Annotated in this window: 48 protein-coding genes, 6 tRNA genes, 2 pseudogenes and 1 riboswitch (1 of these 57 running past the window's edge); of the genes and pseudogenes, 33 read left to right on the top strand and 23 right to left on the bottom strand. The window is 41.5% G+C overall.

The features are described from left to right. Both aspS and FTU75_RS15795 read right to left on the bottom strand, forming a co-directional pair. Positions 1-51 carry the start of an aspartate--tRNA ligase gene (aspS, locus tag FTU75_RS15800; RefSeq protein ID WP_180116394.1) on the bottom strand. It extends 1,734 nt beyond the left edge of the window, so the window shows 51 of its 1,785 coding nt (coding positions 1-51); it begins with the start codon at positions 49-51; its stop codon lies beyond the left edge, outside the window. 160 nt (positions 52-211) lie between these two features. Further along, entirely contained in the window at positions 212-991 is a 780-nt protein-coding gene (locus tag FTU75_RS15795; protein WP_180116393.1) for a DUF4184 family protein, read from the bottom strand. Between the two features lie 146 nt (positions 992-1,137). Between FTU75_RS15795 and znuD the strand changes: the two genes are divergently transcribed. Further along, positions 1,138-3,222 carry a zinc piracy TonB-dependent receptor ZnuD gene (gene znuD, locus FTU75_RS15790; protein ID WP_180116392.1) on the top strand — a complete coding sequence of 695 codons (2,085 nt, stop codon included), beginning with the start codon at positions 1,138-1,140 and terminating at the stop codon, positions 3,220-3,222. A 109-nt stretch (positions 3,223-3,331) separates the two neighbouring features. Continuing rightward, positions 3,332-4,798 (top strand): phospholipase D family protein, encoded by a 1,467-nt coding sequence (locus FTU75_RS15785; protein WP_180116391.1) that lies wholly within the window; start codon positions 3,332-3,334, stop codon positions 4,796-4,798. 87 nt (positions 4,799-4,885) lie between these two features. Here FTU75_RS15785 and FTU75_RS15780 read toward each other — a convergent pair whose 3' ends face one another. Further along, the gene (locus FTU75_RS15780; protein WP_180063987.1) at positions 4,886-5,344 is read right to left on the bottom strand and encodes a hypothetical protein; all 459 of its coding nucleotides are present in this window, start codon (positions 5,342-5,344) and stop codon (positions 4,886-4,888) included. 183 nt (positions 5,345-5,527) lie between these two features. On the opposite strand from FTU75_RS15780, the gene FTU75_RS15775 reads away from it, so the two are divergent. Next, positions 5,528-5,992: an RcnB family protein gene (locus FTU75_RS15775; protein ID WP_373685883.1), complete on the top strand. Its 465-nt coding sequence runs from the start codon at positions 5,528-5,530 to the stop codon at positions 5,990-5,992. A gap of 47 nt (positions 5,993-6,039) precedes the next feature. On the opposite strand, the gene FTU75_RS15770 is transcribed toward FTU75_RS15775, so the two are convergent. Then, positions 6,040-6,537 (bottom strand): phosphate-starvation-inducible protein PsiE, encoded by a 498-nt coding sequence (locus tag FTU75_RS15770; RefSeq protein ID WP_180026737.1) that lies wholly within the window; start codon positions 6,535-6,537, stop codon positions 6,040-6,042. A 170-nt stretch (positions 6,538-6,707) separates the two neighbouring features. Between FTU75_RS15770 and FTU75_RS15765 the strand changes: the two genes are divergently transcribed. Next, positions 6,708-7,343, top strand: a complete 636-nt coding sequence (locus tag FTU75_RS15765; RefSeq protein WP_180116390.1) for an FMN-binding negative transcriptional regulator — start codon at positions 6,708-6,710, stop codon at positions 7,341-7,343. A 44-nt stretch (positions 7,344-7,387) separates the two neighbouring features. Here FTU75_RS15765 and FTU75_RS15760 read toward each other — a convergent pair whose 3' ends face one another. The 3 genes from FTU75_RS15760 to FTU75_RS15750 all read right to left on the bottom strand — a co-directional run bounded on the left by FTU75_RS15760 (position 7,388) and on the right by FTU75_RS15750 (position 12,112). Next, positions 7,388-9,169, bottom strand: coding sequence for an acyl-CoA dehydrogenase C-terminal domain-containing protein (locus FTU75_RS15760; RefSeq protein ID WP_078194153.1), 1,782 nt, complete (start codon positions 9,167-9,169; stop codon positions 7,388-7,390). Between the two features lie 193 nt (positions 9,170-9,362). Next, entirely contained in the window at positions 9,363-11,165 is a 1,803-nt protein-coding gene (locus tag FTU75_RS15755) for an acyl-CoA dehydrogenase C-terminal domain-containing protein (RefSeq protein WP_078194152.1), read from the bottom strand. A 317-nt stretch (positions 11,166-11,482) separates the two neighbouring features. Further along, positions 11,483-12,112 (bottom strand): hypothetical protein, encoded by a 630-nt coding sequence (locus tag FTU75_RS15750; RefSeq protein WP_180116389.1) that lies wholly within the window; start codon positions 12,110-12,112, stop codon positions 11,483-11,485. A gap of 135 nt (positions 12,113-12,247) precedes the next feature. On the opposite strand from FTU75_RS15750, the gene baeS reads away from it, so the two are divergent. From baeS to FTU75_RS15720, 6 genes are all read left to right on the top strand, one after another. Beyond that, positions 12,248-13,918 carry a sensor histidine kinase efflux regulator BaeS gene (gene baeS / locus FTU75_RS15745; protein WP_180116388.1) on the top strand — a complete coding sequence of 557 codons (1,671 nt, stop codon included), beginning with the start codon at positions 12,248-12,250 and terminating at the stop codon, positions 13,916-13,918. Positions 13,919-13,930: 12 nt separating this feature from the next. Continuing rightward, a complete protein-coding gene (locus FTU75_RS15740) occupies positions 13,931-14,617 on the top strand; it encodes a response regulator (protein WP_078191240.1) in 687 nt (228 codons plus the stop codon). Positions 14,618-14,703: 86 nt separating this feature from the next. Further along, complete coding sequence (locus tag FTU75_RS15735; RefSeq protein WP_218948376.1) at positions 14,704-16,110, top strand: hypothetical protein; 1,407 nt, start codon at positions 14,704-14,706, stop codon at positions 16,108-16,110. 26 nt (positions 16,111-16,136) lie between these two features. Then, positions 16,137-17,228 carry a hypothetical protein gene (locus tag FTU75_RS15730; RefSeq protein WP_233945001.1) on the top strand — a complete coding sequence of 364 codons (1,092 nt, stop codon included), beginning with the start codon at positions 16,137-16,139 and terminating at the stop codon, positions 17,226-17,228. 438 nt (positions 17,229-17,666) lie between these two features. Then, the gene (locus FTU75_RS15725) at positions 17,667-19,364 is read left to right on the top strand and encodes a carboxypeptidase regulatory-like domain-containing protein (RefSeq protein WP_180116387.1); all 1,698 of its coding nucleotides are present in this window, start codon (positions 17,667-17,669) and stop codon (positions 19,362-19,364) included. A 351-nt stretch (positions 19,365-19,715) separates the two neighbouring features. Continuing rightward, a complete protein-coding gene (locus FTU75_RS15720; protein WP_180116386.1) occupies positions 19,716-21,071 on the top strand; it encodes an amino acid permease in 1,356 nt (451 codons plus the stop codon). Positions 21,072-21,371: 300 nt separating this feature from the next. Here FTU75_RS15720 and FTU75_RS15715 read toward each other — a convergent pair whose 3' ends face one another. Then, entirely contained in the window at positions 21,372-21,527 is a 156-nt protein-coding gene (locus FTU75_RS15715; RefSeq protein WP_257223815.1) for a 3-hydroxybutyryl-CoA dehydrogenase, read from the bottom strand. Positions 21,528-21,642: 115 nt separating this feature from the next. On the opposite strand from FTU75_RS15715, the pseudogene FTU75_RS15710 reads away from it, so the two are divergent. After that, positions 21,643-22,604, top strand: a pseudogene (locus FTU75_RS15710) (IS5 family transposase). Between the two features lie 241 nt (positions 22,605-22,845). Here the strand turns inward: FTU75_RS15710 and FTU75_RS15705 are convergent. The 4 genes from FTU75_RS15705 to FTU75_RS15690 all read right to left on the bottom strand — a co-directional run bounded on the left by FTU75_RS15705 (position 22,846) and on the right by FTU75_RS15690 (position 26,697). Beyond that, positions 22,846-23,217, bottom strand: coding sequence for an MmcQ/YjbR family DNA-binding protein (locus FTU75_RS15705; protein ID WP_218948374.1), 372 nt, complete (start codon positions 23,215-23,217; stop codon positions 22,846-22,848). Between the two features lie 35 nt (positions 23,218-23,252). Then, positions 23,253-23,858 carry a murein L,D-transpeptidase family protein gene (locus FTU75_RS15700; protein ID WP_180116385.1) on the bottom strand — a complete coding sequence of 202 codons (606 nt, stop codon included), beginning with the start codon at positions 23,856-23,858 and terminating at the stop codon, positions 23,253-23,255. A gap of 112 nt (positions 23,859-23,970) precedes the next feature. Continuing rightward, positions 23,971-25,416: a YdiU family protein gene (locus tag FTU75_RS15695; RefSeq protein WP_180116384.1), complete on the bottom strand. Its 1,446-nt coding sequence runs from the start codon at positions 25,414-25,416 to the stop codon at positions 23,971-23,973. Positions 25,417-25,536: 120 nt separating this feature from the next. Beyond that, positions 25,537-26,697 (bottom strand): acyl-CoA desaturase, encoded by a 1,161-nt coding sequence (locus FTU75_RS15690; RefSeq protein ID WP_180116383.1) that lies wholly within the window; start codon positions 26,695-26,697, stop codon positions 25,537-25,539. A 190-nt stretch (positions 26,698-26,887) separates the two neighbouring features. Between FTU75_RS15690 and FTU75_RS15685 the strand changes: the two genes are divergently transcribed. Next, positions 26,888-27,421, top strand: a complete 534-nt coding sequence (locus tag FTU75_RS15685; protein ID WP_180063996.1) for an META domain-containing protein — start codon at positions 26,888-26,890, stop codon at positions 27,419-27,421. Positions 27,422-27,487: 66 nt separating this feature from the next. Here the strand turns inward: FTU75_RS15685 and FTU75_RS15680 are convergent, their stop codons facing one another. The 3 genes from FTU75_RS15680 to FTU75_RS15670 all read right to left on the bottom strand — a co-directional run bounded on the left by FTU75_RS15680 (position 27,488) and on the right by FTU75_RS15670 (position 30,872). Beyond that, positions 27,488-28,201, bottom strand: a complete 714-nt coding sequence (locus FTU75_RS15680; RefSeq protein WP_180116382.1) for a glycerophosphodiester phosphodiesterase — start codon at positions 28,199-28,201, stop codon at positions 27,488-27,490. Between the two features lie 185 nt (positions 28,202-28,386). Continuing rightward, complete coding sequence (locus FTU75_RS15675) at positions 28,387-28,971, bottom strand: cob(I)yrinic acid a,c-diamide adenosyltransferase (protein ID WP_067767700.1); 585 nt, start codon at positions 28,969-28,971, stop codon at positions 28,387-28,389. Positions 28,972-29,018: 47 nt separating this feature from the next. Then, positions 29,019-30,872, bottom strand: coding sequence for a TonB-dependent siderophore receptor (locus FTU75_RS15670; RefSeq protein ID WP_180116381.1), 1,854 nt, complete (start codon positions 30,870-30,872; stop codon positions 29,019-29,021). A gap of 236 nt (positions 30,873-31,108) precedes the next feature. Next, a riboswitch (cobalamin riboswitch) is annotated at positions 31,109-31,266 on the top strand. A gap of 126 nt (positions 31,267-31,392) precedes the next feature. On the opposite strand from FTU75_RS15670, the gene FTU75_RS15665 reads away from it, so the two are divergent. The 6 genes from FTU75_RS15665 to FTU75_RS15640 all read left to right on the top strand — a co-directional run bounded on the left by FTU75_RS15665 (position 31,393) and on the right by FTU75_RS15640 (position 37,884). After that, positions 31,393-33,243, top strand: coding sequence for a TonB-dependent receptor domain-containing protein (locus tag FTU75_RS15665; protein ID WP_180116380.1), 1,851 nt, complete (start codon positions 31,393-31,395; stop codon positions 33,241-33,243). 160 nt (positions 33,244-33,403) lie between these two features. Further along, on the top strand, positions 33,404-34,045 hold the full coding sequence (locus FTU75_RS15660) for a phosphoribosylanthranilate isomerase (protein WP_180116379.1): 642 nt from the start codon (positions 33,404-33,406) through the stop codon (positions 34,043-34,045). Continuing rightward, complete coding sequence (trpB, locus tag FTU75_RS15655) at positions 34,029-35,255, top strand: tryptophan synthase subunit beta (RefSeq protein ID WP_078194139.1); 1,227 nt, start codon at positions 34,029-34,031, stop codon at positions 35,253-35,255. The genes FTU75_RS15660 and trpB overlap by 17 nt, the downstream gene beginning before the upstream one ends. 223 nt (positions 35,256-35,478) lie before the next feature. Next, entirely contained in the window at positions 35,479-36,204 is a 726-nt protein-coding gene (locus tag FTU75_RS15650) for a CPBP family intramembrane glutamic endopeptidase (RefSeq protein WP_180116378.1), read from the top strand. Positions 36,205-36,227: 23 nt separating this feature from the next. Continuing rightward, on the top strand, positions 36,228-36,752 hold the full coding sequence (locus FTU75_RS15645) for a DUF1543 domain-containing protein (RefSeq protein ID WP_180116377.1): 525 nt from the start codon (positions 36,228-36,230) through the stop codon (positions 36,750-36,752). 139 nt (positions 36,753-36,891) lie between these two features. Continuing rightward, entirely contained in the window at positions 36,892-37,884 is a 993-nt protein-coding gene (locus FTU75_RS15640; protein ID WP_180109267.1) for a DUF2804 domain-containing protein, read from the top strand. Positions 37,885-37,935: 51 nt separating this feature from the next. On the opposite strand, the gene FTU75_RS15635 is transcribed toward FTU75_RS15640, so the two are convergent. Beyond that, positions 37,936-38,811, bottom strand: coding sequence for a metal-dependent hydrolase (locus FTU75_RS15635; protein WP_078191325.1), 876 nt, complete (start codon positions 38,809-38,811; stop codon positions 37,936-37,938). A 145-nt stretch (positions 38,812-38,956) separates the two neighbouring features. Here FTU75_RS15635 and FTU75_RS15630 point away from each other — a divergent pair, with 145 nt between their 5' ends. Then, a complete protein-coding gene (locus FTU75_RS15630; protein WP_180116376.1) occupies positions 38,957-39,985 on the top strand; it encodes an AraC family transcriptional regulator in 1,029 nt (342 codons plus the stop codon). A gap of 84 nt (positions 39,986-40,069) precedes the next feature. Here FTU75_RS15630 and FTU75_RS15625 read toward each other — a convergent pair whose 3' ends face one another. Next, the gene (locus FTU75_RS15625; RefSeq protein WP_180116375.1) at positions 40,070-41,404 is read right to left on the bottom strand and encodes a Na+/H+ antiporter NhaC family protein; all 1,335 of its coding nucleotides are present in this window, start codon (positions 41,402-41,404) and stop codon (positions 40,070-40,072) included. Between the two features lie 363 nt (positions 41,405-41,767). On the opposite strand from FTU75_RS15625, the gene trpA reads away from it, so the two are divergent. Genes trpA through FTU75_RS15605 form a run of 4 tightly spaced genes read left to right on the top strand, consistent with a single transcriptional unit; the run spans position 41,768 to position 45,718 of the window. Next, positions 41,768-42,571 carry a tryptophan synthase subunit alpha gene (gene trpA, locus FTU75_RS15620; RefSeq protein ID WP_078191221.1) on the top strand — a complete coding sequence of 268 codons (804 nt, stop codon included), beginning with the start codon at positions 41,768-41,770 and terminating at the stop codon, positions 42,569-42,571. Beyond that, the gene (gene accD, locus FTU75_RS15615) at positions 42,568-43,464 is read left to right on the top strand and encodes an acetyl-CoA carboxylase, carboxyltransferase subunit beta (RefSeq protein WP_180005414.1); all 897 of its coding nucleotides are present in this window, start codon (positions 42,568-42,570) and stop codon (positions 43,462-43,464) included. Before trpA ends, accD begins: the two co-directional genes overlap by 4 nt. Beyond that, the gene (gene folC / locus FTU75_RS15610; RefSeq protein WP_180116374.1) at positions 43,461-44,744 is read left to right on the top strand and encodes a bifunctional tetrahydrofolate synthase/dihydrofolate synthase; all 1,284 of its coding nucleotides are present in this window, start codon (positions 43,461-43,463) and stop codon (positions 44,742-44,744) included. Before accD ends, folC begins: the two co-directional genes overlap by 4 nt. Continuing rightward, on the top strand, positions 44,741-45,718 hold the full coding sequence (locus FTU75_RS15605; protein ID WP_078191218.1) for an SPOR domain-containing protein: 978 nt from the start codon (positions 44,741-44,743) through the stop codon (positions 45,716-45,718). Before folC ends, FTU75_RS15605 begins: the two co-directional genes overlap by 4 nt. Before the next feature lie 20 nt (positions 45,719-45,738). Here the strand turns inward: FTU75_RS15605 and FTU75_RS15600 are convergent. From FTU75_RS15600 to FTU75_RS15590, 3 genes and pseudogenes are all read right to left on the bottom strand, one after another. Then, positions 45,739-46,338: pseudogene (locus FTU75_RS15600) on the bottom strand (dual specificity protein phosphatase family protein). Further along, entirely contained in the window at positions 46,328-47,155 is an 828-nt protein-coding gene (locus FTU75_RS15595; protein ID WP_180116373.1) for an MBL fold metallo-hydrolase, read from the bottom strand. Before FTU75_RS15595 ends, FTU75_RS15600 begins: the two are co-directional and overlap by 11 nt. 293 nt (positions 47,156-47,448) lie before the next feature. Beyond that, a complete protein-coding gene (locus tag FTU75_RS15590) occupies positions 47,449-48,084 on the bottom strand; it encodes a peroxiredoxin (RefSeq protein ID WP_078194127.1) in 636 nt (211 codons plus the stop codon). 337 nt (positions 48,085-48,421) lie between these two features. On the opposite strand from FTU75_RS15590, the gene secA reads away from it, so the two are divergent. The 10 genes from secA to FTU75_RS15540 all read left to right on the top strand — a co-directional run bounded on the left by secA (position 48,422) and on the right by FTU75_RS15540 (position 55,076). After that, complete coding sequence (gene secA / locus FTU75_RS15585) at positions 48,422-51,145, top strand: preprotein translocase subunit SecA (RefSeq protein WP_180116372.1); 2,724 nt, start codon at positions 48,422-48,424, stop codon at positions 51,143-51,145. A 144-nt stretch (positions 51,146-51,289) separates the two neighbouring features. Next, positions 51,290-51,646, top strand: a complete 357-nt coding sequence (locus tag FTU75_RS15580) for a hypothetical protein (protein ID WP_180055834.1) — start codon at positions 51,290-51,292, stop codon at positions 51,644-51,646. Between the two features lie 160 nt (positions 51,647-51,806). Further along, positions 51,807-53,027, top strand: a complete 1,221-nt coding sequence (gene argJ / locus FTU75_RS15575) for a bifunctional glutamate N-acetyltransferase/amino-acid acetyltransferase ArgJ (RefSeq protein WP_111885393.1) — start codon at positions 51,807-51,809, stop codon at positions 53,025-53,027. A 153-nt stretch (positions 53,028-53,180) separates the two neighbouring features. Beyond that, positions 53,181-54,248, top strand: coding sequence for a quinolinate synthase NadA (nadA, locus tag FTU75_RS15570; protein ID WP_180116371.1), 1,068 nt, complete (start codon positions 53,181-53,183; stop codon positions 54,246-54,248). Between the two features lie 154 nt (positions 54,249-54,402). After that, positions 54,403-54,479: transfer RNA gene (locus tag FTU75_RS15565), tRNA-Pro, on the top strand. A gap of 45 nt (positions 54,480-54,524) precedes the next feature. Next, positions 54,525-54,601, top strand: a tRNA-Arg gene (locus tag FTU75_RS15560). Positions 54,602-54,645: 44 nt separating this feature from the next. After that, positions 54,646-54,721 (top strand) — tRNA-His (locus tag FTU75_RS15555). A gap of 3 nt (positions 54,722-54,724) precedes the next feature. Next, a tRNA-Pro gene (locus tag FTU75_RS15550) sits at positions 54,725-54,801 on the top strand. A gap of 105 nt (positions 54,802-54,906) precedes the next feature. Next, a tRNA-His gene (locus FTU75_RS15545) sits at positions 54,907-54,982 on the top strand. A 17-nt stretch (positions 54,983-54,999) separates the two neighbouring features. Continuing rightward, positions 55,000-55,076, top strand: a tRNA-Pro gene (locus FTU75_RS15540). A gap of 114 nt (positions 55,077-55,190) precedes the next feature. Here FTU75_RS15540 and FTU75_RS15535 read toward each other — a convergent pair. Genes FTU75_RS15535 through FTU75_RS15525 form a run of 3 tightly spaced genes read right to left on the bottom strand, consistent with a single transcriptional unit; the run spans position 55,191 to position 57,393 of the window. After that, positions 55,191-55,670, bottom strand: coding sequence for an OmpA family protein (locus FTU75_RS15535; RefSeq protein WP_111885395.1), 480 nt, complete (start codon positions 55,668-55,670; stop codon positions 55,191-55,193). Between the two features lie 8 nt (positions 55,671-55,678). Beyond that, complete coding sequence (locus FTU75_RS15530) at positions 55,679-56,896, bottom strand: diguanylate cyclase domain-containing protein (RefSeq protein ID WP_180116370.1); 1,218 nt, start codon at positions 56,894-56,896, stop codon at positions 55,679-55,681. Beyond that, a complete protein-coding gene (locus FTU75_RS15525; RefSeq protein WP_171319270.1) occupies positions 56,893-57,393 on the bottom strand; it encodes a YfiR family protein in 501 nt (166 codons plus the stop codon). The genes FTU75_RS15530 and FTU75_RS15525 overlap by 4 nt, the downstream gene beginning before the upstream one ends. Positions 57,394-57,671 lie beyond the last annotated feature (278 nt).

Raw genomic sequence — 57,671 nt, 5'->3', positions numbered from 1 at the left:
TTGGTCGATTTGGGCTTCAGTAAGTGAGCCGCAGTAATGAGTTCGCATCATAGCGTTAGAAATCCAACTATATGGGTTAAGGTCAGCGAATACGTAAACAGCGTACCGCTTTTATTCGAATAGGGGATTATGCCTCTTTTTGGCTGTTTTGTCACAAGGACTTATTGCTAAAACAGCCAAATTTACAGCAAATTTTCGGTCAATGATGGGCTTAAGCCGATGACGTTGAAAAAATATTGGTGCTCTTGCTTAAGATCAGAAATATCAGACTACCGAGGCTAAACGTGGCTAAAAATGCACGGAAAAAATAATTAATGGCTTTGCCGACATAGGCATACAAGTCATGCACAAATGCATCTGAATAAATACTGTCAGCAAAATAAAAATAACTTGCGATGCCCGCAGCTAAAGACAGGGCCGCTAAACCATATACATAGACTTTGATGGATGTGGGGACGTTTGCAGTACTTCGATAGTGAAGATGATGACGATAAATCATCCATGCCAAAACGGGGAGTGCCAAGCCAGATAATCCAATTTGCAACACGCGATGTAGGGGATATGAATGACCAAAAAATTGAATCGGTAGACTCAATAGATCCTTAAATGCAAAGGTACGAAAGTCAACATGGGTCAAGCCATCCCCAACAATATGCGTCGATGTTCCAACGATGAGTGCGAGGATGAGACTGAGCATAAACCCACAGCATTGATTGAAATTCTGTAGATTCAGCGGCTTATTTAAACCAAAAAAAGCAAATAACATCGGGCGATAGAGCACATACCACAGCACACAAAACAGCAAACCTAGGATTAAGTTTGGAAAAATTAACCCCGACCATTGATGGGATCCATTGTAGTCAGCATTAGTAAATAAACGGAATAAATCCGGCACCATGCTACCAATTGCGAGTGCTGCAATAGGCAGGCGATTTCCGCTTAATTTGGAAATAGGCGGTGCGAGTACAGCATGGGATATGGTAAAAGGCATTGAACTAAAATAAATATATGAATAAATACAATGTGGTATCGGTGAGTGTATATGATTTGGGCAGATTAGAATGTTTTTTATTGCAAAAGTAATGAAATGTTATATTATAACATTATTCAAAATTAGCCAGATTTGAGTCTCTCCAAATGTCTTTTCATAAGAATTTAATCACAATCTCAATTTTTGCAGTGATTGCACCCAATATTTATGCTGATGATCAGCAACAACAGGTACAAACTTTAGAGGCGATTAATGTTCAGGTTCATCCTTTAAATCAAAGTGCTGCAGATTTTTCGGTTGCAGATAACATTATTAAGCATAAAGATTTGGCACAAGGTGGAGTCACTATTGGTGATGCCATTGCCGGACAACCTGGAGTGTATTCAAATCAGTTTGGTGCAGGCTCAAGTCGACCTGTAATACGTGGGCAAGATGGGCCACGTGTCAAAGTGTTGGAGCATGCATCTGAAACAGCAGATGTTTCAACTTTATCCCCTGACCATGCAGTGACGGTTGATCCAATTTTAGCGAAACAAGTAGAAGTGATTCGTGGGCCATCCACTTTATTATATGCAGCTGGGACGGTTGGTGGGTTGGTGAATGTTACCGATCAAAAAATTCCAACGCAGATGCCTGAAAATGGTTTAGAGGGGCAGGTTGGGCTACGTTATAACTCAGGTAGTGACGAAAAATTATCGAGTGCAGGTGTCACTGCTGCGCTAAGAGAAAATTTTGCACTGCGAGTTGAGGGATCAAAGCGTAAAGCCAATGACTATATCGTACCCAATTATTTCCATGATCATGATGGCGAATTAGAAAAAGAACGCCGTGTCGGCAACACCTTTGCAGAAGGGCAAAATGTCAGTGTAGGTGCGTCATGGATTCATGATCGAGGTTTTGCTGGACTGTCTTATAGCAACCGTCAAGACCAATATGGCTTGCCGGGGCATAGTCATGAATATGAAAGCTGTCATCCACATGATGACCATTTACATTGTGATGGTCATGACAACCATGGGCATACCGATGAGCATGATCATTCAGCCCATGACGAACATGATCACGATCATGATGCCGCAGGCCCATGGGTCGACTTAAAGTCAGAACGCTATGATTTCCGTACCGAACTTGCGAATCCGTTTGCGGGCTTCCAAAAAATCCGTGCACATGCAAGTTATACCGATTATCAACATGATGAAATTGAAGGCGATACAGCGGCAACAACCTTTAAAAGTAAAGGTTACGATGGTCGTTTAGAGTTAGTGCATAACCCGATTGCGGATTGGGAAGGTGTGATTGGCGCACAATACAATCAGCAAAAGCTCAATATCAGTGGTGAAGAGTCATTGATGAACCCAAATAAAACCCAAAAATGGAGTGTGTTTGGTTTAGAGCATAAACAATTCGGCAATTTTCATGTCGAGTTGGGCGCCCGTGTCGATCAGCAGAAAATTCAGATCGATTCTGCACAAAAAGATTATGATGATTATGGCATCTCTTATTCAGGAGCTGTGAACTGGGCGTTTGCACCCAATTATAAATTATCCTTGGTGGGTTCTCATCAAGAGCGTTTGCCATTGGCGCAAGAGCTCTATGCAGATGGTAAGCACTTTGCGACCAATACCTATGAACGCGGAAATGAAAATCTGGATGTGGAAAAATCCAATAATCTAGAACTGGGTTTCCATTACGAAAAAGATCAGTTGGATTATCACGTTCATGTTTACCACAACTGGTATGACAACTACATTTATGCTGCAACCAAAGATAATTTTGAAAACTTCCGCTTAGTTGATTACACCCAAGACAAAGCCAAGTTCTATGGCGCGGAAGCTCAAGTGGGTTATGCCATTAATGATATGTATAAACTCAGTGTCTTTGGTGATTATGTTCGCGGCAAAATTGATGGTGAAAATGCGCCACGTGTGCCTGCAGGGCGCTTAGGAACCAAGGTCGATGTTGACTTTGCCGATGGTTGGTCAGGTCTTGCAGAATATTCACATGTATTCAAACAAGACAAAATCACTGCATTTGAGCGTGAAACAGATGGCTACAACATGGTGAATTTGGGTGTGGCCTATAGTGGTCAATTGAAAGATCAAAATGATTATCGAGTCTATTTCAAAGCCAATAATTTATTGGATGAAGATGTTTATTCTCACACGTCATTCCTGGCCAATATTCCTCAAGTCGGTCGTAATTTTACGGTCGGTCTTGAATTTGGTTTCTAATTGAATTTGCACAGACTTTTCTAAGTAAGTCTAGGTGAAGTCACAGAAATCCTCTTGAAAAATCAATGAATAAAACCTAGTCTGAGTGCATTAGACTAGGTTTTTTCTTATGCGCATCATTCAACGAATACATCACAAGCTCAATTGGTCACGTCGTCGCTATGTGGGTGTGGTCATTGGTTTATTGGTTTTAGGTTATTTGGCCTCGGCAACCTATCACACGCTAAAGCCACTCCCAGAAGGGTTGAACTACACGGGAAAACTTCGCCATGCTGAAGTGAACTTTTTAGTGGATGAAACCTATATCGATGCGCAAGGAAAGCAGCAACAGGAACATCGCATTTTTAAAGAAATGCTGAAAATGATTGAGGAAGCACAGTCGACCATTGTGTTGGATATGTTTCTCTTTAATCCTCAAGTTGGTGACTCTCAATTAAAACATGAACAATTAACACAGGAGTTGACCGATGCGCTGATTTTGAAGCGTCTACTATCTCCTCAAGTGGAAATTTTTGTGATTACTGACCCGGTCAATTCGGTCTATGGCGGCATTCAACCCGAGCATTATCGTCAATTACGACAAGGGGGCATTGAGTTAATCGAAACCAATTTGGTACCACTTCGTGCATCCAATCCAGCATGGTCAGGTTTTTGGTATATCTGTTGTCAAGATATTGGCAATAATCCTGAAAAAGGCTGGTTACCGAACCCATTGGGAACCGAGAAAGTGACGATCCGCAGTTATATGGATCTTTTCAACTTTAAAGCCAATCATCGTAAAACCTTGGTGGTCGATACCGTTGACGGTTGGAAAGGTTTAGTCACCTCTATGAATCCACATGATGGTAGCTCACGACATTCCAATGTAGCCTTAACCGTCAAAGGCATGACCGCGATTGACTTGTTAAAGACTGAGCAAGCCGTAGGTATGATGTCTAAAGCCAATATTCCATTTGTAGTGATTAAAGATGTTGAAGCCGCGAAAACTCAGCCACAGGTTCAAGTGCTGACTGAAAAAGCCATTTATGATGCCACACTCGACTTAATTGATAGTGCGAAGAAAGCTGGAACTGAAATTGATATCGCGATGTTCTACTTGTCAGAACGTAAAATTATCAAAGCACTCATTGCTGCACATGAACGTGGCGTGAAAGTTCGTGTATTACTCGATCCGAATAAGGATGCTTTTGGACGTACCAAAAATGGCATTCCAAATCGACCTGTAGCATCCGAATTACATGATGCGGGTATTGATGTACGTTGGTGTAATACCCAAGGTGAGCAGTGCCATAGCAAGATGATTTTAAAACGTACTGCTTATCAAGCCGATATGATTTTAGGTTCTGCCAATTTCACGGCGCGTAACTTGAAAAATTATAATTTAGAAACTGATTTACGCGTGATCGGTGTGAAAGATGCTCAAGTTTTTAAAGATGCATCACAGTACTTTAATATCGCTTGGTCAAATCTGGATGGTAAACAAATGAGTGTCGATTATAGTAAATATGCGGATGAATCGACCTTGAAATATGTGTTGTATCGCTTTATGGAATGGAGCGGAATATCTACTTTTTAGAATTGTCTTAATCTCCCAAATCCCTCTTTTGAAAAGAGGGACTTTCCTCCCTTTTTTAAAGGGAGGTTAGGAGGAACTTAATCAGTTTTAATTCTTCGGTACAGGATTTGGCGGAACGATTTGATCTAAATCTTTATCCGTCATTTGATCCAATTCTTTAATATCGGTTTTGATTTTCCATTTATCGGCATCATCTACTGGTTGTGGCAAACGAGCTTCTAACCAGTCACAGATGATATCTGGTGGAAAATCGGCGTGGTTACATTGAATCACCCAAGACAAGAATTGTTTTGCTTCGCCATTCATATATGGTGGCGGAGAAACCGGTAAAAATTGAGTCGGTAAGCGTTCATTTTTAGAAATATAGTTCAATACATGGCCCAATTCTTGAACAGTTTGCCATGCTAAAGGGTGATCTACATTAATTTGAAATTTAAACCACCAAGCAGTTTTACCATCGGTTCCGTACGAGTCAATCAGTTGTTCTTGAATACTTGGAACTTTAGAAAAAAATTGATGAAGTCGGTCAAAACTTAATTCAGACACAGCATTTGATCCACTACGAAATAAAATCAATCTTAGCATAATCCAATGAAAAACAGGCTAGCCTGAAGGTGCGATCAGCTTGGTCGGAAAATTAACAAATTCTTGCACTTGATGGATTTTTATCCATTTTTTCTCCTACAATGGAATTTATACTGAGCGTATAAACCGTCGAGGAGAGCTTAAGTGAAAACCACATTATTCTATGCGATTGCAGGTGTGATGCTGATCAGTGCTTCAGCCAGTACTTTTGCGGAAAACAAATGGGCAAATTACCAAGGTGTAGATACATCAAAACCACAACACCGTCCACCGTCGATGAATCGGCCTGGCTATCCGCAGCATGCGCCGAATTATCCTCAACATTATCCTCAGTATCCAAGTCGTCCGCCGGTTTATCCGCAATATCCAAATCGACCTTATCCGCAGTATCCAAAAAGTGGCATTAGTATTCAATACAATGCGCCGACCACCATTACTCAAAATTCGCAGAGCTATAGTTGGGTGAATGGTGATCCTGCCAGCGCGAGTATTTCGAGTTCAACCTATACCTTTATCAGCGATTGGAAACGGATTGGTTTACCAGCACCCCCAAGTGGCATGTATTGGATCTTTGAAAATGGTCGCTATGTATTAGTGCCGAATCGGTAATTTAATCTCCCCAAACCCCTCCTTAAAAAAGAGGGGCTTTAATAAGACTAAGCTAACTCATCATCTTGCGGACGTGGGGTTTTTCCTTCAGGCAGTGGCTTCTCGGAATGCTTATCTCGAATAACCGAAGGATATGTCCAAGAGGCATAGCGCACAATCAAAATGGCCACAGCAAGGATGAGGATCGAACCTGTAGTAATGACCAAGCCCATATCCGCTTTATGGTCATGTTGAATGTCCGAAATCAGTAAACGGGTCAGGGCAGTAATAGCAATATAAATCAGGAAGCGAACAGGCATGTGGTTGGTTTTAAAATAAATACCAACCATGGCACCGAGTTCGAGGTAAATAAACAATAATAAAATATCGTCAATCGTGGCGAATTGCTTAACTGTAATAATTTCAAAAATGGTATGACCCGCAGACCATAAAATCATACAGCCGATGACAAACAGCGCAAGATAATGAAAACCTTCTACAGCAAGATTGCCAAGTCGGTCGAGGAGGGCTTCAATTTTTTCTACTTTAGGATCACGGTGTTTCATATATCTTCCTCCTGTGTAAATTGCGTGAATATTCAATCAAGAACAAGTCATTAAATACCAAGCAAATTTCATGCACATGAAGCGCATATGACAAAAATATTTTTTAGGTTCAATAAAGTCTTTAATGTTAAGTTTGAGCTTAAATTTTATCCTATAAGAATGAAGCGACGATGTATCAACCAACGCATTTTAAACAGAATGAACTCCTTGATCTGATTGATCTTATGCGTAAGCATGCTTTGGCGACAGTAATACTGACGGCACCCAATGGTGAGTTGGAAGTGAATCATTTACCACTAGAATATGACACTGAGTCAGGCGAATTGGGTATATTACGCGGTCATATTGCTAAGGCCAATCCAATGTTTGAATTGCTAAATCAGTCAGCACAAACCTATGTGATTTTTCATGCCGACGAAGCATATATTTCGCCAAATTGGTATGACGGCAAGCAGGAACATCATCGCGTTGTGCCGACATGGAATTACCGTGTGGTGCATGTCAAAGGCACAATTCGTAAAGTTGACGATGAAAAATATTTACGAGGGGTTCTGGCTCGGTTGACTCGACAACATGAAGCTAGCCAACCCGTGCCGTGGAAAATGGGCGATGCGCCTCATGATTTTATTGCTGAACAGTTAGAGAAAATTGTGGCGATTGAAGTCGATATCCAGTCGATGATCGGGAAATTTAAAGTCAGTCAAAACCGAAGTGCTGTAGATGCGATGAATGTGGCAAAAGCTTTGGAAAATGCGAATTCTGAAATGGCTAGGTCAGTCAGGAAATATTATCACTACAATGAATAAAAAAATGCCCGATAAATCGGGCATTTTTGATTTTGTACGGCTAATTAAGCTTGGTTGGTAAAGTAATCTTCAGAGAAGTTCATGATCACTTCAGAACCTGCTTTCACTTTAGCAATGCGTAAAGCCAATTCAGGCAAAATACGCTGCGTGAAGTAAAGAGTCAGTGCAAGTTTGTTTTGGTAGAACTCGCCATCTTTGTCTTTTGCTGCATCTGCAATGCGGGCAAACATATAGGCAAAGCTGAGTAAGCCTACAGCATGTAGGTAATCAACGGCTGCTGAGTTCGGGAACTCAATGTTTTCACGAGCAGCTTCAAGTACATATTGAGTCACAGCTTCAACTTCAGCTGCTGCATCTAAGGTTGCATCTTTGATGTAGTTCAAGCTGGCATCTAAGTTATTGGCAAAATCACGGATTTCTTGGATATATTCAGCAATGAATTCACCATTGCACTTAATGGTTTTACGACCAATTAAGTCTTGAGACTGAACACCGTTGGTTCCTTCGTAAATCTGTGCAATACGCAGGTCACGGATACATTGTTCCATACCCCATTCACGAATAAAGCCATGACCACCAAATACCATTTGCGCATCCAGTGTTGCTTGGAAAGCGGTATCTGTTAAATACGCTTTTGCAATTGGTGTTAACAGCGCAACACGGTTATTGGCTGCTTTGACTGCTTCTGGATCCGTAGAGAACTTGGTAATGTCCAGTTGTTGACCGACATAAACTGCAAATGCACGAGATGCTTCATTGTTGGCACGTGCATTTAGCAACATACGACGTACATCGCCGTGTACAAGGATGCTGTCTGCTGGTTTAGCAGGGGATTGCACGCCAGAAGCGCTACGGCCTTGTAAACGATCAGTCGCATATTGCGCTGCATTTTGATAAGCAAATTCAGAAGCACCTAGGCCTTGAATACCCATAGACAGACGTTCGTAGTTCATCATGACGAACATCGCTGCAAGGCCTTCATTTTCTTTACCAACCAGGTAGCCTTTCGCGCCATCAAAGTTCATCACACATGTTGCAGACGCTTTGATCCCCATTTTATGTTCAATAGAACCAGGGCCTACAGCATTACGCTCACCCAATGAACCATCTGCATTCACCAAGAATTTAGGTACGATGAAGAGTGAAATTCCGCGTGAGCCCGCAGGCGCATCAGGCGTTTTCGCTAAAACTAAGTGGATGATATTTTCAGAAAGGTCGTGGTCACCGCCAGTGATGAAGATTTTCGTACCAGTAATGTTATAAGTACCGTCTTCATTACGTTCAGCTTTAGTTTTGATAATACCTAAATCTGTACCTGCATGCGGTTCAGTTAAGCACATCGTGCCTGACCATTCGCCTGTATACATTTTTGGCAAATAAGTTTCTTTTTGCTCTTGTGATGCATAGCTGTTTAATGCCATGCCTGCACCTACAGAAAGAAGCGGGTAGAGCATGAATGATGGGTTGGTTGCAAACAGCATTTCGTCAGACAGAACAGTCAGCATTTTTGGCATGCCTTGACCGCCCCATTCTTCATCTGCGCCTAGACCAATCCAGCCACCTTCTGCATATTGTTTAAATGCTTCTTTGAAACCAGCAGGAGTCGTGACATTGCCATTGCTATAGGTTGCGCCTTCTTCATCACCTGTGCGGTTTAAAGGATGAGTGACGTTTTGCGCAAATTTTGCCATTTCTTCAAGAATGGCTTCTGCAGTAGCAGCATCAACGTGAGCAAGATTTTCGTTGTTTTGCCAGAATTGTTCTGCTTTAAAAACATCATTTAAGATGAATTTCATATCTGCAAGCGGCGCATTATAAATTGGCATGTTCGTTCACCTGTTTATTGTTTGAATCTGTGGACTTGGGGCAATTTGTATCGACATAAAGCGTGGAGAAAATTGACCAAAGTAAAATTATGGGACTATTTATAAAGAAAAAGGACTGCCAATGCTATGACCGTCCTTTCTCTATTTCTGCACTCAAGAGTACAATTTTTTGAATATGTTTTAGATATTCACATTAGAATGCAAAGTGTTCTGCATCCAATGCCATAAGAGGATCTAGGCCACCTGCGATCACTTCTACATGAGAGCGAACACGCGGTAAGATTTTCTTGAAGTAGAAACGGGCAGTCGTTACTTTTGCATTGTAGAAATCAACATCTGTTGTTCCTGCAGCTAAAGTTTCTTGTGCAACTAACGCCATACGAGCCCATAAGTAAGCAAGCGTTACATAACCAGAGAAGTACAGGTAATCGACCGCAGCAGCACCCACTTCTTCTGGGTTTTGCATTGCTTTCATACCAATCTGCATAGTTAGGTCGCCCCATTCTTTGTTTAGCGCAGCAAGCGGCTCAACAAATTCTTTCATGGCAGCGTTGTCTTTGTTAGCTTCAACAAATTTATGGATGATCTTGGTGAAGTCTTTCAACATTGCACCTTGAGTACCCAATACTTTACGGCCTAACAAGTCAATCGCTTGAATTTCAGTCGTACCTTCGTACAAGCAAGAGATACGTGTATCACGTACGATCTGCTCCATACCGTGTTCTGAAATGAAACCATGACCGCCGAATACTTGAACACCGTGTTTAGCAGACTCAGAACCTGTTTCAGTTAAGAATGCTTTAGCAATTGGTGTTAATAGAGACAAAATGTTGTCAGAGAATTTACGTTCTTCTTCCGTTGCACCTTGTTCCACGATATCGGCATGGAAAGATAATAAGTAAACCAGAGCACGACCAGCTTCAGCAAATGATTTTTGCGTAAGCAGCATGTTGCGTACTGCAGGGTGAACGATAATTGGATCTGCTTCTTTTTCAGGTGCTTTAGGGCCTGAAAGTGAACGCATTGCCAAACGGTCTTTTGCGTAAGCAAGTGCACCTTGGAAAGCGCCTTCAGAAGCTGAAAGACCTTGTACAGCAGTACCGATACGAGCAGTGTTCATGAATGTGAACATGCAGTTTAGACCGCGGTTTTCAGGGCCAATCAAGAAGCCTTTTGCGTTATCAAAGTTGATGACACAAGTCGCGTTACCATGGATACCCATTTTGTGTTCAATCGAACCACAACGTACCGCATTGCGCTCACCAATTGAGCCATCAGCATTTACATTGAATTTAGGTACGATGAATAATGAAATACCTTTCGTGCCTTTTGGTGCACCTGGAAGACGAGCAAGGACGATATGGATGATGTTTTCAGCCATGTCGTGTTCACCAGCAGAGATAAAGATTTTCTCGCCAGAAATTGCATAACTGCCATCCGCTTGCGGTTCAGCTTTAGAGCGGATGATACCTAAGTCAGAACCTGCATGAGATTCTGTTAAGCACATGGTACCAGTCCATTCACCTGAAACAAGTTTAGGAAGGTAAGTGTCTTTTTGCTCTTGAGAACCGTGGTGTTCTAAAGTACGTACAGCACCGTGAGACAGACCAGGGTACATACCCCATGCCCAGTTCGACGTACCCACCATTTCTGAAATGATGTTGCCTAAAGAAACCGGTAAGCCTTGACCGCCGTATTGCTCTTCAGCAGATAGAGATGGGAAACCGAGTTCGATATATTTTTGATACGCTTCTTTAAAACCAGTTGGTGTTGTTACAACGCCATCATTCCAAGTACAACCTTCACGGTCGCCGACTTGGTTAAGAGGAGAAAGTTCATTTTCACAGAAGTCAGCAGCAGCTTCTAGATATTGGTCAACCAACTCACGACTTACGGTGTCAGAAAATGCAGGCAGTTGTGCATAGTGATCTTCTGCTTTTAAAAGTTCATGCAGAACAAATTGCATATCACGTAAGGGCGCTTTGTATTGTGGCATATCGTTTTCCTCAATACTGGTTTCTACCAGCGTTAGTAATCCTAAATAACATTTGAACGTGTCTTCAATGACACGTATTGGAATGGTTCTAATCGTGCAACATCTTCTTATTGGGTACAAGCATTTCAGGGCGATTTGTTGGTGACTGTAAAGTCAAAGAAATATCCCTTGAAAATGCTAAGTACATTGAGTGTAAACACTTTTGGCTGAAAATGAATGACACAAATAGTCAAAAAGCGTAAAAAGATATGTCCAATAAAAAAGGCACTCCTGGGAGTGCCTTTTTTTATGCAATGATATTGCGATCTAAGTTTGGATTATTTCACTGGTGCTGGCGTCGGGGCAACAGGGGCTTTAGGTTGGAAGCGAACTTCACATTTACCGTTGATCTGCTGTTCGCCAACTTTAATCGCAACCGCGCTGCCATCGGTTTTGCCTTGGCATGCTTTCATAATCGCTTGTTGTTTGGCTTGGCGTTCCGCTAAACGCTGATCAAACTGTTTAGTCAGCTCTGCACGTTTTGCATCAGTCAGTGGCTCACCTCGTTGCATCTGACCACGTATGTTGCCACGCATTGGACGATGTTCACCACGCATAGGTTTGTGTTCACTACGTGCTTTTTTCATGTCTTTACGGTCTGCTTTGAACACCATGGTACATGTACCATCAATGTTTTTTTCGCCAGCTTTTACTTGAACAGTTGAACCTGTCGTCTTGCCATTACAAGCTTTTTGCATATCAGCAAACACTTGACGTTGCTCGGCACGCATTTGTTTAAAATGTTCACGTTGCTCAGGTGACATACGACGATCTTGATCACCATGATGTTGTTTCATCATACGGCCATGATCGTTATCTTTTGGTGCGGTTGTCGATTGACAGGCAGTTAATGCACCCATGCTCAATACGCTTGCACCGATTAAAGCCATTTTAGTCATTTGTTTCATAGTCTTTACCCCCACCAGATTAGATATTTTTCCGATGGTTAAAGATTAAATAATAAAGATGTAGAAACAATGGAGAGTTTTTTAGTTGCGTGTTCGCTACAATAATGAATATAGAAGAAAAATGAGAGTTCTCTTTTGAAAATACGTCGTATCCCGATTGCCCTACGCTTGTTTCTGACTGTGCTGTTGACGACGCTCGTCATCACAACGGTAAGTCTTGGCGTTTTGCATTGGAATATGCAGCGTAATTTCACCAAATATGTGGCCGATGTCGAGATGCAAAAGCTTGACCATGTCATTGAAAATTTAGCCGATGTGTATACGGTCTATCATGATTGGGGCAATGCGATTCAGGCACAGATTCTGCAAATTGAAGGGCAGGCAGCACCAGATGACTATGATCGTCTCTCTCGGTGGTGGTTACGTCGTCAATATGACATTGCATTGCAGCAGCGCTATTTTCAAGATCATAGTTTGAATGCAGCATCGATGCTGGCAACACCACAGCAAACGGCAGAGCAAAAAATTGAAGAGCTGAAATGGCTGGAACAAAACTTACCATCTGAGTTCCAACCCTTTGAAGGTTTAAAATTTCCTTTAAGTACGAACCAAAATGTATTCCGTCCAAAAGAGTCGAACACAGATGAAAAAGATGAAGATCAATCCTCACAAAGTAACAGTAATAATGGTGGTAAGAAACAATTTATCCAAATGCCTGACCGCTTGGGCTTGAGTTCGCGTTTATCTTTATATGATGCACATCGCCAATTTGTTGTGGGTGAGCCGACAGATGAACAAATCTCTTATCGTCCGATTATGGTGAATAATCAAATCGTGGGATATTTGGGGCTCAAACCTGTCCTCGATCAAGATGATGCGATCAGTATTAACTTCTTTAGTAAGCAAAAACGTTATTTATTATTGGTTTATGTGCTTACGTTTATTGCAAGTTTGATTGCAGCATTGTTATTGGCAACATACTTTAAAAAACCGATTCAGCGTTTGTTAATGGGAACACGTGAATTAACCAAGGGCAATTATCAACATCAAGTTGCAGTGAACCGTAATGATGAGCTTGGTGATTTATCGAATGAATTGAATCAGTTGGCCGTAATTCTCGATCAGCATGAAACGTCACGTCGTCAATGGGTGGCCGATACTTCACATGAATTGAAAACGCCATTGGCCGTGTTACAGGCTCAAATTGAGGCGATGCAGGACGGTATTCGTAAGCCAACGCCAGAGCATTTTACTTCGATGTTGAATCAAGTCAGTAGTCTGAAAAAATTGACCAAAGATTTGGCTGATTTGGCGCAAGCTGATGCACAGCAATTAAATTGTTATCTCACTACGATTAATCCGTGGGATGTCGTTGTGCAGGAGGTTGAAAGCTTTAAACCGAAGTTTGAACAAGCCGATTTGAAAATTACAGCAACGGGCGATGGCACTTCATTACAATTAGATATAGACCGTTTTAAACAGATTATGGTCAACTTATTGGGTAACAGTATTCGTTATACGGAAGCTGGTGGTGAAGTGCATGTTCATACTGAGCAAGATGAAACCCAGTGGACCGTGTATGTTGATGACAGCCCATTTGGTTTAACTGATGAACAGTTGGCACGTTTAGGTGAGCGTTTCTATCGTGTGGATGATTCACGTACGCGTGCAACTGGTGGTACAGGATTAGGATTGGCGTTATCCGTAAAAATAGCTAGAGCATTGGGCGGAGAATTGAGTTTTGATCATTCTCCATTGGGCGGTTTGCGTTGCAAATTGACATTTCCCAAACAGATGAAATATTAAAAGGAAGCATGCATGAAACATATCATGTTGGTTGAAGATGAAGTGGAACTTGCACAGCTGGTGCGTGATTATCTAGAGGCTGCAGGCTTTGAAGTCAGCATGTTTCATGATGGGCAAGAAGCCTATGACAGCTTCACACAACGTAAACCGAGTCTGATGATTTTAGACCTGATGGTGCCCCGTATGGATGGCTTAACCATTTGCCGTAAAGTCCGTGAGCAGTCTGATCTGCCGATTATTATGGTGACTGCACGCACTGAAGAAATTGACCGTGTATTGGGGCTTAATATGGGTGCTGACGATTATGTCTGCAAACCGTTTAGTCCGAAAGAATTGGTGGCACGTGTGCAAGCAGTATTACGTCGTTTAGAACGTAAAGCAGAGCCAGAGGTGAATGATTTATTCCGTATGGACAAAGCACAGCAACGCATTTGGTATCAACAAAAAGCGTTGAGCTTAACGCCAACAGAGTTTCGTTTACTAGAGTTGTTTTTAGAGCATGTAGGGCAGGTGTATTCACGTGCGCAATTGCTTGATCATATTAATCCGGACAGTTTTGAAGTGGCTGACCGTGTGATTGATAGTCATATTAAAAATTTACGTCGTAAGATTTCAGATGCAGCGGAAACCGGCAACCGCCATGAATGGATTCAAGCTGTGTATGGCGTCGGCTACCGTTTTGAATATCCAGAGGATTAATGTTACTTTTTGTTCTTGAATCTTTTTTTAAAAGCCTTTAATTTTTAAAGGCTTTTTTATTTGTATTTTTAAGAGGGAAAAACATAATGATTTTAAAAAAAACCTTATTAGCAATAAGCTGTTCTGTAATTTTAACTGCATGTGGCGGTGGTGGTGGCGGGTCTTCTAGTAGCGGTGGGACTTCAGATAATGGCGGTTCAAATGGGGAAACAGCTAACCCATCAAATCCAGCAACAGATTTAGAGAAAGCTAAAGTATTAATCAAAACTACGAACAATATTATTGCCTATTTTGACAGTTTTAAAGGTTTGCAGTCTCAGTATGAGCCTGCATTTGATGCTGTAAGTAATGCAGGAAATGATATTAGTAATGCTTCTGATCTCATCATTACTTTAGCTTCATTGGCGCAGAAAGATGCTCAAGGTTCCACAAAAGACTATACCGCTGCAGAATTAGAGGCACTTTTAGAGGATGATGCGACCTATGGGGGGATATATTATCCAGATTATATTTTGAGCAAAAATGGTCTTAAAATCAGCGTAACACCGACTTCAGTTTCTGTTAATGGAAGTGTATCGGCTAAATATTGGATGGACTATATATGGGATAGCAGTACTTTTACTGGAAAAGATGTTTTTAGCGATGCGGTTTTGATTACTGTAAGCAATTTAAAGTTGGATGCGCCATTCACAGCATCTGCAAAACAGCATAATTTTAAAATAGTTTCAGGCGGTAAAATCACAGCTAAAAATGCGGATGGATTAGAATCAAGCTTAGGGTTTAATAGCAACAGTACCGCTCAAGTTGTTTATGATACAGATATCAAGCTGGAAGACTCAGAAAGTGAAAATGCTCCGGTTACGGCACAATTTAAATTTTTAAATGTTTTGTTAACAACTCAGAACGCGAAGCTGAATTTAACTGAACTTTCAAGCAAAGCTGCTCGAGTTAAATTCAAAAATGGTACTGAAACATTTAATCAAATTATTCCATATGAAATTATTTTGAAAGGTGAAGCTTTAAGCGGAGCAGAAAACTTAGGCTTAGATGCAAATATTAAGCTAAAAAATGATCTGACTAAAACCTTTGATATTACCCAAGGCGAATCTGCGGCTGCATTTATTAATGCAGATTTGACAGTTAATCTCTCTGGTAACGTAAAAGGTGGGGGGGCTGCTGTGAAGCCATTCAGTTTACTGCTTAACGCTAAAAGGAATGATTACCAAAAAGGGATAGCAAATCTTAAAGTTACAGTTGATCAAAATACATTAAATATAGATGTAAAAACTGACAATCTGATCGCGCAATCTCCAATTATCTGGTCAAGAGTATCTCATGCGAATGGTGCATTTGTAGAAATTCCAGATTTAGATCAATTCAGTTCTGCTGATATTAAAGTCGGTACTGTTAGCTACGGTACGATCAATAGAGTATCGAATAGCATTTATTCTGCGAAATTTACCGATAACACTGTGCTAATGATTGCACCATAATAATGAATTAAGGAGAGGGGGTAACGATGTTCCCCCTTTTTTCTATGTTGAAAAAAAAATTAGTATTATTGGGATTATCGCTCCCGTTTTATAGCTATGCACAAGAGGCTATCTATTATCAAGTGCAAGCAGATGTTTATAGTGAACCGTTAGCGATTCATGCATTTACAGATGATTGGGATGATTCTAAGTTTAAATCAGGAAAAAATGCATTTGCTCATGGTTTAATGCAATTGGGCGTAAAGCAGGGTAATTGGGATTTTAGCTGGATCTGGCGATATGACTATGCGCTCAATTTCAGTGAGGATACAGCAAAGCTTTATTATCAAATACAGAATGAACTGCCTATCGATGCAAACTCAACGTATGACTTGAGGCTTGAAGCACAGCATATTGATACTGTTGGGTCTCGGGCTGCCTATACATGGCCCATTAGTTCGAATTGGAATTTAGAAACGGGTATAACCGCGTTAATTGGGCGTCATTATATTGATGGTCATATTAATGCGCTAGGGGTAACGACAGATCAGCAAGAGCTTATGGACCGCGTCAAATGGCTGAATGGGAGCATAGATTACAGTTATGATCATCCTGCTTTGAAAGAAGATAAAATGGGCTGGAATGAGCAGGCGCATAGCGGGTATGGCTATGCCCTAGATGCGACTTTAAGAGGTGCTATTGCAAAAAATTGGAATTTAAAAATTAATATTCAGGATGCATTGGCATATTTATATTGGCAAGATGCTCCATACACACGATATAACATCAGCTATGATCAAGATAAGCGTCCACGGTTTGATATTCAGGGAGAGTTTGATAAAGATAAGACCTATGCGCAAAAGCTGCCATTTAAAATTTATTCGGATTTAAATTATGACTCAGAGCAGGCTTGGAGTTTAGGACTCAGTTCAATCTCAAATGAGTATATAAGTCTTTGGCAGCTCAATGCATATTGGAATACAGGGCTAATGTGGGGAATCCATTTTGAACCCCAAACCAATTCGTTTGGCCTTTCCGTCAAACATGAAAACTTTGGTTTTAAATACATAGCAGATTCATTCAATACCAACCAAGCAAAACGTATGGGCGCGCAAATATATGCGCAATATCTATGGTAAGTGCTGTTGGACCAGCGACTGTAAACAGATTAGCTTCTTTAGAATATGTAAAGTTTTAAGCAGTTGTTTTATTTAACCGTATTGATATGTATTAAAAAAAGCTTTGCATTGTCATAATGGAATTTAAATTGTTCGGTTATGGATAAGTTTGAATTTATCTATAACCTTTTTTATTTATATCGTAAATTTTTTATTTTTTAAAGTTTTTATCAATATTAGATATTTATTAGTATTCCATTTTTGAAGGAATGGGCATCCCTTAACAGCAAAACAATGGCAATTGGATGAATGATAAAAATCACATAAAAATGCGAAACTTGCGCATTTAATGAAAATTGGTTATTATTTTGCTGGAATTTTAACCAGTATGTTTGGGCTGGCAGAGTTCAATGTAGACATAACAATTTTTAAAAATGGAACAGCCAGAGGGCAGAACAGATGAAAAATAGCGCTTTTGTAAAAATAATAATGGTCACGGGTGTCTTGGGTTTAACGGCATGTGGGGGTAGTGATCGTGACGAGACAGGGAGTGTACCGCCAGAGCCAGTTGCCGATGCTATGGTACAAAAGAGCGTAGAAGAGCTGACTTTATTAGATGTGAATAATCTTGCTTTAAATGCTGCGTCGATTCAGATTTTAAGTGATGAAGAATGGCAAAAAGTACAAGCAGGCAGTCTGAAAACAGCAACAAATACAATTACAGCAGATGATTCTGAACAGTTATTTCCACCGATCAACAGTTTACCGACAGCGACTCATTTTAAAGGTCAAAGTTACCTTGCGAATGCTCAAGGCATCGTTAAACTGCCTAAATTGGCTGCAGGCACATATTATGTTTTGGTCACTAAAAATGGACAGTCTGCAGTTTCGGCATTCTTGATCCACCCTAAAAATACCAATAAGAGCATTGTGTTGAATGTGGTTCTCAACTGCTTAGACCAAGACTGTCAGACACTAAGTGATGCACCAGTCAATGATGCAGTGGTCGGAACATTGTCTGGTCAAGTGATTTTTAAAGGGAAGCCTTTGGCGAATGCGCAAGTGTCATTGTCTGGCGGTACAGCGACCAATGGCGCATTTGTTAGTGCTTTGACTGATGCCAATGGATATTTCACGCTTTCATTTAATGTATCCAGTGCGCTACTTGAAGCATTGAAAAATGCCACGCTCACCATTAACGGAGCAGGAATTAATACTATTACGAAAAAAGTTACAGTCATTGCTTCTTCTGCATCGGGCTATCAATTTGAAGTGCTGCCCGAAACAGCATCTGCAGATGTGGTATGGCGTGAAACTTTTGAAGTGGACTCAGCAACCCGCAATGCATGGACAAGGTCGCAGCCAAGTGTGGCCAATGTTGATTGGCAGTTGCTAAACAAAGGTCACAACATTCGTAATAATCAAGTGAATCAGCGTGTACGCTTAGCGCCAAATGACCAAAGTCAAGGCAAGGTGCCTGAGCCACTGCAAGGCAATACTGCATATTGGTATGGTGACAAAGTAAATGGCAACTTTATTGGCGCTTTAAGTGATTCATCTATGGCTCCAGAGTTTGATGGCGGAACATCTAATACCCATAATATGGGTGAGTTAATCTCACCTGCCATTAATCTAAGCCAGTATCAAGCGCCTTTGAGTTTAAGCTTTAAAACATGGTGGGAAATTGAGTCGGTCAATCCAAATAATCAAGGGTTCGATTTGATGAATATTTTAGTTTCTACCGACGGTGGCAACAGCTTTAAGACCTTGGCTCGATTAAACCCGCTGGCAGATCCATCCTCGGCATATGAGCGCGCGCCGATTCCATACAGTAATTTAGGCTTTAACCTCGCACCGGCTGCTGTTCAGCAAGAAGCAATTTCATTAGATGAATATGCAGGCAAGGCCAATGTTCAGCTGAAATTCCAATTCAGAACAGTCGATCAACTTTATAACGGTTTCCGCGGTTGGATGATTGATGATGTGGTGATTCAGAAAAAAGCCGGTACTTTCCCATTATTTGATGGTGCGAGTTTTGATGAATATTCAGATAGTTTCTCTCAGGACTATAGTGGCGTCGCTACAAAACAAGCGGACACTGTGCTGAAAAGCACGAAGAGTTATGCACGGTGGGCTGAAGTGCCACAGCGAAAATAAAGATTTACATGACACCGCAGCATGAATAAATAGGTTTGACGTTCTGCATTCACTATCAATCATCCATCAAGTGAAGTGAATGCTAAAAAGCAGCTCTCTATTGAGGGCTGTTTATATTTAAAGGGACAATATATTCAGCCACTTTAGTATACTGGCGGCTAAAGCTTCCGGCTGTTCGAGTGGAATCTTATGGCCCGTATTGTCCATCCTATCAATTTGACCAAGTGCTATGGAGAAATGCAGCTCACGCGCTGTATTCCATAATGATTCATACAGAAATGATCTGCGAATATTTGGCTGCAAAGAGCTGCACAGGCTACAATCCACTTTTTTATAAGATGAGAACGTGTTGTGAGCAGCGAAATGCCTCAACTGCAGCGCCGATTAAAGAACCGTCATATTCAGCTGATTGCAATGGGTGGCGCAATCGGGACAGGGCTATTTTTAGGCTCTGCGCATATTATTGAGTCGGCTGGACCATCGATAATTCTGGGCTATTTGATTGGTGGTTTGATTGCTTTTCTGATTATGCGCCAGCTGGGCGAGATGATCGTGCAAGAGCCAGTCACAGGTTCATTCAGTCATTTTGCTTTTAAGTATTGGGGCAAGTTTGCGGGCTTTTTAACGGGCTGGAACTACTGGATTCTGTATATTTTAGTAGTGATGACCGAGCTGACCGCGATAGGCAAATATATCAATTACTGGTGGCCGCATGTGCCTGCTTGGGTTTCAGTTTTGGTGTTTTTTGCTGTGATTACGCTAGCCAATTTAGCCAATGTCAAACTGTATGCAGAATCTGAATTTTGGCTGTCGATGATTAAGGTTGTGGCGATTGTTGCCATGATTATTTTTGGTATATACCTGCTACTTACAGCAGGCGCAGACTCTACCGCTTCGATTAGTAATTTATGGGTACATGGCGGCTTCTTCCCGCACGGTTTTGAAGGCTTATTCTACATGCTAGCCTTTATGATGTTTGCTTTTGGCGGCATTGAATTAATCAGCATGGCGGCGGCTGAAACTGAAAATCCTGATCAAAATATCCCGAAAGCGGTGAATCAGACCGTAATCCGCGTGTTCTTATTTTATATCTGTTCCTTGGCGGTACTGCTGTCGCTGGTGCCGTGGAATCAGTTGAAACTTGGCGGTTTGGATCATAGTCCTTTTGTGATGATTTTTAATCAGATGGGGATTGATTGGGCGGCGCATTTGCTGAATTTTATTATTTTGACGGCCTCCGTTTCGGTCTGTAATAGCGGCATGTATGCCAATAGCCGCATGCTGCTTGGTTTGGCAGAACAGGGCAATGCGCCAAAAGCCTTTAAACAGGTGAATAAGCACGGGACACCGATTGCTGCAGTTTTATTTTCTGCTTTGCTGATTTTTGGCTGTGTGCTGCTGAATTATTTCTTACCTGAAAAAGCATTGAGTTATTTGATTTATATCGTGGTGAGCGCTGCGGTGCTGAATTGGATGCTGATCAGCTTGATTCATTTGAAGTTTAGAAAAGCGATGCAGCAACAGGGCATACTGACCAAGTTTCCTGCTTTATTTGCACCGTTCACCAACTATTTTGTTTTGGTGTTCATGCTGATGATTTTATACATCATGTGGAATCAGGGCTTTATGCTGTCGGTGCTGATGCAGCCCGTATGGATTTTACTGCTGTATGTGCTGTTTAAAGTGATGCAATTGAAGAAGGTTTAATACCATGAAGGCTTAGGGAAGAGCCTTTGTTCACTGTCACTAAAAAATGATTTTGAAAAATTCTGACAAAATACGCAAATTGAGTGAATATTCATATAAAAACTGCTCTAGTGCATTCAATTCTAGGGCGAATTTATATAAGATTATGATTTATATTGGATAAAACAAATTATTTCGTATAACGTGTATTATGTTAATTTTAGGAAATCTTTAGAATCACTATGCAGATAATCAATTCAATTGCGAATCACTTTATATTGTTTTCTACACAATAGTTTTTCCATTTATTTTTAAAGTCTTCTATAGCTTTTTCTGCTTCTTCCTCTTTGGTATATAGACAGGTGATTTCTTCACTTCATCTACTATCTGATTGAAAATTTCACCTTCCTCTTTGAAGAGGTTGCTATAAATACTTTTAGCTTTTTCTACATCTGAACCCATTTGATGAAAAGTCATCAATGTGTCTGCTGCATATGCAATTCCATCACATTGTTCATTGTCATCCGCATATGAAAAGGGCTTTGTTGCACAAACCTATCTGTAAAGGCTTTTTCAGCGATATAATTTTCAAATGAAGAAGCCTACACACAAAATCTACCGCACAACCAATTGGCCCGCATATAACCGAGCACTCATGAGTCGCGGAAATATTGCCCTTTGGTTTGATCCTGTTACGCAATGGTATGCGCCATCAAAAGGCAAACAAGGGCGAAATCAAACCTACTCCGACGCAGCCATCCAATGCTGCTTAATGATTAAATCCTTATTTCGTCTGTCTTTACGTATGGTTACTGGCTTTGTGCAAAGTTTGATTAAACTTTGCGGATTAAATTGGATAGCTCCGAATATCAGTGATATTCGTACTCCACGCTTTGTAGAAGACAAAAGCATATTGATATTGTAATCAGCTACCAAAAAAGTAGCGATGGGCTGCATCTACTCATGGACTCTACAGGCATGAAGTTTCTAGGTGAGGGCGAATGGAAACGCAAGAAACATGGACCTGAATATCGTCGCCAATGGCGTAAACTTCATATTGGTATAGATGCTAAAACCCTACAAATACGAGCAGTTCAGCTTACAACCAATAATGTCAGTGATTCACAGGTGCTTGGTGATTTACTTAATCAGATTCCACAAGATGAGCGGATTGACTCTGTTTATACTGATGGAGCTTATGACACCAAGCAATGCCGTCAGGTCATTGCAGATCGGCAAGGGCATGCGGTGATTCCACCTAGAAAAAATGCGAAACCATGGAAAGATACAAAGAGTAGCTCGCTAGAGCGAAATGAATTGCTTCGAACGGTTAATCTTGCGAAGCAGTGCTTCTCAGGCAGGACACTATGGAAAAAATGGTCAGGCTATCATCGGCGAAGTTTGGTTGAAACTAAGATGCATTGCATCAAATTATTAGGAGATAAACTCAGTGCAAGGAGTTTTGATAGCCAAGTGAATGAGATCCATGCACGTGTAGCAGTCCTTAACAGATTTACGGAATTAGGTCGACCACTTAGCCAAGTTACGCCTTAAATTTGGCTTAATTAGGGGCGTTTTACCTTTCAAATCTTTGTGCAACAAATCCTATGAAAAGGAACAAGTTAGTAATAATATCGAAAAAATTATTGGTTTTTTCATAATGGGAAATTTCATTTTAAATATGAATACTAAAAGATTTCTATGGATATTAAAATCCATAGAATTTTACTTCATTTAACATAATTGCGATTATACTAAATTTGCAAAATCAACCAGATCGAAAGGGAAGTGTTATCTAAACACTTCTCAGCAATTCAATCCTCTGCCGTTGTCCTTTCTTTAACTTCGACACCACTAATTCATAAGAATTTAGCACCAAATCCTGCAGCAGTTCTTCTTCCAATTCTTCATCTGTAAAAACAGAAATCCAATGCTTCTTATTCATATGCCAGCCCGCACGAATAAAGGGATAAATATCTTTAAGCATTCCGCCATTGTCTGGCAGCACTTTTAAATTGATAGCTGCTTTGCCTTCTAAATGAAAACTCAGCATAAAAACCTTATCCATCACTTTAAACACATCACAGCCTTCACCAAAAGGCTGGCTGCATGTGGTTTCTGGCAGGGCTAAGGCTGTCTTCGCAGCTACAGCATGTAATGCAATCATAGGGGATACCCAAAAATAAGCCTGAGCGTTAAAGCCTAAGGATGAATATGAATAACGGTATCATTATTTACCAATTGCCAAATTTCATCCATATCAATATTGCGCACTGCAATACAGCCCCAAGTCCAATCTTTTTGTGGGAAATACGTCATCAGTTGTGGTGCAGCTTTCATTTGTAAACTGGTCGCCGAACCATGAATCATAATGTCACCACCTGCAGAAACCCATAGATTTTTAGCCTTCTGTTTATCGGCCGCATTGGGGTAAGAGATATGCAAAGATTTATAAAATGCGCTATGCGGATTGCGCCAATCTATATGATAAGTTCCTTCTGGCGTTTTGCCATCACCTTCTTGAACTTTAGGTCCAAGCGGTTGAAAACCTAGACGCATTGGGTAACGCCGAATGACTTGATCCTGATGTTTTAATTCCACATAACGCTGAGCTTTATATACCTGAATATTGTCGATCGGCGTTTCTATGCGAATTTTTTGAATTTGCAAATCGCTTAATTCAGGTGGAAAGGCCAGTGCATTGGCAGATGTAGGTAGATATTTTTCAAATTTTTGATAGGCAAAGTAGGCTACCGCAATACAGAAGAGGGTAGCGAAGCTTAAGATCGTGATATTTTTTCTTGTCATTATTTTTTAGAGGATGAAGTGCTTTCGCAGTCCATCGATTTCTGAATTGTGGATAATGTTTAAATTATCCACAATTTTGCTTCGATTGATGCATGAATTTGTGGATAAATGTTTAAGACGAGCAGCTCACCATCACTTCAGGCACATCACTTGGCAAGGGGCCTAAATCTTCTGTTGTTTCCAGTTCAGGCTGTTTCAGATAAGGCTGGCTTAGTAATGTAAATAAGCGTTCAACTTCAGAAAAATCATTACGCTCTGCCAGTTCAATGGCTTTTTGCGCCATATGGTTACGCAAGATATATTGCGGATTGGCCTGTGCCATTTCCGCATCTAAAGCATCGGTGTCCTGATGCTCACGGATACTTTCATATTGTGCCAAGAAACCTTCAAAGGCACGGCGGTCTAAGCAGTCGTCTTTAATGGCTTCATATTCATGATTTTGCAGACGAATAAAGCTTTGCGTGTAATCCAGCTGTTCACTTTGCAGAATACGCAAAAAGGCCATGGCGCAGTCAAAGCTGTCTTTATGAAAACTTGGCAAACCCATTTTCTGAGCTAAGCCCAATTTATAATGTTCCAAGAAGGTCAGTTCAAAATGCTCTAAGCACTTAGCTAAATCTTCTTTCCACTGTTCTTTGTCATAGTCCGTAGGGCAGAGCGGAATGAGATTATTCAGCCATTGCCATAAATTCCAATGCCCAATGCTCGGCTGTTGCTGATAGGTATAGCGGCCTTGGTAATCCGAATGGTTGTTAATCCAATTTGGACGGAAACGTTCCATAAAGCCATAAGGGCCGAAGTCCAAAGTTGAACCTGTAATATTCAGGTTGTCGGTATTCATCACGCCATGTGCAAAACCAATCAGCTGCCATTTGGCAATCATCACTGCGGTACGCTGAATGACTTGAGTGGCAAAAGCTAAAATCGGTTGTTCGGCATCCAAGCATTCAGGGTAGTGCCATTCGATGCATTTTTGCGTGAATTCAGGTAGTAAATCACCCTGATACTGACTGATCCATTCAAAATGTCCCAATCGGATATGACAGTCAGATGTACGTAGCATCATCGCGCCAAGCTCGAGTTTTTCGCGCTGTACACCTTGCTCAGAACTGGTAAAACCTACCGCATTGCTGGATGCAACGCCTAAGCTGTTCAGCGCATGTCCTGCCAAATATTCACGAATGGTCGAGCGAAGTACTGCACGTCCATCGCCCATGCGTGAATAAGGCGTAGAGCCTGCGCCTTTGAGATGCAGGTCAATGGTTTGCCCATGTTTATCGATGATTTGCGCAATCAGTAAGCCGCGTCCATCGCCTAATTGGCCTGCCCATTGTCCAAACTGGTGACCTGCATAGACCATGGCCAAAGGTTCAAATTCAGCAAAGGTTTTTTGACCGCTGCAGATGTCTACCCAAGCCTGTTTATCTGCTTCAGACCATTGCAGCTCATCTGCAAGAGCCGCATTAAAATGCCCAGCTTTTGCGCCTTTTAGAGGTACTGGCTGCTGATGATGGTACAGGCGTGGTGGCAGGGTGTTATAGCGGGCATTGAACTGCATAATGATCTTTAAAAATTCAAACTATGTTGAAACTATAGCAAAGACCAGATAGAAAAACTGTAGCTTAAAATGATAAAGCCTCCATAAGGGAGGCTTTATCATTTGATAGGCTTAAAAGAATTAAGCGGTTTTCTTTTTCAAATTACGCATTAATTGATTCAGTGTTTCACGGTGCTGAGATAGGCGTTGTTCAACTTGCTGGAATTCAAGTTTGAGTTTGTCATCCATTTGATGAATTTTTTCAGCAACTGCTGTTTTCTTCGCTTGAATTTCCTGTTCTTTTAATTTTGCCCAGTCATTCAAGGTTTGCGAAAACGCATCATATTCTTGAGAAATACGTTGTTTTGCTGCGGCGATGTCATCGGTCATATTCAGACCATAAATCGCAAGGTCTTGTTCAGCATATTTAAATTTCATTGCCAACTCAGCTTTTTTAATATTAAAGCTTGGAATACGGCGTAAGTTCTTTGCCAAACCTAATTTAGAACATGACCAAATTAGCCATTTAGTTGGGTCATATTGCCACCATTTCACACCATTACGGTAGTCGTATTGAAAAATGTGGTGGTAGTTATGATAACCCTCACCCCAAGTAGCAATAGCTAGAACAAAGTTGTCGCGTGCCGTATTTTCATCAGTATACGGACGTTTGCCCCACATATGGCAAAGTGAATTAATAAAGAAAGTTACGTGATGGCTTAAGATTAAACGCATTAAACCGCCCAATAATAGAACTCCCCACATGTCGCCTACAGCCCAACCAATTGGTAACAAAATAGCTGCGTGAACGGCAATCACTAAAGGGATGTAATATTTGTCTTGGAACATCACGACTTTATCTTTTAATAAGTCAGGTGCATTTTTATAGTTTGGTGCTGCTGCTGGATAATCACGAAGCATCCAACCAATGTGTGCATACCAAAAACCACGGTTGATTGAGTATGGATCTTGATCCACATCATCAACATGACGGTGATGTGTACGGTGGCCTGAAGCCCAAAATAAAATACTATTTTGAACTGCAAAAGTACCCATGAGCATTAAAATGATCTTTAAAGGCAAGGTTGCTTCATAAGCACGGTGTGCCCATAAGCGGTGATAACCTGCGGTAATACCTAAACTGCTGACACCCAGTAAAACAAACATACTGATCCAAGCAGCGGCACTAAAATCATGATTAATGGCATATAACGGAATTGCAATAACTGCGACAATAGGTAAAAACACCAATGCAAAAATAGCAATCCAGTTCATTGGGGCTTTGGGTAGGGGAGCATTCATCTCCAACAGCACTCCTGAAACCTTGGGAGGTATAGATAGGACTAATCCCATTAATTTTTTAAGGGATTTTAAACGTACAGAATAGTAGCACGGGAAAACCCGTTTTCACCACTGTTATTGTACAGTTGTATTGTTCTAAACAGTAACATAATACGACTGAAGTTATTTGACTTTTTGTGGGGTAAAAAAGATGCTAAAAAAACAGCAAAATCGTCAAAATAATCCGCAATTTTTTGTCAAACACTGTATCTGTGGCGGCTTTCTGATCAGTTGTCTAGGACTCATGGCCTGTCAAAGTTCTCCAACGCAGAAGGTGACTACAAAGTCACAAGGGAAGTCACATGGCAACAGTGTTGAACAGCCATTAAAAGTCATTCGCATGAATGATGGGATACAAGATATTCCATGGACGATTGTGCAAATTGCAGGGCAAAAAGCCAAGTTCTTTCATCATCAACCTTATTTGCAATTCAGTTCACAATTTCGCCAAATTCAAGGCAATACGGGATGTAATAACATCAGTGGCACTTATGTGATTGATACCTTAAAACACAGCATTGATTTGAATGCGCGAGCAGGCTATTTCAGTTGTGATTCGGCTTTGGCTCAAGAGGCTGAACTTTCAGATGCATTGCAAGCCGCAACACAGTTTCAAATTCAAGCGAAACAGATGACAATGCAAAACAGTCGGGGTCAAACCGTGTTGGTTTTAGAACGAAAATAGGCCAGTTGAAAAAGCCACGTGTTGATCGAAGACTGAATTACATAAAACTAGGGGAATAAAGCAGCATTAAAAATGCTGCATCATCATTTTAGGATAGTCGGTAATTAAGCCGTTAATGCCCCAATCTTTAAGCTGTTTAGCACGATCAACGTCGTTGACAGTCCACACGCTCACATTTAATTTTGCCTGCTGTGTGGCCTGAATAATGTCTGAATTGGCGAGTTGGTTCATCCAACCAATTTGGATACAATCCAATTCGAGTGCTTGTTCAATCGCTTTAAATTTTACGTCCGTTTCAACCAGTAGCCCGCGTTTGAAACCGGATTTTTTTTGTTGCAAAGCAAGATGAATTTTAGGATCAAAACTGGTAATCACAGCGGAATGTTCAAAGCCTTGAAGCTGTTGTTCCAAGGTTTCAGTCAACGCTTCAGCTTCAGCTTGTGTCTTCACCGCTTTCACTTCGACTTCAATATGATCGAAGTTATGAATAATTTTGAGCGTTTGTTCGAGCAGTGGCGTCGGCTCAACTTTATTCCATTCTGACCAAGTCACAGCATGGTTATAGGGTTCTAACTCTTGTGAACTACATTCATATAGATGTTTATCTTGACCTGTCGTTCGCATAAATTGGTCATCATGCATGATCACTAGGGCACGATCTTTAAGTTGCCGAACGTCAAATTCGACAGCACGAATCCCTAAGTCTTGAATATATTGAAAACCACCAAGGGTGTTTTCAGGTGCTTCGCCACGAGCGCCACGGTGTCCGATTATGCGCATAAAGGGCCTGCAAAATTGAAAGATAAAAACATAGTGTCCTGTAAGCATGACAGGGAGATGACACTATTATTTTGAGCCGATCATTTTGAATTACAAGAATGATCGGACGAAATGTTTCAATTTATTTCAATGTAAAATAGACTTTTAATTGGTCAAAGGATTTGAGCAATTCTTGAATCCAAAACTTATTGATCAATCGTGTCATTAATATTTTTCTGCCACAGCACCTCAGAACCACCTTCAGCGCGTTGTAATGTACGCGATGCGACAAATAACCAGTCAGAGAGTCGGTTAAGTAGCTGCAATGACGGCGCTTGAATGTTCTGGTCACGGTTATGTACAGCCATTAAACGACGTTCTGCACGGCGGCAAACTGCACGAGCTTGATGGGCAAAGCTGCACACCAATGTTCCTGATGGCAGGATAAAGTCTTTGAGCATTGGCAGCGCTTCATTCATACGGTCAATGTCATTTTCCAAAAACTCAATTGACACAGGTTGTACCAAGTTGAAGTTTGGAATGCAGACTTCACCGCCAAGGTCGAATAACCAATGCTGAATCAGGCTGAGGGATTTATCCCAAGTCGCTTTGTCTTCAATACTGCTAAGTGCGATGTGCGAACGCAGAATACCAATGCTTGAATTGAGTTCATCGACATCTCCTAAGGCTTCGATACGTAAATCATCTTTGGCTACGCGTGATCCGTCGCCAAGACCTGTCGTACCTGAATCGCCTGTGCGGGTATAAATTTTACTTAAGCGGTGGCCCATTTTAATTGTCCATTTTTTGATTAAAAGTTGAATAAATCAGTGTGAAATTAATATCTAACTGTGATGCCAAAGGAAGCCAAACGCCCGCCATTTAAATAGAATTTGCCGTCGAAATTGCCAGCAGAAGCCGTTTTATATTGAACATCGCCGACATTTTGAATATTGGCAAAGAAGCGCAGTTGCTCGTTGGGTTGGTAATAACTATTGAAATCAATCTGAGCATGTCCAGGGATCACATCCTCATCATAATTACTGCTGTCTGAATGGCTGTTCGCACTCAGCGTTGTTGACAGCCCATAATGTTCATCAGCCCAACCAGCTGACAATGCCAGTTTTTGACGTGGGCGGCGGCTCAAATCCAAACCTGTTTTATCATTTTTTGCTTGATTGTAGCTATAACTGGCCTTTGTAAAAAATGCCTCATTGCTCCAATTCACATAGACTTCTGAACCTTGAATGGTCACTGCATCAATATTGGCAAACTTCCAGTTATTGTTGGGATCAGAATCAATAAGGTTATCAATTTCAGTTCTGTAGATAGACAAACCAGTTTTTAGTTGTGGTGTCATTGGTAGGTCTAGCCCAATTTCATAGGATTGACTTTCTTCGGGTTTTAAGTCAGGGTTTGCATAGTCGCCATAATATAAGTCGTTCATGGTTGGCGCTTTAAATGCTGTACCAATATTGGCATAGCTACTAAACAACGGCGTGAAAAAATAACGCGCAGCAACTTGTCCGACCGTGTGTTGACCATATTTTTCATGGTCTTCACGACGAATACCCGCTTGAGTTTTTAATTTATCAGTTTGATATTGGTGCTGTAGATAATAACCCGTACTGTTTAAGTCTTGATGAAAAGACTCTGCAGTTTTTAGCGTTGATGTTTCTAGCTGCCGATGGGTGATGCCTGCAATGATGTTCTGAGACGGCGTCATTTGCTGTTTTGCGGTCAGTTCATATTCAGTGGATTCATAATGGGTCTGTTCAAAGATTTTGAGCTGTTCCAACTCATCTTTAAAATAAGACACGCGAGCATTCAGGGTCAGCTGATCTGTGGGGTTGAAGCGTGACTTCAGGGTTGCAATTTGATTTTTAAAATCTTGCGACTTTTGCTCATATTGCAGTGAATTCCAGCTGTATTGCTCATATTGAGCATTACCTTGGTTTTCAGAATAATCCAATGAAGTGCCAAAGCGTGTTTCTTCATAGCCAAATTTGGCAGACACGCTTTTTTGATTAAAGCTAGAAGCTCTGGCATTTTCATGTTCATGAATCAGTGTGCCGTCGGTTTCTAAACGCTGTCCACGAATTTGCGCATAAAAACCTTGCTTGGCTAGGTCTACCCCGACAGTACTTTTATAGGTTTGATTTTCACCTATTTCAGCGCTGATAAAAGCTGCATTTTTTTCAGGGGTTTTGCTAATGATTTGTATCACACCACCAATGGCATTGGTGCCATAAAGGACAGATGCTGGGCCTTTTAAAACCTCAATCTGCTTAATGTCTGTGGTATCTATAAAATTATTTGGCGCTAAACCGCTGGCATCGTTATTTAAACGGACACCGTCACGCAATACCAAAGTGTGGTCTGACTCTGTGCCACGTAAAAAAAATGAAGCTTGTTGTCCATAGCCACCCAGCTGCACCATATTGATAGAAGCATCACTCATTAATAAATGTGGAAATGATGCAATTGGTGATTGATCTATGAGCGACTCATCAATAATGGAAATACGTGCTGGCACATTTTCTAATTTTTCTTGTGAGCGTGTTGCAGTCACCACAATGGTATCCATTGTTGGTTGAGCAATGCGCGATTCATTTGCAAAACAAGATGTAGAAAAAGCCCAAGCGGCAGCAATGCCTGTAGCGAGTGCTGTAGGGCGAGCTAAAGTTGACATGCGATGCTCCATGCATTTACCCCACGTAAATGATTGAGTGATAGAACACAGTGAGCAGGTATCGGACTGGCAAAGCATTGCTTGCACACCGTTGCGGGGGCAGTGTTGTGGAAACTTCCCATGCCAACTGTTGTGAATGGCTTAAGTATAGAGAACTCCGATTTATCGAACAATCGAAACTATGGGGTATTTGAAGATAGGTACATATACAGCTTGACTTGCTGTGGAGCAGAAATTAATCTGCCTGCGCTTCAGGTGCTTTCTTAATTGAAAAGTGAAACTGGGAAGTCAGTCCAAAAGGCTATGCCTATTGTCATCTGACACTGCCCCCGCAACGGTGAATCGTTATTCAATAACGTAAGTCCGGAGACCGGCCTGATGCAGACCTATTCATAATGCGGCGGGCGTTATAGCGGGATTGCATGCTTCTGTCTGAAAAATGGCAAGCCATCGCTTACCCAAAACCGCCTCGCGTTAATCACTTTTATTTCGCACGGGCGGTGCGATCGGGGAATACAGCATGCATTCTTTCTCTAAGACTCTACTCGGGTCGCTTTTTGTTTTATCTCCACTTTCTGCTGCGATGGCAGAAGACCAAGTTCATCAACTTCCAGTCATTACCAACACGGTTGCCAATATTGTTGAGCAAGACTCACAAAAAACTTTGGCGGCAGTCACCGTAATCAACCGTGAAGATATTGAACGTAAGCAGTTTCATTCTGTAGAAGAACTATTAAGTACTCTTCCTGGGGTATCAGTGAAGAACAATGGGGGGGCGGGTAAAGCAACCTCTATTAGTTTGCGTGGCACGAATGCCAATGCGGTTCTCGTATTAGTAGACGGCCAAAAAATTGGTTCGGCAACTACCGGCCAAACAGCGTTTCAATTTTTGCCGATTGATCAGATTGAACGTATCGAAGTTGTGCGCGGGCCCCGCTCAAGCTTATATGGTTCAGAAGCAATTGGCGGTGTCATTCAGATTTTTACCCGTAAAGATAGTGAAAATGGGGTGAAGCCTTTTGCATCATTGGCTTATGGATCACATGAAACCTATGATGCAAATGCCGGCATTAATATCAAAACAGATAAAAGCTGGACAACATTAAGCGTAGCTGGCGCACATACTAAAGGAATTGATGCGACAGATATGCGAACTGAGCCAGATCGAGATGGATATAAAAATTATTCAGTTTCGATCAATACCGGCTATCAGTTTACAGAGAGGCTTGCTGTTGATGCCAATCTTTTACATGTTGATGGCACCACTGAGTATGACAATAGATACTCGATTAATCCTGAACAAAAAATTCAGCAGAATATATACGGTCTTGGCGCTGTTTATGCTGTAAATAATCTGTGGAAAACTCAGCTGAAAATAGGCCGTGCCGAAGATAAAGAAGATACTCGAAGCGATAAGAAATCACAGTCTGTTTATAATACTGCTAGAGACTCTTTATCATGGTTGAATACGTTAAACTTTAATGAAAATAATACATTACTGCTTGGGTATGATTATCTGAATGATGAAATTAAAGGTTCAGGCGTTAAGTCATATGTGAACAATGCGCGTGATAATCATGGTTATTTTGCGCAGTATCTTGGTAATTTCAGTCAAGTTGAATTGCAAACAGCACTTCGTGTAGATGATAACGAGCAATTCGGAACACACACAACAGGAAACGCAACTCTTGGTTATCATTTTGATCAAGTCTTAACATATATAAGTTATGGCACCGCTTTTAAAGCGCCAACTTTTAATGATTTATACAGCCCTTATGGCGGTGTGCTGAATTTAAAGCCGGAACAGTCGGAGAATTATGAAATTGGCTTAAAAGGCCAATTAACGACATTGGATTGGGAGCTGAATGGTTTCTATAATGAAATTGACGATCTGATTGTGTGGCGTCCTGATGCGCCAGGTTCTTACAGTTGGTATGCAAGTCAAATTGATAAAGCGCGTATTCGGGGTATTGAATTAAGCCTTGGTCAAACCTTGCAAAACTGGAAATGGAATGTGAACTATACATACCAAGATCCAGAAAACCGAAGTGAAGGCGCGTCAAAAGGTAAACAGATTAGTTATCGCGCTAAGCAGCTATTTAATGCTTCTGCTGACTATACAATGGACAAATGGACAGTAGGCGGTTCTGTGCATGCAGAAGATAAACGTTTTGTTGATACTGATGGCTTAAATAACTCTTCATTGCCAAGTTTTGCAACAGCGGATACGCGTGTCACTTACCAAGCAACGCCTGAATTTTCTATTCAAGCAAAATTAGCCAATATGTTTGATAAGCAATATCAAACTTCTGAAGGCTACAACCAATACGGCCGTACTGCTTGGGTAACTTTACGTTATGCGATGAAATAATTGATTCAATAATTCAAAAAGCCCTGATCATTCAGGGCTTTTTATTTTTGCGCAGCAATCATGCTGAAAATCCACGCAATGCATGAAAATTGCATTACAATGATTCGCCTTCATATTCATAGATAGGCTATGAATAGGGCGGAGTTAGAGCCAAAACAACATGCGAACCCGTGCCAAAATCTGCGGAATTACACGTATTCAAGATATTCAATCTGTCGTCCAAGCTGGCGTAGATGCGATCGGATTTGTATTCTTTGCGCCAAGTCCGCGCAGTGTAACGGCAGTGCAGGCTGCTGAACTGATTCAGCATGTGCCGCCGTATGTGCAGACCGTCGGTTTATTCGTGAATGCATCGGCTGCAGAGATACAGGATATTTTAAAAAATTCGCCTATAGACATCCTGCAGTTTCATGGTGATGAAAGCCCTGAACAGTGCCAAACGATTGCGCAGTCCGTTGGGCGCCGCTGGTATAAAGCCATTCAGGTCAAACCCGATTTGGACGTGATTAGAGAGATTCAAGCCTTTCAACAGGCTGGGGCAAGCGCCGTACTGTTAGATGCATGGCATCCTGAGCTGAAAGGCGGTACAGGGCATAGCTTTGACTGGGCACAGTTCCCAAAACTCGATATTCCTTTAATTTTGGCGGGCGGTTTAAAGCCTGACAATATTGAAGAAGCGATTCAAATCACTGGTGCTTACGCCGTAGATGTGAGTGGTGGTGTAGAATCGGCAAAAGGTATTAAAGACCAACAACTCATAGAACGCTTTATGCAAGGAGTCCATCGTGGATCAGCAAAATAAGATTGACTATACCCAATTCCCTGACGCACTAGGGCATTTCGGTATTCATGGCGGGCGTTTTGTGTCAGAAACTCTTATGGCAGCACTTGAGGACTTAGAAAAACTCTATTTCCGCATGAAAGATGATGCACAGTTTTTGGCAGAATTCGACCGTGACTTGGCGTATTACGTCGGTCGTCCAAGTCCTTTGTATTATGCTGAACGATGGTCGAAAGAGTTGGGTGGTGCGCAAATTTATTTAAAACGTGAAGACCTGAACCATACAGGTTCACATAAAGTGAATAACACCATTGGTCAGGCTTTGCTGGCTAAACTTTCAGGTAAAAAACGTATTATTGCGGAAACAGGCGCAGGTCAGCACGGCGTAGCAACGGCAACGATTGCAGCGCGTTTAGGCCTTGAGTGTGTGGTGTTTATGGGTGCTGAAGACGTAAAACGTCAAGCCATGAACGTATACCGTATGCGTTTGCTTGGCGCAACGGTCGTACCTGTGGAAAGCGGTTCAAAAACATTGAAAGATGCGATGAACGAAGCAATGCGTGACTGGGTAACCAATGTTGACTCTACTTATTATGTGATTGGTACTGTGGCTGGCCCACACCCATATCCGCAATTGGTTCGTGATTTCCAATCGATCATTGGCCGTGAAGCACGTAAACAGATTCAAGAACAAGCAGGCCGTCTGCCAGATGCCTTGGTGGCATGTGTGGGCGGCGGTTCAAATGCAATGGGCTTATTCTATCCATTCTTAAATGATGAAGATGTGAAAATGTACGGTGTTGAAGCGGCAGGCTACGGCATTGAAACGGGCAAGCATTCTGCACCATTAAACGCAGGTCATGTCGGTGTACTTCACGGTAACCGTACGTACTTGATGTCAGATGATCAAGGTCAAATCATTGAAACACATTCAATTTCTGCAGGTCTAGATTATCCAGGTGTAGGCCCTGAGCATAGTTTCCTCAAAGATATGCACCGTGTGAACTATGTGCCTATCAATGACACTGAAGCGTTACAAGGCTTCCGTGATTTAACCCAAATTGAAGGTATTATCCCTGCGTTAGAAAGCTCACATGCGATGGCTTATGTGACGAAACTTGCACCGACCATGGACAAAGACCAAATCATTATTGCGACTGTATCAGGCCGTGGCGATAAAGATTTAATGACCGTTGCCCGCATTGATGGCGTGGAAATGGTTGAGATGTAATTTCGCTTTTCAGCCTCTCCCTTTGGGATGAGAATCTCGGAATATATTCTGAGTTCGCAAGTGGAGATGGTCAAGAAAAAATCGCGCAGAAGTCATTCCGCGCGATTTTTTTTGGGCTGAAAATTTTATTGAGGCAAATCACTACAAAACAGATGCAGAATAAAAGTGTGAAATAAATCACAATACTGCGGAAATTTTATCGCTTTAGAAAGACTTTATAACAATGACGTTTACCCAATTGGTTCGTGCAGAATCCTTTCCAACCCATATTTCTTGGCAATGGCGTGATACTTTTGCGCTGTGTATTCTTCCGCTGATCTTGCTCAACAGTTATCTCTTAGACCAATTTTTTGGTGTTTCAGCTCAGGTTGCTTTGGGTGATTCGATCTTTCGCGGTATTTTATTTATTGCCGTATGTTGGCTCTATAAAACGATGCTATATACGCACTGGCAAAAGTATAAGCAGGCCTTTTGGCGCTCAAGCCTGTTGGTGGTTGTTGGTGCAGTCGCTTTACAAGTAGTGATTTCTTTTACACGCAGTCTGTTGCCCGTTGGTGAGAACATTGAAAAAGAATCGACCATTGATCCCAATACGATTGCGTTTTTTAGCTTGCTGATCATCAGTCTTGGGCCATTATTTACCGCTTTGCTCGAAGATATTATTTTCCGCTATACCTTGCTGCAAAAGCTGTTTGTACAGCCGTGTCTATGGCGAGTGATTTTGGTCTTACTGAACTCAATCTTATTCGGCTTGATTCATTATCATAATTTCGATGGCGATTTGATTGCGACCATCAGTTTTATGGCGGCAGGCCTATTTCTCAACCTGATCTATTTGTGGACGCGTAACATTTGGCATGTCTTACTCATTCATTTCGTCAACAATGCAGTACTCTCTTTAGGCGGCGTGATTTTGTTGAAATTACTTCAGCCCTATGTGGGCAGTTGAAGTCAAAAATAAGGGGGAAGATTGTGTCTAGTTTATTTATGGTGATGCTCGGCGGACGCCATTCAAGAGCAAATATCGAAGTGCATGATGTCATTCTTGCAGTGGGTAACGCATTAGAAGAGGTTTATCCACAACTGAGAACGGCATGGTTTGGTGAGCAAAAAGGCTTACATATTGATGCTTGGGCACAGGTACATACAGTCAGCACTGAAAATCGGCATTATCGTATCCAATTTTGTGATGCCGCGCCCCGAGCTGAAGATGAAAAATTATGGCTGATTAATCTCGGGGGATATGATGCCCGCGAATTTGGTGAATTACATCGTTATGTTTTGGTGACGGGACAAAATGCCAGCGTTGCAAAACAACGGGGCAAGGCTTTTTTTGAGTCACATTGGCAAAAACAACATACCGACCGAACCCTAGATGTTGATGATTGTATTGCGATTGATCATGTCTATGGGCGCTATATCGAATTGGTTGAAACCCCGCATAGCCAGCAAAATTCATGGAAAAATGATTACATCTTAATAAATGAACATTTGTGATGATTAAGAGCTGAAATGTCAGCTTTTATATTTTTTTGTGATATTCGCCTGAAATCAGATGGATTGTCTTTTCAGGCGTTAAATAATAGGCATAATAACATTCAGGATTTAGACCTTAAACCTCAATGGAATGGCGTATATGGATTTAATACGGCCGAATGGACAGCCGCATTATGGGCGTTTTAGTGAACTTCCCAATCGCATCGATTTAAGTAAGTATGAATATAAGACACCGTATGGAAAACGACTTCAAGGTTGGCGTAAGCGTTTAAAATATAAAAAATTTAAATTTTGTTGTATTCAGCATGAACATTATACGATTGGTCTAGCGATCGCCGATATCGCGTGGGCGGGGCACGGTTTTGTCTATGTGTATGATCATATTACGAATGAAGTGTTGGAATGGAATTCGATTAATTTCCTATCACGCAATACCGTTTTAGATGAACAACCTTTATTTAATCAAAGTCATTTTATCAAGTCAGGGATTCAACTGGATATTCAGCATGCCAATGGTGTGCGATACATTCAAATGTCAAAACATGGCGAACTCAAACTGAGCGCTCGAGTGTTTTGTGCGGGGACTGATCCGCTGAGTATGTGTAGCCCCACAGGGATTAATGGTTGGACCTATACTCAAAAACTAACGACGTTAGGGTGTGAAGGTTTCTTTATCAATAAGCAAGGCAAGACCATTCAATTCCATGACCGGACATTGGTGTCTTTAGATGATACCTGTGGTTTTCTTCGTCCTGAAACCGCATGGTTTTGGCTGTCGTGTAACTTTTGGGATAGTCAAAATCGACGCGTTGGGATCAATCTTGCCTCTGGTGTAAATGAAAGCTTTGGCAATGAAAATTGCCTATGGGTCAATGGACATCTGTATGCCATGTCTGATGTGCTGTTTCAGCAACAAGGCGATAATCAATGGAATATTAGCTCATTAGACAACAGCTTAAATTTGATCGTCAGCACAGGTTGGCGGCGCTATGAAAACCTGAATTTAAGATTGGTCGGTAGTCAGTTCAGTCAATGGCAGGCAAAAATTAGCGGTACAATTCAACGTGATGGCGAAGAAATTGTATTCTTAAATGAATATGGTTTACTTGAGCAGCACTATGCCAAATGGTAAGTCTAAGCCTATAAAAAAGCCGCAATCGATGCGGCTTTTTTTATTCAATTTTTATTTTGCAGCTTGCCAAAACACTTCAGCTGCTTGTATCGGATCATTGGTTTCTTCATAAGTTTTTAACCAAAGATCATAATTTTGCACAATGGGATGCTGACTCGGATGGAAGTCTTTTTTAAACCAATCTCGATATGGTTTGCTCATTCGGGTGAGGGTGCCATTTTTACCAAAGAACCACGGTAAGCCTTTCATATTTAATTTTAAACGTTCAGTGAAGCTGAAACCGTCATGTTTCAGCATCACATTAGCACGGTATAAGGTAAAGCCAAGCATCAATCCACTGGTCCAGACCAAAGTAAATTTCTTTAGATTTTCATCGACCTTCGCCACATCTTTCATCACATCAAAAGCCACATCGCGATGTTCCATTTCTTCTATCGCATGCCAAATAAATAATGCACGGACATAAGGATGCGCAGATTCTAAGACGGACTTTTGGCTACAGAACGTTTCAGCCATCAGCGCAGTTAAATGCTCGGCGGAAGCCGTCATGGCAATGTTGTATTCTGGTGAGCGCTTGCTCAGTTCAAATTTAAAAATTTTATTTAGACGTTTAATGAACGCATCGACAGGCATGCCTTGTTGTTTCATTAACATGTTCATTTTGTCATGCGCCATACCGTGCTGTGCTTCTTGACGAATAAAGTCAGCGACACGTTGCTGTAAATCAGGGTCTTGAATTTGACTACGGAACAGACGTACAGATTCAATGAAATAGCGCTCGCCATCAGGAAAGGTCAGGCTCAAGGCATCAAACATACGTGTTAAAAAGGGGTCTCCGCCAAACCAATAGCGCGGGATTTCTTCTAACTTAAAATTCAGCTTTGTGCGAACAATGGGTTCGACTTGATATTTGACGATAGCATTCATGATATTTTTTCTGTGCGAGTCGTATTGATTGCAGTATGTCGGAGAAATTGCACTTTGTTTTGACAGATATTGCCAATTTTTATACATTTTACGCCATGATGAAAATATAAAATGTCAGAATTGGCAGGTCAGAAAGAGGGGCGAGATGGCTGAAATTCAGATCCCAAATGGTTACTTCCAACTGTGGAATATGGTCTTAATTGAGCGTGAATTAAACTATACACAGCTCGAATGGATTGCGCCGTATGCTGCGCAAATTCAGCATGTGCTGTCTTTGCCGATCGACTCTCAATCGCCGAATTCTTTTTTTAACAGCATCATGCAACTGACTCAGCAGCATCTGGATTGTCCGCAATTGGTTTTTGAAATGGCCAAGTATATTCGTGCGGAGCATTTTGGGGTGTTAGGCTATATGGCGACACTGAGTAATAGCGTAGCAGATGCTTTGCAATATGTGATGCGCTTTAGTCGTTTGGTGATTGATGGGGCGCAAATTGTGCCGATGAATATGAGCCATCAAGATCATCAAATTATTCTGTCTTGGCCACAGCATGATGAAGAGTATGCTTTGGTGAATGAGTTGACCATGGCCTGTATGGCACATTTGGCCAAGCAAATTTTTCCAGATTCTTTAAAGTTACTCCGCATTCATTTTGCCCATGCACCGCGGATGGCACGTTATCACTATGAAAAGTTTTATGGCTGCCAAATGGAATTTTCGACACTTAAATATTCATTTGTGATTCATGCAGACAGTTTGGATTTAAAATCAGAACTTGCTGACCCATCGCTGATGCAATTGTTATTACGTCAGGCCGAAGAGGCGATCGCCGCGCGTCCGCAACATGCAGATCCAATTCTACAGATGCAACAATGCATCGCAGATTATCTCAAATTACAACAGCAAGCCCCTAAAATAGAGTGGTTAGCAGAAGAGTTACATCTGTCAGTGAGAACCCTGCAACGACAGCTACAGGAGAAAGACACCTCGTTTAAACGACTTTTGGAGATTGAACGGATGAAACGCTGTGAATATCTACTTTCACAACAAACCCATTTGACGGATATCGCGTTGCAGTTAGGATATTCAGATCAGTCTGCTTTGGCACGTGCTTTTAAGGCATATAGCGGAGAGACATTATTAGCGCGAAAAAAAGCCTTGAGATTAGAATAAAACTTGCAGATTGCTCGTTAAGAAAAGCCTTTTAAACAACATTAAAAAAAGCGGTCAAACGACCGCTTTTCTTTAAAGCCAAGCTTATGCCGCAGCTTTTAATTTTGGATACCGAAGTAAAATGGCCAGGATGGCAAAGATTGCCAAGACCCAACAGTAATACACACTACCAATCAGTTCCACAGGCGAAAGTTTTGCGATCGAACAAGCCAGTAACAGCTGTGCACCATAAGGAATGAGACCTTGGACTACGCAAGAGAAAATATCCAAGAGCGCAGCAGCACGTTTAGGGTCTACACCATATTCTTTGGCGACTTCACGTGCCATGTCACCAGATAAAATAATTGCGACAGTGTTATTTGCTACAAATAGGTTGGAGAAAATCACCAAGAAACTGATACCAATTTCACCTGCGCGTTCAGCACCAACTTTAAAGCAGCGTGTCATGCTGTAAATACGTTGAATCAGCCATTCTAAACCGCCTTCTTTTTGCATAATGGCAGAAATACCACCCAAGAAAATAGAAAGCAGGGCAACTTCAAACATGCCGGTAAAGCCGGCATAAATAGAATTATTTAAGCTTAAAAAATTAAATTCAGGTTGAATGACCAAACCAATCAAGCTAGACAGTAAGATACCAATAGTCAGTACAGCAAGCACGTGCAAACGTGAAAAGGCCAAAATAAATACGGCTAAATACGGCAAGATCAGCCACGCATTATAGGCTTTGTGTTCAATCGCTTGTGAGCCTTGACTCATGAATAAATAAATACAGATGCTGACGATCGATGCAGGAACAGCAATCCAAACATTGACCTTAAATTTATCGCGAAGTTGAACTTTTTGACTGTTCGTTGCAGCAATGGTGGTATCTGAAATCATCGACAGATTATCACCAAACATAGCACCACCGACCACAGCACCAATGGCATACACCACTTCAATTTCGGTGACTTGTGTAAAACCAAAGGCAATTGGCGCGCAGGCTGCAATGGTGCCCATGGAGGTTCCCATCGCTGTGGCAATAAAGGCCGCAATAATAAACAGCATAGGCAGCACGAACTCAGGCGCAATTACCGATAGTCCGAATTGCACTGTTGCATCGACACTACCGATGGCACTGCTGACACTGGCAAAAGCACCAGCGAGCATAAAGACCATGAACATTAAGATCAAATTCGGGTGGCTGGCACCTTTCATAAATGTATCAATCGCGTCATTTATCTTGCCGCGATAGAGCAAAATTGCCAATACAATTGCAGGAAGAGCAGCGACTGGGGCTTTCACTTGATAGAACGCAAACTCAGTTCCAATGATGGAATGGTAAATACCACTGCCCAAAAAAATGGTCAGAAAAACAATAAGCGGGAGCAGTGCAAATGCCCGAGCAGGCACTTTCACTTGTGAATCGGAGGACATAGGAGATAAAAAAATAAAAGTATGCGGCTAGTATAAAGCAGGTTTTGCAATTTAAGGAAAATTAAAATGTAAATGCTAAGCCTGTTATTTTTAACATTTTTTTGATGATAAAATTAAGTTAGTCTAAAACCTTATAATTTTGCCAGATCCTAAAATTAGGCATCTTTGATCATTGTGAAAAAAACTGAAATATCGGTAAATGATGCTTTCGGGTTGTTCTGGAAAATTATGTTTGCATGAGAAATGCCGACTGAGGATTGTATACCCTGTTCAATGGGTAAAAAATAGCGTTACAATGCGATGTCTTGTATTTCGACAAAACCCACATCATAGTTTTGATTCATTCAAGGAAAGTATAACCCTATGTCACGTTTAGCCACTCGATTTGGAACGCTTAAATCTCAACAGCGTAAGGCCTTGGTTTCTTATGTTATGGCTGGTGACCCTCATCCACAAGTAACGGTACCTTTGTTACATCAAATGGTTGAGGCAGGTGTAGATGTGATCGAATTGGGTCTTCCATTTTCAGACCCAATGGCGGATGGTCCTGTTATTGCACTTGCCGCTGAGCGTGCGCTTGCTGCAGGAACCAATACTCTAGATGCCTTGAACATGGTGAAAGAGTTCCGTAAAAACGATACAGAAACACCAGTAGTACTGATGGGCTATTTAAACCCTGTTGAAGTAATCGGCTATGAAAAGTTTGTTGCCTATGCACATGAATGCGGTGTAGATGGCGTGCTCTTGGTGGACCTTCCACCAGAAGAAGCAAAAGATCTAGATGCAGTATTGAAAAAATACGACATGGATCAAATCTTCTTACTTGCGCCAACATCCACTGATGAACGTATTCAGCATGTGGTGAAACAAGCCAGTGGATTTATCTACTATGTTTCTTTGAAAGGTGTGACAGGTGCAGCGACTTTAGACGTTGCTGAAGCTGCGGCACGTATTCAAAAAATCAAATCGTATACTCAGGTACCAGTTGGCGTTGGCTTTGGTATCAGTGATGCAGCATCGGCGAAAGCCATGGGTGTGGCTGCAGATGCGGTGATTGTAGGTAGTGCTTTTGTTAAACAATTTGCAAACTTAGCGCCAGAACAAGCTGTAATCGAAACAGTGAATAAAGTGAAGGAGCTTCGAGCTGCGCTCGATGAGTTAGTATGAGTCAAGACGCAAAAACAGGCAAAATTCTGAGCGCATCTACGCCATGGACAGAGCGTGCGGTACCAGGTATTCATGTACCTGATGAACAGCAAGCATTAAAGGCGACATTTACTGAGCCGACGATTGAATGTCCTGAGTGTCATGCACTTGTGACTCGTACTGCAATGTCATTTAATGCCTACGTTTGTCCACAGTGTGATGAACACTTGCGAATGAAAGCGCGTGATCGTTTGAACTGGTTCTTTGACCAAGTACAAAAAGAATTGGGTCAAGAATTTAAAGCCAAAGATCCACTTAAATTTGTAGATAGCAAAGCGTATCCAGACCGTATGTCTGAAGCGCAGAAGAAAACCGGTGAAACAGAAGCTTTAGTGGTGATGCAAGGAACGCTGAAAGGCATTCCAATGATTGCGACTGCTTTCGAATTTGATTTCATGGGCGGTTCAATGGGCACTGTGGTTGGTGACCGTTTTGTTCAAGCGGCTGAACTTGCGATTAAAGCAAAACAACCGCTTATTTGCTTCGCTGCCTCTGGCGGTGCACGTATGCAAGAAGGCATGTTGTCACTCATGCAAATGGCGCGTACTTCTGCTGCCATCCAAAAAATGAAAGATGCTGGCTTGCCTTATCTAGTGGTGCTGACACATCCAGTCTATGGTGGTGTGACTGCATCATTGGCAATGCTCGGTGATGTTCACTTGGCTGAACCGAAAGCCATGATTGGTTTTGCTGGTAAGCGTGTGATTGAGCAAACTGTACGTGAAAAATTGGAAGAACCGTTCCAACGTGCAGAATACTTGCTTGATCATGGTGTAGTCGATCAAATTGTCCACCGTCATGCATTACGTGATACAGTTTATCGTATTGTAGCGAAATTGATGAACTTGCCTTGAACACAGCACCACTTGCAACTGATTCTTTAAACACATGGCTCGATTATTGGAGCCATGTTCATGTTACGGGTATTGATTTAGGTCTGGAACGGGTGATTCCTGTTGCGGAACGACTCGGTGTAACCCAGCCTGATGCGAAAGTGCTGACGGTCGCGGGAACAAACGGTAAAGGTTCAACCACGACCACTTTGGCTGCGATTTTAAATGCCCAAGGTTATAACGTGGGGCTATACCAATCACCGCATATCTATCGATTCAATGAACGTGTAAAGCTTCAAGGTGTTGAAGTGGCTGACCAAACCCTGATTGATGCTTTTGTAGCTGTTGATCAGGCGCGTCGTGAATGTGAATTAAGTTTATCTTTTTTTGAAGCGACCACTTTGGCCGCTTTTGTTATTTTTAAACAGCAACATTGCGATGTATGGGTCCTCGAAGTGGGCCTTGGCGGTCGACTTGATGTGGTCAATGTCGTCGATCCAGATGTTGCAGTGATTACCAATATTGGTTTAGACCATACCGATTGGTTGGGCGACACCATTGAAAAAATTGCTTTTGAGAAAGCTGGGATTATTCGTCCGAATATTCCCGTGATTTTTGGTGGACAGCAAGTACTGCCTGAAGCCATTCGTCAAAAAGCAGAAGATTGCCAAGCTGCTTTACATGTACTCAATCGTGATTATTTTTATCAGTACAGTGATGACGGACAATCTTGGATGTTTGCTTCATCAGGTACAACTTTAAAACTGCCCGTTGGTTCTTTGGCGCTCGAAAATATCTCTACGGCTGTAGCAGCAATATTGGCCAGTGGTTTGGTGGTCTCTCAGCAGTCGATCGCTCAGGGGATTAATAATGCCAAGTTACAAGGCCGTTTTGAAGTTAGAGAAATTGCAGGTAAAACGGTGATTTTCGATGCGGGACATAACCCGCATGGTGTTGAATTTTTGTTAAAGCAATTGCGAAATTTCCTCCAGTACAATAAACAATACACAGAAGTGATCAGCGTTTTCTCCATGCTGACTGATAAAGACATAAATTCTGTCGTTAACTTATTGAAAGATACGGTAAGAATGTGGAAAATTGCACAATTAAATGTGCCACGTGCGGCATCTATCACACAATTGGATAGCGCACTGCAGCATCAAGTCGTAGAACATTATGACAATGTGCAATTAGCTTTTAAGTCCGCGCTGGAAGAAACAAAGAATAATCAGCTGATTCTGGTATGTGGTTCATTTCATACCTTAGAAGCGGTATGGGAGTATCTGGAAGAATGTCAATGAATAACAAACAACGCTGGATGGGTGGTGTTGTTTTATTAGGTGGTGGTGTACTGCTGGCCGCACTTTTACTTAAAGGCAAAGAAGAAATACATCAAAATCAAAGCCAAACCCCTGAAATGGCTCAAGTTGAGCAACAAGGTCAGGGTGCGGGTAAAATGTCATCATTGACAGTTGATGTTGAAACTGAAAAGCGCTTGCTCGAAGAACAACGACGTACCCGTGAAAAATCGGTTGCGGAGCAAGAAGCACGTGCAGCAGAGTTTTTAGCGATGCAACAACAAGCGGAAGCGGATGCAGCACGTAAAGCAGCAGAAGAATATGCGGCTTTAAACGCACATCGTTCAGCTCAACAAAGTTCGGATAATATTCCTCCCGAATTGGTTGAAGATGAAAAAGCTAAGCAAAAGCGTTTAGCTGAGGATAAGTTGGCGGCTCAAAAAAAGTTAGAGACTCAGTCGGCGCAGCAAAAGGCTGATCAGGCACGTATCGCAGCAGATAAACAAAAAGCCGAAGCAAAACGTAAAGCGGATGCTCAAAAAGAAGCTGAACGTAAAGCACATGCTGAAGCTGAGAAAAAAGCAGCAGATAAGAAAGCAGCCGAAGCGAAGCAACAAGCTGAAGAAAAGCGTAAAGCCGAAGAAAAACACAAGGCAGAAGAAAAGCGTAAAGCAGAAGCTAAGAAAAAAGCTGAAGCTGAAAAAGCACGTGATCTGTTGGAAAATGGCGATAAGCAATGGATGGTGCAAGTTGCACTGGCTGCCAATGAAGCCAATGCAGATGCCGTCGCTGCAAAATTACGTGCAAAAGGCTATAAAGTGACGAAGAGTCCGACATCTAAAGGCATTCGTATTATGGTCGGTCCTTCGAAGGACCGTGATGCTGCGGACGCAACACGTAAAAAGATCAATTCAGATGCAAGTTTGAATATGAAATCGGCTTGGGTGATTGATTGGGTACCACTCGATAAACGCTAAGTTTATTTGAGGAATGACCTTTAATAAGATGGATTCAGTAGTTGCTGCTGAATCCATTTTACATTTTCAGGGCTGAATAAACGGTCAATATTTTTCCAAATAGGGTGGAAGCCATAGCCACCTTGTTTCATTTCACGTTTTGCTTCCTCAATGGACCAATGCTGAAAAATAATACGGTACATGGCCACACTCGCTCCTGTACGGTCTGAGCCGTGGTAGCAATGGATTAACACTTTTTGCTGCTGTTGTTCAGCTTCTTTTATGGTTTTCATCACCGTCAGTAAATCTTCACGATCGATTTGCCACGTGTGTATCGGAATATGTACAAAATTAATCTTTTGCATATCAATAGCATTTTTTAAGCGTTCTGGGTCATGGTGCCGTGAACGTAAATTTATGATCACATCGATGTGCTGTTCTCGTAGAAAAGGGGCGAGATCTGTATCAGGTTATTCACTGCGAAATAGCGTTGGGCTGATTTGATAAAAATTATGCTGTTGATGAACGACTTTCCCCCAATGCTGAGGACGTTCATTTAACGGTAATGGATTTGATGTCATGCAACCCGTGAAGCTGAAGCTAACACTGAGTAGGATCATTGGTAGGATTTTAGCGGTCATAGCTTGTATTCTGATAGCGAGCGAATTCGAATGGGTCATGTGCACAGATGAGATCGATGTCCGGATGCTGCGCTAACTGCTGAATCTTATGAAGGGAGTGCAGTCGCTGTGTATTGTCGGTCGCAAATAAACGCTCAAGCTGATTTAAGGCCCGCGAATGAAAATTTGGATTTAATTGATGATGTGAGTAATAAGCATCGCCACAATATAACAACCAGCGCTGGTTATTTTTTATTGCAATACCGGCATGACCCGCGGTATGTCCCAAAAGCGGGAGCATTAAAATTTCCTCTTGAAAAATAGATAGACTGGCAGTGTGCTCTAAGTTAAACCATGCTTTAGTCCCGATGCTTTCAATAAAGTTCCAATAACGATGCTGTTGGAACTGCTGTGGTCGATAGCGCAGTCGTGATTTAAGGCTGTGAAGATTTTGAGTGGCGTTATATTCACTGGCTAGCACATGCACGGTCGCCTGCGGAAAATCAGAGATCCCGCCAGCATGATCAAAATCTAAGTGTGACAACAAAATGTGTTGAACATCTTGAGCCTTATAGCCTAATTTTTGAATTTGATGAGTCGCACTCAGTTGCGGATTAAATTTGATCTGTGCTGTGCGTGAAATAAACCGACCTAAACGATTTTGTGGATGTAAATAATCTTGTAAGCCCAGTCCTGTATCGACTAAGACGAGCCCTTTATCAGTTTCAATGAGCAGGCAATGACAGACCAAATGTGCGCGAAACCCTTTCTGTCCAAATAAAGGGGCACACGTTGGACAAAAACTACCACAATGTAAATGATGAATTTGATGAATCACGGTTTGTTATTTTCAAGTTTTCTTAGTTATAACGGAATTGTGATGTTTAACCAATCTAATCCCTGAGAGGAATTTGTAATCAAAAAAAGCTCATCCGGAGATGAGCAGGTTGGAGAATGCCAGAACAGGCTCGTCATTCGTTCTGAAGGGGGAAAACTATATTAACTATGGTTATGATACTTAGTTTGCTTAGGTGCTGCGCTTAAAAATAGTTAAATTTGTACCTTCGCTTTGGTCACTCACAGCAGAGCTTCTTATCTTGCGCTCGGACAGCGTAATGCTCCGTTTTATCCTCACTTAGGTTGAGGCGTTAAACGAAGGTAAGGCGTAACTGCGTTATATCCTTGAGGAAAGCGTTGTTTGATTTCCTCTTCATCTTTTAATGACGGCACAATCACCACATCTTCACCTTGTTGCCAGTTGGCCGGTGTTGCAACTTTATGGTTGTCTGTCAGTTGCAAAGAGTCAATGACACGTAAAATTTCATGGAAATTACGGCCCGTCGATGCAGGATAAGTAATGATTAAACGGACTTTTTTATTGGGATCAATGATTACCAAAGAGCGAACAGTTAATGTTTCGCTGGCATTGGGGTGAATGAAATCATAAAGGGTAGACACTTTACGGTCTTTGTCTGCAATGATCGGGAAGTTCACCGTGGTATTTTGAGTATTATTAATGTCATTAATCCAACCATGATGCGACTCAACATCATCAACAGACAGGGCAATGGCCTTGACACCACGTTTGCTAAATTCATCTTTTAGTTTTGCGGTAAATCCAAGTTCTGTGGTGCAGACTGGGGTGTAATCGGCAGGATGCGAAAATAAAATGCCCCAACTGTCACCTAAGAAGTCATAAAAATGAATGCTGCCTTCGCTTGAGTCTTGAGTAAAGTCTGGTGCAGTATCACCTAAACGAATCGTCATGGAATATCCCCGTATTTATTGAATTTGTTTAACTTGAAAATAAATATGAAGGATTTTTTTTATGATTAAAAATAGTGTTTTTTCATTTCTTTATGAATATATTTTATATAAAACAGTTTTATTGGGGGATAAATGCGAAATATCTCACGACAGAGTCACTATGTTGTCTGCAGAAAATTTGTTACATTAGCTTGCCTTAAGTCTCCGGGGCTAGAACCCGAGCGCAGAATATTTAAGGGGATTTTTGTGCAAAACCCTTGTACTTCGAATTTCTAGCACCATAATAACGACTAAGAAAATATATTCATTTGACAAGCAAGATTTAGAGAGTCTATTCATGTTGGCAAGTCTGATCGGAGGAATCTTCGGTACCAAAAATGAGCGCGAACTCAAACGCATGCGTAAAATCGTAGAGAAGATAAATGCGCTCGAGCCGACGATATCTGTTCTAAGCGATGCAGACTTATCTGCAAAAACTGAAGAATTCAAAGAACGTTATAAAAAAGGCGACAGCCTTGATAAATTATTACCTGAAGCGTTTGCTGTTTGTCGTGAAGCTGCGAAGCGTGTCATGGGCATGCGTCATTATGACGTACAGCTGATTGGTGGTATTACTTTACATGAAGGTAAGATCGCAGAGATGCGTACCGGTGAAGGTAAAACCCTCATGGGAACGCTTGCTTGTTACCTCAATGCGATTAGTGGTGAAGGTGTTCACGTGATTACGGTGAACGACTATCTCGCACAGCGAGATGCTGAGTTAAACCGTCCATTATTCGAATTTTTAGGTTTAAGCATTGGGATTATTTACTCAATGCAAGACTCAACTGAAAAAGCTCAAGCGTATCGAGCTGACATTACTTACGGTACCAACAACGAATTCGGTTTCGATTACTTGCGTGACAACATGGTGTTTTCTGCTGCTGAGAAAAAACAGCGCAGCTTAACCTATGCCATCATCGATGAGGTCGATTCGATCCTGATTGATGAAGCGCGTACACCGTTGATCATTTCTGGTCAATCAGAAGACTCATCTCAGTTGTATGCTGCCATTAACAGCATTCCACCAAAACTTCATGCACAAAAAGAAGAGAAGGTACCAGATGGTGGTCACTTCTGGATTGACGAAAAACAGCGCTCTGTAGAAATGACCGAAGTCGGTTATGAAACTGTTGAAGCTGAATTGATTCAAATGGGCTTGCTTGCTGAAGGTGAAAGTTTATATTCATCTGCTAATTTAAACTTGGTACACCATGTTTCTGCGGCCATTCGTGCGCATTACCTATACCAACGCAACGTGCATTACATCATCCACGAAGGTGAAGTGATCATTGTCGATGAAAACACTGGTCGTACCATGCCGGGTCGCCGTTGGTCAGAAGGTTTGCATCAAGCAGTAGAAGCAAAAGAAGGTTTGGAAATTCAGCCTGAAAACCAAACTTTAGCAACTACAACATTCCAGAACTATTTCCGTCTATACAAAAAATTATCGGGTATGACGGGTACTGCAGATACTGAAGCTGCAGAGATGAAAGAAATTTATGGCTTGGATGTTGTACTTATTCCAACCCATCGCCCAATGATTCGTAATGACCAAAACGATTTAATCTATTTAAACCGTGAAGGTAAATACAACGCCATCATTCAAGAAATTCAACGTATTCATGAAGCGGGTGTTGCGCCGATTCTGATTGGTACAGCAACCATTGAAGCCTCTGAAATTTTATCAGATAAGCTGAAAGAAGCTGGTATTCAACATGAAGTACTTAATGCGAAACAACATGAGCGCGAAGCGGATATTATTGCGCAAGCAGGTTCACCTCGTGCAGTGACCATTGCGACTAACATGGCTGGTCGTGGTACTGATATTCTGTTAGGTGGTAACTGGAAAGCGTTGCTGGCGAAGATTGAAGAGCCGACTGAAGCAGACGAAGCACGTTTGAAAGCAGAGTGGGAACAAAATCATGAAATGGTGCTGAACTCTGGCGGTTTACATATTATCGGTTCAGAACGTCATGAATCTCGTCGTATCGATAACCAGTTACGTGGTCGTGCGGGCCGTCAAGGTGACCCAGGTGTGTCACGTTTCTACTTGTCGCTTGAAGATGACTTGATGCGTATCTTCGCAGGTGATCGCGTAGTTGCAATGATGCGTGCCATGGGGCTGAAAGAAGATGAAGCCATTGAGCATAAAATGGTTTCACGCTCGATTGAAAATGCACAACGTAAAGTTGAAGCACGTAACTTCGATATTCGTAAAAATCTATTGAAATACGATGACGTAAACAACGAACAACGTAAGATTATTTACTCGCAACGTGATGAAATTCTTGTTGAACCGTCTTTACAAGATTACATCGAAACGATGATTCAGGATGTGACTAAAGGCATGATCGAAGTATATATTCCACCTGAGTCTATTCACGATCAGTGGGATATAGAAGGTCTTGAAAAGGCGCTACGTGAAGATCTATCGATTGAATTGCCAATTTCGCAGTGGTTAGAGCAAGATCGTCGTTTGGATGAAGAAGCTTTGGTTGAACGTATTACTGATGAAGTTCTTCAGCACTACCGTTCACGTCGTACGCAAATGGGTGACGAAACGGCTGCAATGCTCGAACGTCACTTTATGTTAAATTCATTGGACCGCCATTGGAAAGAGCATTTGGCAGCAATGGATTACTTACGTCAAGGGATTCATTTACGTGGTTATGCGCAGAAAAATCCTGAGCAAGAATACAAAAAAGAAGCCTTTAATTTATTTGTAAACATGCTTGCTGTGATTAAGTCAGATGTCGTGACAGATTTATCTCGTATTCATGTGCCTACAGCCGAAGAGCTTGCAGAAATGGAAGCTCAAAAACAGGCTCAAGCTGAATCAATGAATCTTCAATTGTCACACAATGACTTTGATAATTTGTTGGCTGAAGCCAACGGTAATGATGTTATCGATGCGCAATATACACCTGCAGAGCAAGTGATTGTTCCGCCAGAAAGTCGTAACTCACCGTGCCCATGCGGTTCAGGTCTAAAATATAAACAATGTCACGGTAAAATTTAAACAGCATTGTTTAATTTCATATAAATCAGAGCCATCGCGCTCTGATTTTTTATTTACTCAGCTGATCTGACCTGAATAGTATTTGCAGTGCAGCGGATTAAATGTTATTTAGTTTCTATCAATAACCGTAAGACGGAAAAGACAATGAAAAAAGTACTAAAACCGTTCATGATTGCTGCTTTGGCTTTGCCAACTTTTACCTTTGCAAACGCTCCTCAGACGACTTCTGTAGAGAAAGTTCAACAAGCAGTTGGTCCAACAACAACTCAAGTACAGATTGGTACTGACGGTCAAGTGACTGTAGCAAGCCCGCGTACGGGTATTCGTTATACCTTTGCCAATCCAAATCGTCCGATCGTATTGCAAACTGCAAAAATTGCAGCAGCCAATGCGGCGAATGCTGACCGTATTGTGGCTGAAAACCCAGCCCTTTCTGCTGCGAGTCAACAAAAAGCGAAACAAGTGCTTCTTGATGAAGCAACTCAGCTGGCGCGTAACTAATTTACGACGAACAGCGATAAAGACCAGTCGAAAGGCTGGTTTTTTTATGTGCAAAAGAAATCCACAATAAAATTACAGCAAAACCGTGCTTCTGCTCGATTTTTTATAGATTTTGCACTAAGCTGTATTTTTTATAACTCATATAGTTGGACGTTGAAAAATGGCAGTTGGTGACGTATCTATGCCACAGATGCATGTGGTGAAAGGTGTAAAAATCGGTTCGGCTGAAGCATATGTGCGCTATCAGAACCGACGTGACCTTGTCATTTTTGAATTTGCTAAAGGTTCTAATGTTGCAGGCGTATTTACTCAAAATGCATTTTGTGCCGCGCCTGTTCATATTTCGAAAGCACACTTATTGGCAGGTAATCCACGTTATTTGGTGATTAATACCGGAAATGCCAATGCCGGTACTGGCAAAATCGGCATGGCAAATGCTGAGGCGACGTGTGCGAAACTGGCAGAACTAGCAGGTGTTCAAAATACAGAAGTTCTTCCATTTTCAACAGGTGTAATTGGTGAGCAATTACCTATTGATCGTTTGGTTCAAGGCTTGCAACCCGCATTAGATAGTTTGCAGGAAGATGCATGGTTGGATGCGGCAACGGGCATTATGACCACAGATACAACACCTAAAGGTGCATCTGAACAATTTGAGTTAGATGGCGTTCTGTATACTATGACAGGCATTTCTAAAGGCGCAGGCATGATTCGTCCAAATATGGCGACCATGTTGAGCTATGTGGCAACTGATGCACCCATTAGCCGTGAGCTGGTGCAACAGCTTTTGAAAACCACAGTTAACCTGTCGTTTAACCGTATTACGGTGGATGGTGACACTTCGACCAATGACTCATGTATTTTGATTGCAACGGGCCAAGCTGGTGGCGTAGAAATTACTTCAGAATCAGATTCACGTTATGCTGCTGTTTTAGACGTGTTAACACGTGTAATGAAGCGTCTTGCACAGCTCATTGTCCGTGATGGTGAAGGTGCGACGAAGTTTATTACTGTGGCGGTAGAAGGCGGCGCAGATACTCAAGAATGTTGTGATATTGCTTATAGCATTGCACATTCACCGTTGGTTAAAACTGCAATCTTCGCATCAGATCCAAACTGGGGGCGTATTTTGGCAGCTATTGGTTATGCAGGTGTGCCAAACTTAGATGTTGAAAAAATTCAGGTCTGGTTAGGTGATGTTCAAATCTGTAAAGACGGTGGTGCCGCAGCAGATTATACCGAAGCAGCAGGGGCTGCAGAGATGGAGAAATCTGAGATCACGATCCGTGTAGATTTAGGACGTGGCAGTGCGCGAGATACTGTGTATACCTGTGACCTGTCGTATGATTATGTCAAGATTAACGCAGATTACCGTTCATAAAATATTTGATGTTTTTGAAAAGCCTCCGTTGTGAGGCTTTTTTATAAGTGGAACTTTTTAATGACCGGTAAAAAATAGCCAAGTGCCATATTTATGGGTCAGTTGTGAAGCACCTGTGTAGTAGCAGGCATTAAGGGTAGAGAAGACGTTGTGATGAATAATGCAAACAACTTAATTGCAAATGAAGCAAAATCAATTGTACAAGCGCATTTGGATCGTTTGGGTGATGTTAAAGAGCATCACTTAACGGAAGCTGCAAAGCTTGAAAAGTTTGAATTAATTAAAGCGGAACTCAAAAAACGTAACGCTGTCCTTGTTGCACACTATTACTGTGATCCTGAAGTGCAGGAACTAGCAGAACAGGCCGGTGGATGCGTTTCGGATTCACTTGAAATGGCACGTTTTGGTCGGGATCATGAAGCAACGACGTTGGTGGTTGCAGGAGTGAAATTCATGGGGGAGACCTCGAAGATTTTATCTCCTGAGAAAACCGTACTGATGCCTACTCTAGAGGCAACATGCTCACTTGATTTGGGTTGTCCTGTCGATGAATTTACCAAATTTTGCGATGCACATCCGGATCATACGGTTGTGGTATATGCCAATACCTCGGCGGCAGTGAAAGCGCGTGCAGATTGGGTGGTAACCTCGAGCTGTGCTGTTGAAATTGTTGAGCATTTAGATAGTTTAGGTGAAAAAATTATTTGGGCACCCGATCAGCATCTCGGTCGCTATATTCAAAAGAAAACCGGTGCAGACATGTTGCTATGGGATGGGGCATGTATTGTCCATGAAGAGTTTCGTGCACGTGGTATTGCCAATATGAAAGCGCTGTATCCTGATGCAGCAGTTTTGGTACATCCAGAGTCACCAGAATCTGTGGTGGATATTGCAGATGCCGTCGGTAGCACCTCGCAATTGATTAAGGCTGCACAAACCTTGCCACACGAACGTTTAATCGTGGCAACAGATCGCGGTATTTTTTATAAAATGCAGCAAGCTGTGCCGAATAAAATTCTCATCGAAGCACCGACGGCAGGTGAGGGAGCGACTTGTCGTTCATGTGCGCATTGCCCTTGGATGGCGATGAATGAATTAGATGGCATTCTCGAAGTTTTACAAAAAGGCGATCAGGAAATTTTTGTAGATCCGGCATTGGCTGAACGTGCTAAATTGCCTTTAGATCGGATGTTGAATTTCAGTGCCAGTTTAAAACGTTAATTTTTGCTTGAAAAATGATTAAAGTGCTTGATAAATAATCGCTTGAAATGATTTTTTATGTTTTTTTGAAGATAGGTGTTGACGTTAATCAACGTCACGCCTAGAATGCACACCGTACCGCACGATATGCGATACAGCGAAAGCTGAGATGAAACGGAGCATAGCACAGCCTGGTAGTGCACCTGGTTTGGGACCAGGGGGTCGTAGGTTCGAATCCTACTGCTCCGACCAATTTCTCAAGGCAAAAATCGCGTGATAGTCTATGTCATCGGTAATGCGCCTGTAGCTCAGTTGGATAGAGCATCCGCCTTCTAAGCGGATGGTCACAGGTTCGAATCCTGTCAGGCGCGCCATTTTAATGGTGTTCTGATACTAGAATCTGAAACTTGTTGTGATGGTGGATGTAGCTCAGTTGGTAGAGCCCCGGATTGTGATTCCGGTTGTCGTGGGTTCGAATCCCATCATTCACCCCAATTCGGAGCATAGCACAGCCTGGTAGTGCACCTGGTTTGGGACCAGGGGGTCGTAGGTTCGAATCCTACTGCTCCGACCATTTTCTCAAAGAAAACGGTCGATAAAAGATACCGCATACAGCGGTTTTTTTATGCCTGTAATTTAAAATGCGTTATATTGGTTATTCACAAGCAAGAACATGATGGTGGATGTAGCTCAGTTGGTAGAGCCCCGGATTGTGATTCCGGTTGTCGTGGGTTCGAATCCCATCATTCACCCCAACTTTTAAAGTTGAAAGCGGAGCATAGCACAGCCTGGTAGTGCACCTGGTTTGGGACCAGGGGGTCGTAGGTTCGAATCCTACTGCTCCGACCATTTATTTCAAAAACAATACTGTAAAGGATGCCGCATATAGCGGTTTTTTTATGCCTAAAATTTATAAACACAATAAAAAAGCCACCATAAGGTGGCTTTTCCAAATTTCGCTATTTAGGGAATGATCGTGACATTTACACGACGGTTGATGGCACGATTGGTTTCGGTGTCATTAGAAACCATAGGTTGTTCAGCACCACGGCCAATAATTTGAATATTTGAACTGTTATAACCTTGCTTTAAAAAGACGTTTGCGACGCTTTGCGCACGTTTTTCTGAAAGTTGTTGGTTGTAATTGGCTTGTCCAACATTATCCGTATGACCAATAAACTTAATTTTGTTTAGATCATATTTAATCAGTTGAGTGGCGAGGGTATTTAACTTGACTTGTTGGTGAGGTTGTATTTGATAATCATCAAAACCAAATAAAAGTCGTTCTGGTAGGGCAAGTGTCCAACCATCATTGGTCAAGACAAAACCTTCTTTTTTAAGCATACGTGCTTGTTTATAGCTTAAGTTACCTAAACTCATGCAGGCTGTCATAGTAGCCGTGAATGCAAGTATAAATAAAACTTTAAATGCGTTCTTTAACATAGCAACTCCTATGAGTTGGGGCGTTGAAGTGCAATGCACCAATGATTATTAGAAAGTTTAGCATCATACATGGCGCGATCCGCATCAGCGATTAGATCTTCTGGCGATTTCGCATTTTGGATCAGTGCCACACCAATATTAGCTTGTAATGTAATATTATGTTGCTCATAAACAAATGTTGAACCATAGCATTCATGTATTTTGTGACAAAAGACCTCGAGTTCTGTTAGGACATTTAAACGATTGATAATAATTGCAAATTCATCACCACCGAGTCGTGCAACGAAAGCATCATCTGGTAGTGCTTGTTTTAAACAATGTGATGAGGCACGCAGTACTGCATCTCCAGCTAAGTGTCCATATTGTTCATTCACATGTTTAAAGTTTTCAATATCGACAAAGAACACAGCAGCGTTCGCTTGTAAGTCAAATAGCTCAAACAGCTTTTCATAAAAATAATTACGATTTGGCAATTGGGTTAATGCATCATGACGTGCTAGATGAATTAGCTTGTCATTTTCTGAAATCAAGTTTTTATTTGACTGTTCAATTTCACTAAGTAAACCATTAAAGGCGGTACTGAGTGCGTGTAATTCTTGAATATCAGAGTTTGAAACCCGCATTTTATAATCTTTCTTAATGCTAATGGTTTGAGCTGATTCAACAATCGAGCGAACGGATTGCATTAAGTATTGATAAACAGAATTCACCGACCAAAACACGGTAGCCAATAAAAGTATAAAACCTAAAAATAAACCCAATAAAATTTTATGGAAGAAACTAACTAAATCTGAAGAGTTTCCATATACGACCAGTTCGCCGTAATTTTTCTGATCATGATGAATATCTAAGCGAATCGGTTGGCTAAAAAAGAAATAATCTAAAATCGCTTGGCTGGAAAATGTTGAAATTTCTTTTTGCTCAGCATGAGCAAGCGACGCATTTTGAAGGTTGGTAATTTCTATCGATCGAATGGGATACAATTGAGTGTATTCGTTTAAAATTTGACGCATCGTTGTTTGGTCATTAAACACCACAGCGGGTTGAACACGTTCGTTTATCGCATTTGATAAAATCGTTAAGCTATTTTTTGCATAGGTATGCATAGTATAAGTGGAAATAACCAAAAAAATCGCAGAACAAATCGTAAAAGTTAAAGCAAAGATAGTGAGCTGCGAACGCGTAAATAATTGGTGTAATGTAATTGGGTTATAGAGTTGTTTCATTCAGCTGACTCCGAGGACTTCGCCAGTAATAAAACACGTGGATCAATATGTATTTGTGACTGCGTTAAGCTTTCCATATTAATTTTAAACGAATAACTCTGATTTTTTTTATACAAACAAAATGCACTGCCCGACTCACACTCACTATTGTTACTACTTAGAGAGAGGGCGGGGAAATTAACATGGTTGTTTAAAATACTTTGTTCTTCTTTTGCTGATAGATTGGAAAAAAATAAAACTTGGCAATGACTAGATTTGATGTCAATCACATTGATGGCTGTAATTTTATAAGTGCTGTGGGTTGGCGCAAGTTTTTTAAAATCATTGACTAAACTTGAATTATTAATCACGCAAAATTTGGGTGAAGTGGTTTCCCACTTGGCATAACTCAAAATAGAGAAAGTGGTTGTGAAAATATTTGCTGTGGGAGCTGCATATAATAAGGGTGAAATGGAGCACGCCATTATTAAATAGGCAGTTTTTTTAAAAACAACCATACGAAATCAAAAATGTCTTAAATTAAATGGAATGAAAATTGGGTTTATATACGTTTTATTATATGAAATAGGGCGTATATAGCCCAATAATAATACAAAAGAATGTTTATGTGTTCAAAAAAGCGACATGCGTAAAATAAATCATAAAAAAGGTGTTGCAACGGATGTGAAATGCTGTAGAATGCACATCCATCGGCGGTGATGAAGATTAAAACTTCTGATAAAACAATGACTTGGTTGAATTGATTAAGTTGGGTTTTATTTGATAAGTTTAAAAA

Source organism: Acinetobacter sp. YH12140 (genome assembly GCF_013418475.1).
GTDB classification, from domain to species: domain Bacteria; phylum Pseudomonadota; class Gammaproteobacteria; order Pseudomonadales; family Moraxellaceae; genus Acinetobacter; species Acinetobacter amyesii.
This window is presented reverse-complemented; position numbering and strand designations above follow the sequence as displayed.

Excerpts from the sequence above, each read along its gene's own strand:
- znuD (WP_180116392.1), top strand. The coding sequence starts at position 1,138 with ATGTCTTTTCATAAGAATTTAATCACAATCTCAATTTTTGCAGTGATT.
- FTU75_RS15690 (WP_180116383.1), bottom strand. The coding sequence starts at position 26,697 with ATGAATGCTCCCCTACCCAAAGCCCCAATGAACTGGATTGCTATTTTT.
- FTU75_RS15760 (WP_078194153.1), bottom strand. The coding sequence starts at position 9,169 with ATGCCAATTTATAATGCGCCGCTTGCAGATATGAAATTCATCTTAAAT.
- FTU75_RS15630 (WP_180116376.1), top strand. The coding sequence starts at position 38,957 with ATGGCTGAAATTCAGATCCCAAATGGTTACTTCCAACTGTGGAATATG.
- FTU75_RS15750 (WP_180116389.1), bottom strand. The coding sequence starts at position 12,112 with ATGAAACAAATGACTAAAATGGCTTTAATCGGTGCAAGCGTATTGAGC.
- FTU75_RS15525 (WP_171319270.1), bottom strand. The coding sequence starts at position 57,393 with ATGGTTGTTTTTAAAAAAACTGCCTATTTAATAATGGCGTGCTCCATT.
- FTU75_RS15705 (WP_218948374.1), bottom strand. The coding sequence starts at position 23,217 with ATGATTGCATTACATGCTGTAGCTGCGAAGACAGCCTTAGCCCTGCCA.
- FTU75_RS15785 (WP_180116391.1), top strand. The coding sequence starts at position 3,332 with ATGCGCATCATTCAACGAATACATCACAAGCTCAATTGGTCACGTCGT.
- FTU75_RS15735 (WP_218948376.1), top strand. The coding sequence starts at position 14,704 with ATGATTTTAAAAAAAACCTTATTAGCAATAAGCTGTTCTGTAATTTTA.
- FTU75_RS15730 (WP_233945001.1), top strand. The coding sequence starts at position 16,137 with ATGTTCCCCCTTTTTTCTATGTTGAAAAAAAAATTAGTATTATTGGGA.
- FTU75_RS15675 (WP_067767700.1), bottom strand. The coding sequence starts at position 28,971 with ATGGGCCACCGCTTAAGTAAAATTTATACCCGCACAGGCGATTCAGGT.
- FTU75_RS15670 (WP_180116381.1), bottom strand. The coding sequence starts at position 30,872 with ATGTCAACTTTAGCTCGCCCTACAGCACTCGCTACAGGCATTGCTGCC.
- secA (WP_180116372.1), top strand. The coding sequence starts at position 48,422 with ATGTTGGCAAGTCTGATCGGAGGAATCTTCGGTACCAAAAATGAGCGC.
- FTU75_RS15715 (WP_257223815.1), bottom strand. The coding sequence starts at position 21,527 with ATGACTTTTCATCAAATGGGTTCAGATGTAGAAAAAGCTAAAAGTATT.
- FTU75_RS15725 (WP_180116387.1), top strand. The coding sequence starts at position 17,667 with ATGAAAAATAGCGCTTTTGTAAAAATAATAATGGTCACGGGTGTCTTG.
- FTU75_RS15635 (WP_078191325.1), bottom strand. The coding sequence starts at position 38,811 with ATGAATGCTATCGTCAAATATCAAGTCGAACCCATTGTTCGCACAAAG.
- FTU75_RS15640 (WP_180109267.1), top strand. The coding sequence starts at position 36,892 with ATGGATTTAATACGGCCGAATGGACAGCCGCATTATGGGCGTTTTAGT.
- argJ (WP_111885393.1), top strand. The coding sequence starts at position 51,807 with ATGGCAGTTGGTGACGTATCTATGCCACAGATGCATGTGGTGAAAGGT.
- FTU75_RS15795 (WP_180116393.1), bottom strand. The coding sequence starts at position 991 with ATGCCTTTTACCATATCCCATGCTGTACTCGCACCGCCTATTTCCAAA.
- FTU75_RS15650 (WP_180116378.1), top strand. The coding sequence starts at position 35,479 with ATGACGTTTACCCAATTGGTTCGTGCAGAATCCTTTCCAACCCATATT.
- FTU75_RS15660 (WP_180116379.1), top strand. The coding sequence starts at position 33,404 with ATGCGAACCCGTGCCAAAATCTGCGGAATTACACGTATTCAAGATATT.
- FTU75_RS15700 (WP_180116385.1), bottom strand. The coding sequence starts at position 23,858 with ATGACAAGAAAAAATATCACGATCTTAAGCTTCGCTACCCTCTTCTGT.
- FTU75_RS15740 (WP_078191240.1), top strand. The coding sequence starts at position 13,931 with ATGAAACATATCATGTTGGTTGAAGATGAAGTGGAACTTGCACAGCTG.
- nadA (WP_180116371.1), top strand. The coding sequence starts at position 53,181 with ATGAATAATGCAAACAACTTAATTGCAAATGAAGCAAAATCAATTGTA.
- FTU75_RS15530 (WP_180116370.1), bottom strand. The coding sequence starts at position 56,896 with ATGAAACAACTCTATAACCCAATTACATTACACCAATTATTTACGCGT.
- FTU75_RS15765 (WP_180116390.1), top strand. The coding sequence starts at position 6,708 with ATGTATCAACCAACGCATTTTAAACAGAATGAACTCCTTGATCTGATT.
- FTU75_RS15695 (WP_180116384.1), bottom strand. The coding sequence starts at position 25,416 with ATGCAGTTCAATGCCCGCTATAACACCCTGCCACCACGCCTGTACCAT.
- FTU75_RS15535 (WP_111885395.1), bottom strand. The coding sequence starts at position 55,670 with ATGTTAAAGAACGCATTTAAAGTTTTATTTATACTTGCATTCACGGCT.
- FTU75_RS15685 (WP_180063996.1), top strand. The coding sequence starts at position 26,888 with ATGCTAAAAAAACAGCAAAATCGTCAAAATAATCCGCAATTTTTTGTC.
- FTU75_RS15770 (WP_180026737.1), bottom strand. The coding sequence starts at position 6,537 with ATGAAACACCGTGATCCTAAAGTAGAAAAAATTGAAGCCCTCCTCGAC.
- FTU75_RS15665 (WP_180116380.1), top strand. The coding sequence starts at position 31,393 with ATGCATTCTTTCTCTAAGACTCTACTCGGGTCGCTTTTTGTTTTATCT.
- FTU75_RS15590 (WP_078194127.1), bottom strand. The coding sequence starts at position 48,084 with ATGACGATTCGTTTAGGTGATACTGCACCAGACTTTACTCAAGACTCA.
- FTU75_RS15605 (WP_078191218.1), top strand. The coding sequence starts at position 44,741 with ATGAATAACAAACAACGCTGGATGGGTGGTGTTGTTTTATTAGGTGGT.
- FTU75_RS15625 (WP_180116375.1), bottom strand. The coding sequence starts at position 41,404 with ATGTCCTCCGATTCACAAGTGAAAGTGCCTGCTCGGGCATTTGCACTG.
- FTU75_RS15580 (WP_180055834.1), top strand. The coding sequence starts at position 51,290 with ATGAAAAAAGTACTAAAACCGTTCATGATTGCTGCTTTGGCTTTGCCA.
- FTU75_RS15755 (WP_078194152.1), bottom strand. The coding sequence starts at position 11,165 with ATGCCACAATACAAAGCGCCCTTACGTGATATGCAATTTGTTCTGCAT.
- trpA (WP_078191221.1), top strand. The coding sequence starts at position 41,768 with ATGTCACGTTTAGCCACTCGATTTGGAACGCTTAAATCTCAACAGCGT.
- accD (WP_180005414.1), top strand. The coding sequence starts at position 42,568 with ATGAGTCAAGACGCAAAAACAGGCAAAATTCTGAGCGCATCTACGCCA.
- FTU75_RS15680 (WP_180116382.1), bottom strand. The coding sequence starts at position 28,201 with ATGCGCATAATCGGACACCGTGGCGCTCGTGGCGAAGCACCTGAAAAC.